We start from the raw sequence: 57671 nt of genomic DNA on the forward strand, positions 1-57671 counted from the left end.
GCGTCGCCGGAATAGTCGAACACTTCTCCGTCGTCGAAGCGAATGCGATAGAAGGGAGTGACCGGACGCAACTCCACATGGTCGGCGAGCCGCTCACCGCACAGCGTCCACAGCTCCTCGAACAGAAATGGCGCGGTCACGATCGTCGGTCCGGCGTCGAACGTGAAACCGTCCTGTCGATACACGTACGCGCGACCACCGGGCGCATCAAGCTTCTCGAGCACGGTCACCTTGTAACCGCGCGCGCCGAGCCTCACTGCAGCCGCAAGCCCGCCGAATCCGGCGCCGATCACCAGCGCGACCGGAGGACTGCGCCTGGGCCCGGGAGACAGTCCGGACGGACTGGGAAGTGTCAACATTGTGTGACAATATAGAAGTCCGAATGGAGTGACAACTGAAAAAGCCACGCCGCATTTCCGCGCTTGTCGACGCTCGCGCCACGCCGGGGAGAGAGCCCTCGAATGGGCTTGGCCACGATGAAAGCCGACACAGTCGGCGAACCTGCGCGTGTGGTGCTGTCGCGAAAATATCCGCTGATTCGTTCGTCCGGCGTGGAGGTTGAAATGGACAGCGTTCCGAACATCCGCAACGCCGTGGTGTCGTTCGACAACGAACCGTTGATCCTCGTCGACGAGGATGATCGCGAAATCGGCTACCTCCCGAAGTCCGAAGCACATCTGGGCGCCGGACGCCTTCACCGCGCATTTTCGTTGTTCGTGTTCGACGAGCGCGGTCGCCTGCTGATGCAGCGTCGCGCGGCCACCAAGCGACTGTGGCCCGACTACTGGTCCAATACCTGCTGCAGCCATCCGCGTCGCGGCGAAGACATCAACAGCGCGGTTCACCGTCGTCTTCACGAAGAGCTGCGACTCAGCTGTCCCCTCGAGTTCCTGTTCAAGTTCCAGTACCAGGCGCAGTTTGATGCGGCGGGTGCGGAGAACGAGTTGTGCTGGGTCTACTCGGGCTGCTCGAACACCGTGCCGGATTTCAACCAGAACGAAATCTCCGATGTGCGTTACATCGAGCCCGCTGAGCTCGACCTGGAAATGAAGCGCCACCCGCGTGATTTCACACCGTGGTTCAAGCTTGAGTGGGCGCGGATCCGGCGCGGTATCGCCCGCACCGCCTGACGCTCGCGTGGCGATGTCCGCTCAGGCGACAGTGTTTGCCGAGGTATCGACGACGTCTGTGGCTGGCGCCAACGCCAGCCGTGCGGCCACGATCCGCAAGACCGGCATGCTGCACGCCAATGTGAGATGACCGCCGGGCACTTCGACGTTTTCCGTGCACGGGCCTTCCAGCTCGAGCGCGTTCCGCCACGGCACGACTGCATCGCTTTTCGAATGGATGGCTGTCGTTGGCACGACCGGCACCGCGTGCGAAGGAACGAAACCGGGGTCGCCAAGCGCACTGCGAAGCGTCTCGAACGATCGAATCCATCGGTAGGCGCCGGCGAGTTCTGCCGCGCATGGCTGGATCGGAGTTCCCAGCGTGATTACCCTTCGAACCAGCCCGGGTCGACGGCGCGCCATTTCGCGCGCGTAGAGTCCACCGGCACTCCAGCCGATCAGAGTGAGCGTTTTCGCGCCGTCCGCAATGTGTTGCGCATGAGCGAGCAGGCGTTCGAGCACGCGCAGGCTGAGGCCGAGATTGCGGCCCTCGTTCCATCCGTGAACCGCGTAACCGAGTCGATCGATCGCGCGCGCCATTGGCGCCAGCGCAAGGTCACCCGTTGCGAACGCCGGCAGGAGCATGACCGGATGACCATCGCCGTGCGCCAGTGATTCGGTCGAGGCCGCGGATTCGAAATCGGACCGTTCGCGCGACGTGTGCGTCTCCCCGAGCAGGAGGCGCATCGCGCCGAACCCTGTCGCTCTTGCACGATCTGCCACGGGATGTGTGTTCCGCATGCCTAGCGCCTTGCTGGCGCGCGTGCGCCCTTGACGACGCTCGACAGCGACGCCGCGTCCGCGTAGGGCAGTGGCAGGTACGTCGCATCCATTGCTGCGGCGAGCAGTGCTGCAGCGACTTGCGGGCGCGGCGAGGTATCTAGGAACAGCGTGGTGATCGACGCCGCACGCAGACGCGACGCGGCGGCACGCGCATCGGACTCGGCCCGCTCACGGTTTCCGGAACCATCTCGCGCAATGTTCGCCCGACCATCGGTGAGAAGGACCAGCGTTGCCGAATGGCCTGCGCGCTTGACCTGTTCCGCGAGCGCGATGCCGGCATCGATCGCGGCGGCGAGCGGAGTACCGCCTCCGCCGGGAAGTCCGGCGAGGCTGCGTTTGGCGCGAATCAGCGAACGGGTCGGCGGCAACAGCAGTTCGGCGTCAGTGCCACGGAAGCCGATCACGGCCACCTGGTCGCGTCGCACGTAGCAGTCGGCGAGCAGCAACTCGACTGCGCCCTTCGCTTCGGCGAGCCGGTTGATTGCAGAAGACCCGGAGGCGTCGACGACAAAGATGGTGGTGGTCTGCGTGCGCTGTCGATAGCGCGTGACGTGGAAATCCTGGCGACGGATCTCGACGCGCCGGGCCAGCGATGGTGCTCGCGCAGCGCGTCGCAAAGGCTGCCACGGCGCTGCCGCGCGCAGCGTTTCGACGAGATTGAGACGGATGCCGGCAGACGGGTCGCCCGGTCGTGTTCCTGCCGGACGGCCGCGCCGCATCGATTGCCGCAGTGCGCCGGCCCGACCGTCGGTCCGCGCGCGCGACGCGCCGCTGTCCTGCACACGCAACCGTTGCAGCAACCCGCGTGGAATCGCGGCGACAGTGGCGGCAAGAAGCAGCTCATCGAGTGGCATGTCAGGTCGATCGGACTCATCGCCGTCGTCGTGCGGATCGCTCTCTCCCGCGGTTGATGGAGGCGGTTCGTTGCGTCCGGACTCATCCGGCGCAGGCGGCGGGTCGGATCTGGTTTCCGAGGGAGCAGCCTGCTCCGGCAGAACGGCCGCCCGCGGCGCGAGCACAAGCCGCACCGCGCACGCAGCGTCCTGGTCCGTTGGTTGCGCCCGTCCGTGCAACGCGGCGAGCGCACAGGCCGCGCGTATCGCCATGATCGATGCACGGACCGACGCAACGCCGAGCTTCATCGCCACCGAACAGACTGCTTCGCAAAGATCGTCGCCGCGAATCCGAGCAAGTCGCGTTCGCGCGAGCGCAATGGCATCCGCATCGAATACGGTCGCGTCGACGTGCTTCGCGCGCAGTCCCGACAGATCGATGAGGAAAGGCAGTCGGTCGAGCAGACTCGCCCGCACAGGTTCCTCGTCATCGCCCGCTTCGTCCAATGCAATGACCCCGATCCGTGCAGGCGTCCGGGACGCGAGTCCGTTGCGCTCGAGCACGACAGTGTCGGTATCGAGCACCGCCGCGATGTGCGCAAGGGTGGACGCATTGAAGCGTTCGGCCATCGGCAGCACGAGGAAGCCGCCATCGGCGTCCGCCAGGATGCCGCGCTGTGCGATCGCACGACCTGCGCCAAGGGTCGCCGCGAGGTCGAGCCCGCCGAGGAGCCGCTCGTCGCCGACATTCACCGGCACCCTTCGCAGAGGCTCGACCGGCGGCAGGTAGTCGCGCAACAGCCCGAGCCAACGATCACGCGCATGCCCGTGCGGGGCGCGGATGCATGCGCCACGCAAGCCGGTCGGATTGATCGCAATCAGCGCCGCGGCAAGCGCTGCGTCCGCCCAGCGCGCCTCGTCGTCCGCGTCGCTCACGCGGCCGTTCCGGGCCCGAACAATTGCGCCACCGCGCGTTCGACCCGAGCGGTGGAGCCGGTGTCGTCCAGTGGATCGCGGCGCAGGCGATGCCGCAACGACATCGATGCGGAGCGGCGCAGATGGTCGTCACCGACGACCGCATCTCCGGCCAGCGCGGCGAGCGCGCGGGACGCACGGACCAGCGTCAGTTCGCCGCGAAGACCGTCGGTACCGAGGCTCATGCACAACTGCGCGGCACGCTCGAGCGCACTGTCGGGAACGCCGATGGCCGGGAGACGCGCACGCGCCTTGACGATGTGTCGCCGGACGCGGTCGTCGTCTTTCTTCCAGTGCTCGATGAAGACGGTGCGATCGCGTTCGAAATCGTCGCGGCGTCGGACCACCGCCACACGCGCGCCGAGGTCGGTCGGCGTCCTGACTTCGACCGAGAGGCCGAACCGGTCGAGAAGTTGCGGCCGCAATTCCCCTTCTTCCGGATTGCCGCTGCCGATCAGCACGAACCGCGCCGGATGTCGAACCGACAGGCCTTCGCGCTCGACCAGGTTTTCACCCGACGCGGCGACGTCGATCAGCAAGTCGACGAGGTGATCTTCGAGAAGGTTGACCTCGTCGACGTACAGAAACCCGCGATTTGCACGCGCCAGCAGTCCCGGTTCGAATGCCTTCACGCCATCGGCGAGTGCGCGTTCGATGTCCAGCGCGCCAACCACGCGGTCCTCGGTGGCACCGAGTGGAAGGTCGACAACCGGGACGGGAATGCGATGCGCCTTGAGCGCGGTGTGTTCACTGCGCGCACGACAGTCGGCGCACCACTGCTGTTCTGTCGCCGGGTCGCAGGCGTAGACGCAGCCGACGTTGGCACTCATCGGCGGCAACAGCGCCGCAAGCGCGCGCACCGCGGTGGATTTGCCGGTGCCGCGATCGCCGAACACCATCACGCCGCCAATGCTTGCGTCGACCGCGGCGATCAGCAGCGCCTGCTTCATCTCCTCCTGGCCGACGATCGCGGAAAAAGGAAAAGGCTGTCCCATGGTCGAGAATTGTCCGCCGCCGAGGAAGGACCGCTGCGGGTCCGAACGCGCTACGATCGCCCACCGTACCGGACGGAATTCGCACTTGACGTCAAGTTTAGCAGACACCTTCGGGCGACTTTTCGTGATTGTCGACCGGAGGACCCCGCATGCATGCGGGTCACTCCGCGTTCGCCGACCGAACCGGCATCAATGAACGTCGTTCGCATGAGCCCTTGAGATGGATACGGGCCGTCCCGAACCACCGGGTCCGTTGTCGTTGTCCGCGCAGCTTCGTGCCAGGACGCGCGACCTGCACACCCAGGCCGAACGCAGCGGGATCATGCGCGCGCTTCTCCGCGGCGATGTGCAACGGGCTGCGTACGTGCTGCTTCTACGCAACCTCCACGCGATCTATGCTGCGCTGGAAGCCGCCCTTGAAGCGCACGCCGCGCATCCGCTGATTGCGCCGCTGTACGACCCGTTGCTGTGGCGTCGTCGTCCGCTCGAACAAGACCTCGATGCGTTGCATGGCGCCGAATGGCGCGATCTCGCCATTACCCCGACCACCCGCGACTACGTCATTGTGGTCACCGCCGCGAATCCCGCGACGCTGGTGGCGCACGCCTATGTCCGCTATCTCGGCGATCTCAGCGGCGGTCAGATCCTTGCACGCATCGTGCAGGCATCGCTGCAGCTCGAGGGGACGGCTGGCTCCGAGTTCTACCGTTTCGCCACGCCCGATGCGGGCGCTCTCGCGCAACGCTTCCGGCGCCAGCTGGACGGCATTCCCGTCAACGCTGCCCTCGCAGCGATTATCGTCGGCGAGGCACGTCGATCCTTCTCGATGCACGTGCGACTGTTCGAGGAGCTGGCGGTCGCTCCGCCGTCCTGATCGCCCGGCGAACTCAACCGTCGCGATCTTTTTCGTAAGCGCGCAATTGCGAGTAGATCGCGGTCGCACGTTGCGTGGCTGTTCGAAGATCTTCGATCAACGCTGCAACTCCGCTGTTGCCGTTGCCGTCCGCAATGTCGATCGCCGCAAGACGCGCGTTGGTGAGGATCGCACCGACCAGTGCGTCTGGCGGCTGCGCGCTCGCCAAATCGGCGGCGTTGCGACCATCGGCCCGACTCGCCTGATAGAGCGCCTCCTCCAGTTGTCGACGCGCCGCCTCGGCGCGCTTGTTTTCCGACAGATCGGTAAAGATCAGGATGAATCCAAGCACTGCACCGAGCGGACCGGGGACCACATCGGCGCGAACGCCGACCGGGACATGGGGCGTGGACACGCCGCCAAACCGAAGCTCGCCTCGCCACGGTCGACGCTGCTCGCGAATCGTGCGGAGCATCGCACGCGCATCCGCCGACTCGGTGAAGGCACCCGCAAGTTCGTCGAGCGTGCGGAGTGCCGATGTGCCGATCAGCGTATGGAACATGTCGTTGCTGAAGAGAATGTTGCCGCCTGCGTCGGCAATGACGACCGGCTCGCGCGCGTTGGCCACGGTGACGCGCACGAGGTTCAACTGGTGCTGCGCGATGAGCAGGCGCACCGCCTGGATCTGCACGATGATGTCGATCAGCGTGACGCCGATCGCGCGCGCAAGGGCAATCTCGGCATTCGACCACGGCGATGCGGTGCCGCGGACGATCTGCGACCACGCCTCGAATGACCGTCGCGGCGACAGGTTCATCGGATCGTTGTCGATCACCGCTTTGGACGGATCTCCCGCCCACGTCACCTCGCTGTACTGTTCGGCGCGGAACCACATCAGGTAATCCGGCCGCGAAATCGAGAGCTCCAGGGCGATCAACCCGCTCGCGGTCGGACTGATCGACGCGAACGCAGGGTTTTCGCGCGACACCGATGAACAGCAGAACATCGAATCGGTCTTCTGCGCGGCGACCCACGCAAGAAGTTTCCGCAGCTCGGGGGTCGATGGCACGTCGCCAACGGTCTGGATCTCGTCTTCGAAAAACAATGCCGCACCCGTTGCATCGAGCGGTTGCAGCAGCGTTCGCGGGCTGCGAAACAGCGCGCGCCGCCAGTCGCCATCCGTGGATGTGGCGTCGATCAGCCGCTGTTCGAGCGCACGCACAAGAATGACCCCTTGCGCGTGCGCGTAATTCTCGACTGCAGTGATGCGCGTCGAGATGACTTCGGCGAGCAGCCCGCACGCCGCACGCAGGCTGTATCCGATCCGCCGCGGCGAATAGTGGTGGCAGGCGATCAGGCCCCACAGGCGACCTTCGCGAACCAGCGACACCACCAGGGTGGCGGTGACGCCCATGTTCTTGAGGTACTGCAGGTGGAGCGGTGACATGCTCCGCAGGTAACACAGCGACATGTCCAGTTCGCTGCTGTCGGGCAGCACCGGAACCGGCTCGTAGTGGACGTCGACGAGGACGCGGACGCGATTGCGAACGTAGAGCGCGCGCGCGCGATGCGGGATGTCGGTCGACGGATAATGATGTCCCAGCAGGGATTCGAGCGATTTCCTGCGTGCTTCCGCAATGATCTCGCCGTGACCGTCCGGATCAAACTTGTAGACCATCACCCGGTCGTAGCCCAGCAGCGCGCGCAGCGATTGCACCACGGAGTCAGAAAGCGCGGTCACGCTCGTCGCACTGCTGAACCGCTCGACCGCAGTGCCAAGCTGCAGGCGCAGTTCCTCGCCCGTGATGTCAATGCTCTCGATCGCAGACACGTCCGAATCGACGGGCTCCAGCTCGACGATGAGTCGCTCTCCGGCAATCCGATGAAGGATGCCTTCGAACTCCAGTGCACGGGAATTTCCGGTTGCATCGACAAAGCAGCGCAGAGGTTGCGGTTCGTCGAGAAGGTCACCGTCAAGCAGTCGCTCGATTCGACGTTGCAGGTTGCCGCCGAGTTCTGCGATCGAGCGACCCACCAGCGCCTCAACGGGAATCCCCAGGAGACCTGCGACGTTTGCGCTCGCCATTTCCACGCGCAAGCCGGTTTCATGAAGGACCAGCAGCACGCCATGTGGCTGCACGGAACCCGCAAGATGGATCAGCTCGCGCTCGCAGTTGGTGAGGTCGGCCTGACCAAACGCCGGACTGAGCAGCAGGCCCGTCATTTCCGGCCCGCAAGACGGCCGGGAACACGCTCGTGTTCGCAGGCGCGCAACATCAACCGGTGACCGGAAGCGACCACGCGCTCAATGCACGTTGCGATCAGGACGTTCGCCATCGTCGAGGTGCTGCATCGTCGAATGATGCGAGACGCGGATGAGAAATCCGACGAGGCCATCCTGCCCGACAACCGTCGCCGAGAATTCCACATCGACCCGATCGGCGCTTGCGCGGCGCAGCCGGCCAGCCTGCAGGCCGAGCGACCCTTCGCGCCGAACACGCGCGAGTAGCATTCCGATGCTCGATTCTTTCGATCCCGCGGGGTCCACGAAAATCCAGTCCTCGAGATTGCCGCCGACGATGTGCCGACCGGGGGGACATTGCAGCAGATCAAGCAACGCCTGATTGACGATTTCGATGCGACCGGCACCACTGCAGACGACCACCGCATCCGGAGCGCGACGAATGAGGTCTGCAAATATCCGGTCCGCGTCTGCTCCAACCGAAATGGCATCGCGCGCCGTGTCGGCCCGTGGCGCAATCGACGCGGAAAGGAACATCACCACCAGAACCGGCACCGCCTCGTTGTCGAACGGCGTCACCGAAAACCCGATCTCCGCCCGATCATCGCCAAGCCGCAGAACGCCTTCCGCGACACGCGCGGTGCGGCGCGCCGCCTCGAGACCAGCGGTCAACTCCCGCTGCGCATCCGCGCTGAACAGATCGGCGGTTGACCGACCTGCAATCTGCCGGGTTGATTGTCCGAGCATGCGTGCAGCAGCTGCGTTCGCGTCAAGGACACCCAGGCTCGACGCATCGAAGATCAGCGCGGGCTCGCTCGACACCTGGAACAGCAAGCGGTAGCGCGTTTCCGCCTGGCGATGCCGCCAATGGTCACGCTCCATGTCTTTCTGGCTTTGCAGCAGACGCTCCTGCATCGCGGCGACCGCGCGCATGTCGCGACCGACGGCCAGCGTCGGACCCTGATCGCCCAGCCGGACCGCGGCATACGCAATCGGGATGTCCAGACCTTCGGACGCGTGCTCGACGTGGCGCAGTCGCGACACGCCGGTGCTGGCGAGATCGTCGAGAACCGCCTCGACCTTCTCGCGCGTGTTCCCGGTGACGGTGTCGCTCCAGCGCTGGCCGACCCACTCGCAAGCCGATTCGGAAACGGCCTGCGTTTCGCCGAGTGCCACACTCCGGATCACTCCGCCCTCATCGAGCACAAGTGCAATGTCGTAGGCGACCGACACAAGCATGTCCGCAAGCTCCGGTGCAAGGTCGGACAACGCACTGAGATCCGCGAACGGACGAGGCTTTTTGCTCATGTGCCGCTCCTGCACGTGCGAAACGACGTGGAGCGGGTTGCTCGTTGTCGCCGAACTCGAAATCGCCGGATCGACTCCATCGATTCAGCCACTGCCCATGATAGTTTTTTTTCTGTCCGGCTGCGAAGAATCCTGCGGAGAGCCTTCCTGCGCCGACGGCAGCGTGGACCTGGGCGACGCCGGACGCCAACGCCGGGAAAGATCGAGCAGGTGGCCGATCAGGGACGCGACCAGCGCCACCGCAATCCACGTCCACGACTGCCCGGTCAGAGCGGCACGCAACGCAAACAGCAGACAAGTGCCGGATGCGAGATTGATGAGCAGGTCAGTGAACGAGATCCCGCTCGACGTGCGCCGGAAGTAGAGGCCAAGTGCGAGCGCTTCCACCAGCATGACGGCAAGCACCAGATCGACGATTCGGCCGGAGCCGAAAAACGCGACCATGCTGTCTGCAGTCATGGGTCAACCGCCTGTGAAAGGTCCGTTGAGACGGATGATGGCGAGATTGAGGATCGACGCGAAACTGACCCAGACGAGGTATGGCGTCAGCAACAGGCTCGAGGTGCGCGAGTAATTCCACATCAGCACCATCAGAGTGACGATCGACGACCACAGCAGAGACACCTCGTACAACGCGAAATCCGGCCGGTGCATGCGGAAGAACAGCACGCTCCACACCACGTTGAGAACGACGTTGGCAGCGAACACGATCAGCATGCGGCGGCGGCTCGTCGCATCGGGAGCACGACGCCAGGCCAACAGTCCCGAGAGCGCGGCGAGTGCGAAGATCGTCGTCCAGACTGGACCGAACAGCCAGTCGGGCGGCTGCCACGACGGTTTTTGAAGTGCGTAGTACCACGCACTGAGATCAGTCGCGAGCGCGCCGAATCCGCTGGCGGCGGCAGCCGCCAGCAATGCGATCACCACCGGCTTCCACCGCTGCCGTCCAGTCCGCGTCATGCCGGAGCAAGGCCGAGAAGGTGAGCCAGATCCTTGAAGAAGATGCGCACATGCGCCATCGGCTTGCGGCGCACCAGTTCCTTGTTCATGTAGGCCTCGAAAGTGAGTTTCTGGACGTCTGGATCCTTGCAGATGCTGACGAAGCGCTCGCGCCGTCCTTCGCTGCTGTACCAGAAGCGCTGCATGATGCCGAGGACCCAGAACACCAGTCCGTGCAACTTCATGAATTTCTTGCGCGCGAGCTTCAGCGATCGCACGTCACCGGTCACCAGCAACGCCTCGACCGCCTGCGCCGCAAACTGTCCGCCGACCATCGCATAATAGATCCCCTCGCCGGATGCAGGCGCGACGACGCCCGCCGCGTCGCCCGCGAGCACCACGTCGCGTCCATTGTCCCAGCGGGGCAGCGGTTTCATCGGAATCGGTGCACCCTCGCGCCGAATCGTTTCGCCATCGAGCTGACTTGCGCCGCGCAGCGCGCTGACCGCGGTTCGCAGCGAGAATCCCTTGCGCGCACTGCCGGTGCCGATGCTGGTGGTTGCGCCATGAGGAAAAACCCACGAGTAGAAATCGGGCGACAACTCGCCGCGATAGATGACATCGCAGCGCTGCGCATCGAATGCGGCATGAGGGACCGTCGGCGAACGGACGATCTCGTGATAGGCGAACACGTAACGCATGCGCTCGGCCCCCTTGATGGTCTGCTTTGCGACCTCGGATGTGGCGCCATCCGCGCCGATCACTGCACGGGCGCGCACGCTGTGCACGGCGCCGGCATCCGGGTCAGCGCCCGGACGGTAGTGGATTCGCGCGACACCATCGCCGTCGCGACTGAAGAGCTTGAAGGTTCCGCTGCGCAGATCTGCGCCACTCGCGACCGCGCGTTCGCGCAACCATGGGTCGAAGGCTTCGCGATCGACCATGCCGACGAATCCATTTTCGATCGGAATGTCCACATTTTCAGATTTTGGTGAAATCATCCTCGCGGAGGTGATCTTCGCCACCAGAAGATCATCGGGAATCCCGAAGTCGCGGATCAGACGCGGCGGAATCGCGCCACCACACGGCTTGGTGCGACCGGAGCGGTCAAGCAGCAACACCGATCGACCGCCTTGAGCCAGTTCATGCGCCGCCGTCGCGCCTGCCGGGCCGCCACCCACGACGACGACGTCGAAGATCTCCGTACCATCCGATGCACGATTCATGTTGCTGTCTCCCGTGATGCCGATGCGGCCGTGATGGCGGGCCGCGACTGTGCTGTCCTGTCCGTTTCCGACGCGCCGATGCCGGCGGCAAGTCGCGCCGCCGCGAGGAAGAGCAACGCCTCTGCAGCGAACACCAGACCGTTGGCGCTTCCCGGCGAGGCGACGAACAATCGCGCGAGGTCGCTGCCCGCAGCTCCGAGGAATCCGCCGAGTCCGAATGCGACGGCCTGCGCCGCGCCCCACAGTCCCATGCGCACTCCTTCGCGCGACCCGCGCCCACTACCGGCGAAACTCATCATCGAACCGATGGCCGCCACGGCAAACGCTCCGTTCGCGACGCCGAGCACGAAGACGTTCGGCGTGAGCGGCCATGACTGGCCGATCGATCCACCAATCGACAGCAGAACCAGCGCAAGCGCCGACGCGACGCAACCCAGCACTGTCCAGGTGCGCAACGAACCGATCCACGACCCCCGCAGCGCAGCGCACGCGAGGTTGACCAGCAACATTCCGACCAGCACGCCGCCGTGCTGCACACCGGACAGCTGCGTGGATTGACCCGGGGTCATCGAGAAGACAGACCCTGCGAACGGTTCGAGAATCAGTTCCTGGCCGCTGTAGGCCAGCATCGACACGAACACGAACACGGTGAACCGACGTGCCTGCGGTTCGCCCCACACCTGCGCGAGCGCTTCCAGAAAGGGCGGCTTCGCCGTTGCACCGTCGGAGCCCGCGGACATGGGCGTTTCACCGCCTGCACCGCGGCCTTCGAGACCGGCGACAGCGACAAGCGTCAGTGCCAACGCAATCGCAGAGACCGCCGCGGTGAGCTCGACGAGCCGGACCGCCGAATAAGGATCCAGCAACTTTCCGACGATGATCGTCGTGATCACGAACCCGGCGATCATCATCAGCCACACGGCGGTGGCTGCCGCGGCGCGGCGCGGCGCGTCCACCCGCTTCGCCAGCAGGACCAGCAATGAGGTCCCCGCCGCACCGACGCCGGCGCCAATCAGCACGAATCCGCCGAACGCAGCGACGATTCCTCCGACCCGCGATGTTTCCATCCATGCGATCGCGAGCGCTGCGAGCACTGCACCCGCGCCGAGCGTCGCGATGCCGCCGATGATCCACGGCGTGCGCCGCCCACCAATGTCGGAGCCGAAACCGAATCGCGGCCGCAGGATCTGCACCGCGTAGTGCAAGCCGACCAGTGCGCCTGGGAGGATCGCCGGCAGCGCCAGCTCGACAACCATGACACGGTTCATCGTCGAGGTCGCGAGGACCACGATGGAACCCAGTGCCGCCTGGACGAGCCCGAGGCGCGCGATCGCTGACCAGCCGAACAAGGCCGCCTTCATGCGCCCGCTCCGGTCAGGCTGCGCAGTGCGAACGCGCTCACCATCATGCCGCTGACGAACAGCGGAACGCCAAACCCGCTGTACCACAGTGCGCGATCGACCGCGCTGCGCGTGAAGCGCTCCATCATCAGCACCTGCGCAATCAGCAGTCCGCCGACGACCAGTGCCTGCACAGGGCGATCCCATGCAGCGAGAAGGACGATCACCATCACCTGCGAAAGCGTCATGATCAGCGCCGCCGCGTAGGCCGCGCCATCGATACCGAGCTGCACCGGCAGCGATGCGATGCCCATCGCGCGATCGCCCGCGATGGCCTTGAAATCATTGAGCGTCATGATCCCATGCGCGCCGATGCTGTAGAGACCGGCCAACGCGAACGAGCGAACATCGGGCATCGCGCCGCCCACCATCACTGCGGCGCCGGTCAGCCAGGCGAGGCCTTCATAACTGAAGGAGCATGCCGTATTGCCAAACCAGCCGTTGCGCTTGAGGCGAAACGGCGGTGCGCTGTACGCCCACGCGAGCACGAGGCCAAGCGCAGCGGCGGCAAATCCCCAAGGACCGAGCTGCGTTGCGACGAGCAACGACAGCAGAGTCCAACCAATGCCGATGTACAGCCCCCATCGTCCCGGAATTCGTCCGGAAGGAATCGGCCGCTGCGGTTCGTTGATTGCATCGACCTCGCGGTCGAACCAGTCGTTGACTGCCTGGCTCGTTGCGCACACCAGCGGTCCGGCCAGGACGATCCCCAGAACGATCACGCCCCAGCGTCCGTGCCCCGGCATCCCCGAGGCCACCGCTCCGCACGCAAACGCCCACATCGGCGGAAACCAGGTGATCGGCTTCAGGAGTTCAGCGACGGCCGAAAGGGCGACCCGTGGCATGCATTTTCCAGACGAATCGGACGCCCCGAGCGTTGCACATGACGCGTCAATGTGTCCAGCATTCGTGACACTTTTCAGCGCCGCGTTTGCCGGTGCGAAGATGCGGCCATGGGCAACGGTGCGACCCGCGCTTCAAGCGGCGCGACCATCACCTATCGATCGCCTGGCGAATCCTCGCAACCGCCTTGTTTCCCGGGCGTTTCCTGGCTTGACGGGTTTCGTGGTGCGCGTGTCGTGACGTAGGCCTCGACGCCGAATCCGATAAGAACAAGGAGCAGGACCCAATCGAGGATCGGAACTCCTGCAAAGGTCATGCTCACGTTTCGGCGTCGTCGGACTCGCCTGTCGCATCGCCAAGACCGTAGCGTCTCAGCTTTACGTAGAGGCTCTGCCGGCTGAGACCAAGCACCTCCGCTGCTGATGCGCGATTGTCGCGCGTCAATTGCAACGCCGCCTCGATGCACAGCTTTTCGACCAGATCGGTGGCGTCGCGGACCAGTTCCTTCAGCGGAACGCGACCGACCAGCTCGGTCAGCTGCGCGACTGAGCGCGGCTGGTCTGCGACGTGGCCCGTTGCGTCGGACGCAATGCGCCGACCAACATCGCGGATGTTGAATCCCATGCACGGCGGATCGGCCGCTGGCATTGCGACACCGGAGACCTCGACCTCGGCAACGGCGCCGTGCTCGCCGGTCAGCGTCGTGGCGAAGAGTCGAATCGTGCCGTGTTGGCGCAAGTTGGCCATCAGCACGCTGAAATCGACGCGCGAGCGACCGATCCAGCGATCCAGTGATTCACCGCGCGCCAGCGCGTCCGATGGCATCTGCGACAGATCGAGGAACGCGCGGTTCGTGGCGACGACGCGCCCGTCGATGTCGGTCACCGCAAACGCATCCGCGGAAAACTCCAGCGCGCGAAGCACGGTTTTCGGCAACTGCGCAGGCCCCATTTCAATCCGCGGCAGCGCAATGCGCAAAAGATAGAGCGCGTCGTTGCCCTGGCGCAGATAGAACGACGACACCAGGTATTCGCGCCTGTCGATGCCGAGTCGGATCGAAATGTCGTCGGTGCGGCCTGTGGCCCGCGCGCCCGCCACGAGAGTCTGCATGACTTGTGCGTTTTCGACACCGAGGCACTCGAAGACCGTCTTGCCGATCACGCGTTTGGCGGAATCGCCCAGCAGCTCCGCGACGGCTGGATTGGCCTCCACGACCTTGTCGGTGGCCGCATCGACGATGAGGATCGCCTCGGCCGAAATCTGGAACAGCATGCGGTAGCGCGTTTCGACGTTCCGCAAACGCCAGTAATCGCGTTCCATCGACTGCTGCGCGTCCATCAGACGCTGCTGCAGCCCGGTCATTTCGCGCATATCGCGGCCGAACGCGACGATCTGCCCATCGCGACCTGCGCGCACTGCGGAATACAGCACCGGCACGTCGCCGCCGCGCGACGAATTGTGATTGACGTAGCGCCACTTGTGATCGCCGGGATCAGCGGCGTCGCGCAGCAGAGCCTCGACTTTGGACCGGCTGTCCGGGGTCACGGTTTCGATCCAGGGCTGACCGATCCACTTTCGGTAGCCCTCCCTCGCCATGTCTTCGCTGCCAAAACTCACATCGACGACAGTGCCGTCGGCATCGAGGATCAGCGAGAGGTCGGCGGCGGCGGTGACGAGTGCCGCAACGCCCGTCGCGTCGAGCCCGCCCAGCCAGCTGCCGGGACTCGGGACCTGCTTCACGCGCGGAGCTCGTATCGAAGCATTGACCTTCGCGACCTCAATCATCGGTTTCCGAGCCATGACCCCATATCCAGATCCTACGGTTGTCGTTCGGCACCATTTCCCTGGCCGTCGCGACGTGCGGCAAGCGATTCGGCCCTGGCGAGTGTATCGCGAGGATCGCCTGTACACCCATCGGCACCGATGCCTGCACCCCGTTCCGGATGGGCGCCAAACGCCGGGCCGCTGACCGTGACGCCGACCGCTCCGTTGAGGGAGGTGCGCCGCATCTCCGCGATGTCCGCCGACAACTGCGGCAAACGTCCGGAGCAACTCGACGCGACATCGATCACGTCGAACCACTGTGTTTGCAGGATCTGCGCAAGCTGTGGGCGCGACGACGGAAGGGTGCGCCAGACGTGCCATCCGGCACGATAGAAGAACTCCGCGGTCATGCAGCGGTAGAACTCCGTCACCATGAAGACGCCCAGCATGTTCTGTTCGCACGGCGCAGAAAGGACCAGGGCCCTGCGACCGCACGCGGTCGCCTGCATCGCGAGCGGCGTATTCGCACTCAGCGAATGCAGCACATGCTTCAGGTTGAGCATGCCGAGCGCGACTTCCTCGAAGTGGCAGACGTCGGCCTGCCAGCGCTCCAGGATCAGGTTCGCCGTCGGCATGAGCAGTTCGAGGTAGAGCGCCTGTGGCGTCGTCGCGTCGGACAGCCGCGCCGAAACCCAGTCCCACACTGAGGACGCACGCTGAGTCGAGACCAGTGCGCTGAACTCCAGCACGTCCGGACGTCCAGGAGACCACGATGACTCGACCATCGGCGTCGACGATCGATAGGCGACCATCAGCCGGGGTATGACTTCCATCTCGACCGCGCGACCGAGATCTCCAGTCCCCAATGTCGAGCCGGACGCGCCGCGCGAGCGGCCATCCTCGCGATGCGGTTCGGTTTTTCCAGAACCCGTCTTCAGCGAACGGCGGGTCGAGTTGCGCCATGCGCCAGGGCGCGTCACACGGTCAGGCGTCAAGCCGTTCATTTGGTTTCCTCCCCCAAATACACGGTGCGGATGTTCTTCGACGCTGCACTGGGTCGGTTTCCTGGAACAACAAGGACGCCGGCCAATCGCTGTTGGAGACCTTTTTTAAGGCCTTTTTGAAACGTCGAACCCTTGGCCCTTCGAGCAAAGTCAATCTGGCGGGCTGCGACGGATCGTCCCACCGGCCGCGCGACTCGTCAAACCCTTTTCCGCACATCCGACACTTTTTCGGTGTAAGGAAACTTAGACGTCGCATTTAGTTGACAGTCAGAAACCGCGGGTCTAGATTCCGAACGGTCAACGACGAGCGGCGGATGCGAAGAAATGCGGCAGGATTCAGCGAAACCGCAGCCACGGGCACCGCTTTACACGCCCGAACAGCGGCTACGTCGCGATGCGTCGGGGTGGACGCTCGTACAGGGACTCCTTGCGCCGGTTCAATTCCTGGTTTTCCTCACCAGTCTTGCGCTGGTGTTGCGCTATCTCGACAGTGGGGCTGGGGAAACGGCTGCAACGATCTCGGTCGTGGTCAAGACGCTCACGCTGTATCTGATCATGATCACCGGCGCGATCTGGGAGAAGGTCGTTTTCGGACGCTATCTGTTTGCGCCGGCGTTCTATTGGGAAGATGTGTTCAGCATGCTGGTGCTGGCGCTGCATACCGCCTACCTCGTCGCTCTCGCGACTGACTCGCTCGGCGTCACCGGGCGGATGGAGCTTGCGCTCGCGGCGTATCTCGCCTACGTCATCAATGCCGGGCAATTCGTGCTGAAGCTGCGCGCTGCGCGTCTCGATCAGGCGCGATCCTCTGTTGGGGCTGGTCGCACGCCGATGGTTGTCGCCGAATGAACATCCCCCTTCGCGTCGAAGAGTGTCCGAGCACCGCTCACCCCGCGCCGGCGATTCTGCGCGAGCGTGGACAGCGCGAGGTGTTTTGCGGGCTGACCGGCATCATGTGGCTGCACCGGAAGATCCAGGATGCGTTTTTCCTCATCGTCGGATCGCGCACCTGCGCGCACCTGATGCAGTCGGCAGCGGGCGTGATGATCTTCGCGGAGCCGCGTTTCGGCACCGCGATCATTGAGGAACGCGACCTCGCCGGGCTCGCCGACGCAAACGAAGAACTCGATCGCGTCGTCACCACCCTGCTCGCCCGACGCCCGGACATCCGGCTGCTGTTTCTCGTCGGTTCGTGTCCGTCCGAAGTGATCAAACTGGATTTGTCGCGTGCTGCAGAGCGCTTGTCTTCAAAGCATTCGCCGGCAGTGCGCATCCTCAACTACTCGGGCAGTGGCATCGAGACCACCTTCACGCAGGGCGAAGATGCATGCCTCGCGTCACTGGTCCCCGTGCTGCCGACCGACAGCACCGGTGAGCGTTCGCTGCTCGTCGTCGGCGCGCTGGCCGATGTCGTGGAAGACCAGTTCCGTCGGCTGTTCGATCAGCTCGGCATCGGGCCGGTCCATTTTCTGCCGCCGCGGACCGCGCGCGCGCTTCCGCCGGTCGGACCGCACACCCGCTATCTGCTGGCGCAGCCGTTCCTCGCTGAAACAGCGCGGACTCTCGAGGACCGCGGCGCGGTTCGTCTCGCCGCGCCATTTCCGCTCGGTGCACAGGGCACCACGGCGTGGCTGCAGTCGGCGGCTCGCGAGTGGGCGATCGAGCCGGGTCACTTCCGCGCCGTCACCGCGGTGGCGCACGAACGTGCACTGCATTCGGTGTCGCGCTATCGCGCCCAGCTGCAAGGCAAGCGCATCTTCTTTTTTCCCGATTCGCAGCTGGAGATTCCACTCGCACGCTTCGTGGCGTCCGAACTGGGCATGCAGCTGACCGAAGTCGGCACTCCGTTCCTGCATCGCCAGCATCTGGCCGAGGAGCTGGAGTTGTTGCCTCCTGGCACACGGCTCAGTGAAGGCCAGCATGTCGATCGACAGCTGGATCGCTGCCGCGAAGAACGGCCTGACCTCGTGGTCTGCGGACTCGGTCTGGCCAATCCGCTGGAAGCGGAAGGCATGACCACCAAATGGGCCATCGAACTCGTCTTCACGCCGATCCATGGCTACGAGCAAGCCGGCGATCTCGCGGAGCTGTTTGCGCGTCCGCTGGTGCGACGCATGAAACTGGTGGCCTGACGTGCAACTGACGCTCTGGACCTACGAAGGCCCGCCGCATGTCGGAGCAATGCGAATCGCCACCGCGATGCGCGAGGTGCATTACGTCCTGCACGCACCGCAGGGTGATACCTACGCCGATTTGCTCTTCACGATGATCGAGCGCCGCGACCAGCGGCCGCCGGTGACCTATACGACGTTCCAGGCGCGCGATCTGGGCGGCGATACGGCGGAGCTGTTCAAGGACGCAGCGCGCGACGCGTATGAACGATTCAAGCCGAAGGCGATGCTGGTTGGCGCGTCGTGTACCGCCGAGCTGATCCAAGACGATCCGGGTGGACTCGCGCGCGCACTGGAGTTGCCGATTCCAGTCGTCGCCCTCGAGTTGCCGTCGTATCAGCGCAAAGAAAACTGGGGTGCTTCCGAGACGTTTTACCAGCTCGTGCGAGCGTGCGCCGGACCCACGGCACCACCGCCGGGCACTGCGCGACAGGCGCGTCCCGACGGGCAGCGCCCGCGCTGCAACGTGCTCGGACCCACCGCGCTTGGTTTCCGCCATCGCGACGACGTGCAGGAAATCACCGCGCTGCTCGGGCGGATCGGCGTCGACGTGAATGTTTCCGCGCCGATGAACGCGACGCCTGCCGACCTCGTCCGTCTGGGCGACGCCGATTTCAATGTCGTGCTGTATCCGGAAATCGCCGCCCAGGCCGCCGGCTGGCTGCAACGCATGTTCGGCCAACCGATGACCAAGACGGTTCCGATCGGCGTCGGCGCGACGCGTGAGTTCATCGACGAGGTCATCGCGCTCGCCGGTCTGGATCCGGCGCTGCTTCCATCCGAACTCACTGCACGTGCGGTCTGGTACTCGCGCTCCGTCGATTCGACCTACCTCACCAACAAGCGCGTGTTCGTGTTTGGCGACGCTACCCATGCGGTCGCCGCAGCACGCGTCGCCAGCGAAGAGCTTGGCTTCCAGGTCGTCGGCATCGGCACCTACAGCCGCGAATTCGCACGCGAGGTTCGCGAAGCCGCGCAGCGTTACGGCGTGGAAGCCCTGATCACCGATGACTACCTCGAAGTCGAGGCGCGCGTTGCCCAATTGCAACCGGAACTGGTGCTCGGCACACAAATGGAACGCCATATCGCCAAGCGCCTCGGCATTCCCTGCGCAGTGATCTCGGCGCCGGTGCATGTACAGGACTACCCCGCACGCTACTCGCCGCAGATGGGGTTCGAAGGCGCCAACGTGCTGTTCGACACCTGGGTGCATCCACTGATGATGGGGCTGGAAGAACATCTGATCACGATGTTCCGCGACGACTTCGAATTTCACGCCGACGCGGCGCCGTCGCACCTCGGCGGCGCTGCCAGCGAGAAGCGGCCCGATGTCGCGACGGTCGACACGCCGGTCCTCGCAAGCCCGGTTGTTGCAGGCGCTGCCGCGGTGCTGGCGGCTCCGTCGTGGGCCGTGGAAGCGGAAAACGAACTTCGGAAAATTCCTTTTTTCGTGCGCGGAAAGGCGCGCCGCAACACCGAGCGTTTCGCGCTCGAACGCGGCGTCAAGACAATCACCGTGGAGGCTTTGTACGATGCTAAAGCCCACTTCGGTCGCTGATCCGACGCCGCCCGTGCGCGTCGTGATCGTGACAATGGACAACCACCTGGCGAGTGCCACGGATCGCGCGCGCGCGTCGCTGGCGAGGGAGATTCCCGGCCTCAGCCTGAGCATGCACACGGCTGCCGAATGGGGCAGCGATGAACTGGCGCTGGAACGCTGTCGTGCCGACATCGCGCGCGGCGACATCATCATCAACACGATGATGTTCATGGACGATCACATCCAGGCGGTTCTCCCTGCGCTGAAGGCGCGACGCGACCATTGCGACGCGATGATCGGCTGCATGTCGTCGGGCGAAGTGACGCGATTGACGCGGCTTGGACGTTTCGACATGGACGCGCCGCAGAGCGCGGCGATGGCGTTCCTCAAGAAACTCCGGCCCAAGCCGAAAGCGGGCGAGTCCGGCACCAGCGGCGCCAAACAGATGCGCATGCTGCGCACGCTTCCGAAGATCCTGCGCTTCATCCCGGGGGCTGCACAGGATGCGCGCGCCTATTTCCTGACCCTGCAGTACTGGCTATGCGGGTCGGAAGACAACGTCGTCAACATGGTGCGGATGCTGGTCGACCGCTACGCCGATGGCGAGAGGCGCAGCCTTCGTGGCACGCTCAAGCATCAGCCTCCGGTCGAATATCCTGAAATCGGCGTCTATCACCCGCGCCTGCCCGGGAAACTCGCCGAAGTGGCCGATGCACTGCCGAAGCACGGAACACGCGGGACCGTTGGCCTGCTGCTGATGCGCTCGTATCCGCTGGCAGGCAATACCGGGCACTACGACGGCGTCATTCGCGCGTTCGAGGAGCGCGGGATGAACGTCGTCCCTGCATTCGCCTGCGGTCTCGATTCACGACCGGCGGTCGAGCAGTTCTTCATGAAGGACGGCAAGGCCACCGTCGACGCGGTCGTGTCGTTGACCGGCTTCTCGCTCGTCGGTGGTCCGGCGTACAACGACGCCAAGGCTGCGGAGGATCTTCTCGCGACGCTCGACGTTCCGTACATCGCCGCGCACCCGGTCGAATTCCAGACTCTGGAAACGTGGGCCGCGTCCGAGCGTGGGTTACTGCCGGTCGAGTCGACGATCATGGTTGCGATTCCGGAGCTCGATGGAGCAACCAGCCCGATGGTGTTCGGAGGCCGCTCCGACGCCGCTGGCGCAACCTGCACCGGCTGTCATCGCGGCTGCGTGTTTCCGGCGTCGCACAAGGGACGTGACATGCAAACGTGCGTCGAGCGCGCCGAGATGCTTGCGGCTCGCGTCGAGAAACTCGTGGTGCTGCGCCGCGCCGCAAGGGTCGATCGCAAGGTTGCGGTGGTGCTGTTTAATTTTCCGCCGAATGCAGGCAATACCGGCACTGCCGCGTATCTGGCGGTGTTCGAATCGCTGCACCACACGCTGTCCGGCATGCAGGACGCGGGCTACACGGTCGACCTGCCGGCCAGCGTGGACGCCCTGCGCGAGCGGATCATCCATGGCAACGCCGCACGCCATGGCGCCAGTGCAAATGTGTATACCCGCATCCCGACCGACGACCACGTGATGCGCGAGCCGTGGCTGACGCAGATCGAAGCTGCGTGGGGTCCTGCGCCCGGCAAGCAGCAAAGCGACGGGCGATCGATCTTCGTGCTCGGCGAAACGTTCGGCAATGTCTTCGTTGGCATCCAGCCCTCGTTCGGTTACGAGGGTGACCCGATGCGTCTGCTCTTCGAGCAGGGTTTTGCGCCGACGCACGCGTTTTCCGCATTCTATCGCTGGATCCGCGAGGACTTTGGCGCGCAGGCCGTGCTGCATTTCGGCACCCACGGCGCGCTCGAGTTCATGCCGGGCAAACAGGTGGGGCTCTCCGCGTCGTGCTGGCCGGAGCGCCTGATCGGCGATCTTCCGAACATCTATCTCTACGCCGCCAACAATCCTTCCGAGGGCGCGATCGCAAAGCGTCGCTCGCAGGCGACGCTGATCAGCTATCTGACGCCGCCGGTGGGCGAAGCAGGCCTGTATCGCGGTCTGATCGATCTCAAGTCGTCGATCGAGCGCTGGCGCGGACTCGCGCCGGAGGCATCGACCGAGCGTGCGGATCTCGCACCGCTGATCCAGGCGCAGGCTGCCGAGCTCGATCTTGCCCGGGTCGAGCCGCTGTGGAGCGACGACGTCGAGGCGCAGATCGAACGCCTCAACACCTCGGTGCTCGAGCTCGAATACACACTGATTCCGCATGGCCTGCACGTTGTCGGCAAGGCACCCAGCATCGAAGAGCGCATCGAGATGCTTGCTTCGCTGGCCGACGCATCGCACGGGGTGCGTCCATCGAAGATCGCGATCGAAGCCATGCTGCGCGGCGCAACACCGGCAGCGGCACTCGCTGACGCGGGCGCACGTGTCGACGAGAAGATGCTGGCCGTCTTCACGGAATTGCTGGCCACCGATACGCTCATGCGCGACGACCACGAACTGGGCGCCATCATGCACGCCCTCGATGGCGGCTTCATTCGCCCAGCTCCCGGCGGAGATCTCTTGCGTACGCCGGCAATCCTCCCGACTGGACGCAATCTGCACGGCTTCGATCCATTCCGCATTCCAAGCGCCTTTGCGATCGAGGATGGTGCGCGACAGGCGACGGTGCTTCTCGATCGCTACGCCGAGGACAGCGGTGCGCTGCCGGAGTCGATCGCGCTGGTGTTGTGGGGTACCGACAACCTGAAAACAGAAGGCGCGCCGATTGCACAGGCACTCGCGCTGATGGGCACACGGCCGCGATTCGATGGATATGGGCGGCTGATCGGAGCGGAGCTCATTCCGCTCGATGTGCTCGGTCGTCCGCGCGTCGACGTGATGATCAGCCTCTCCGGAATCTTCCGCGACCTGTTGCCGCTGCAGATCAAGCTCCTCGCCGAAGCCTCGTATCTGTGCGCGCTGGCCGATGAGCCACTCGAGCGCAATTTCATCCGCAAGCACGCGCTGAGTTATCAGAAAATCCACGGTTGCGATCTGGAAACCGCATCGCTGCGCGTCTACGGCAATGCCGACGGAGCCTATGGGTCGAACGTCAACCATCTGGTCGACAACGGCCGTTGGGACAACGAGGACGAACTCGCCGAAACCTATACGCGGCGCAAGAGCTTCGCGTTCAATCGCGAAGGGCGTCCGAGCCATCAGGCGGCATTGTTGAAGAGCACGCTCGCCGACATCCAGCTCGCCTACCAGAACCTCGACTCCGTCGAACTCGGCGTGACCACGGTCAACAACTATTTCGACACGCTCGGCGGCATCAGTCGCGCGGTGAAGCGCGAACGCGGCGCAACACCGCCGGTCTACATCAGCGACCAGACCAAGGGCAGCGGCGTGGTGCGATCGCTGTCCGAACAGGTCGCGCTCGAATCGCGCACGCGCGTCCTCAATCCGCGCTGGTACGAGGGCATGCTCAAGCACGGCTACGAAGGCGTGCGACAGATCGAGGAGCATGTCACCAACACGATGGGCTGGTCGGCGACGACCGGTCAGGTGCAGCCGTGGGTCTACCAGCAACTCGCGCAGACCTACATGCTCGATCCGGAAATGCGCGAGCGTCTCGCCGCGCTCAATCCGACCGCGTCGGCGAAGGTTGCAAACCGCCTGCTCGAAGCACAGGAAAGATCGTACTGGCAGCCCGACGAGGCCACGCTCGCAGCGCTGCGCAACGCATCCCTCGATATCGAGGACCGTCTTGAAGGAATTCCAATGGTAGCCGCAGCATGAATCATCTCGCAGATCCTCCAGTTCGTCCCGCGCACGTGCATGGCCGTCCCGATGGCGAGGGCAGCCTGCAGGTCGCGCTCGATCCCAACCTGCGCATCGAGGGGGCGAAGGTGTTCGCCGTCTACGGCAAGGGTGGAATCGGCAAGAGCACGACGTCCTCCAATCTCTCGGTCGCGTTCTCGAAGCTCGGCAAGCGCGTGCTGCAGATCGGCTGCGACCCGAAGCACGACTCCACCTTCACGCTGACCAAGCGCCTGGTGCCGACCGTGATCGACATCCTCGAGAGCGTCGATTTCCATGGCGAGGAACTTCGCCCGGAAGACTTCGTGTTTCCCGGATACAACGGTGTCATGTGCATCGAAGCAGGCGGGCCGCCCGCCGGCACCGGGTGCGGTGGTTACGTCGTCGGTCAGACGGTCAAGCTGCTGAAGGAACACCATCTGCTGGAAGACACCGACGTGGTCGTGTTCGACGTCCTGGGCGACGTCGTCTGCGGCGGATTCGCTTCACCGTTGCAGCACGCCAATCGCGCACTCGTCGTCGCAGCCAACGATTTCGATTCCATCTTCGCGATGAACCGCATCATCGCGGCGATCAATTCGAAATCGAAGAACTATGGCGTGCGACTTGCCGGCGTGATCGCGAACCGCAGTCGCGACACAGACCAGATCGACAAGTACAACGCGGCGATCGGCATGAAGACGCTGGCGAAGTTCGCCGATCTCGACGTGATCCGGCGCAGTCGCCTGAAGAAATCCACGTTGTTCGAGATGGAATACTCGCCCGAACTCGAAGCGGTGCAGAACGAATACCTGCGCCTCGCCGAGTCGCTGTGGAATGGCGTCGAGCCGCTGAACATCTCGCCGATGCGCGACCGCGACATCTTCGACCTGCTGGGTTTCGAGTAATGAGCCACGACAGCTACGTCGCGCGTCGCGGCCAGCTCGAAACCTATTTCGACCGCACCGCAGCGGACGCGTGGGCGCGGCTGACATCGACTGCCAAAGTCAGCCGGATCCGTGAAACCGTTCGCGCGGGTCGCGACCGCATGCGTGCGACGTTGCTCAGCCGGCTCCCCGATGACCTCACCGGCGCACGCGTACTCGATGCCGGCTGCGGTACGGGCGCATTGGCGGTCGAAGCGGCACGTCGTGGTGCCGAGGTGGTCGCGATCGATTTGTCGCCGACGCTGGTCAAGCTCGCCGCCGAGCGCCTGCCCACCGACCTCGGCCGCGGGCGGATCGAGCTGCATGTCGGCGACATGCTCGATTCCAGGCTCGGTGAATTCGATCACGTCGTCGGTATGGATTCGCTGATCCACTACCGTGCCGGCGACATGGTCGATGCAGTGCAGTCGCTGATTGCGCGGACGCGCACCAGCCTGCAGTTCACGTTCGCACCGCGCACGCCGTTGCTCACCGTGATGCACAACGTCGGCAAGCTGTTTCCACGCGGCGACCGCGCGCCGGCCATCGAACCGGTATCGGAATCGACGCTGCGTCGACTGATTGGCACACGTCCTGCGCTGACGATGTGGACAATCGGTCAGACCACGCGCATCAAGAGCGGCTTCTATACCTCGCAGGCACTGGAGCTGGTGCGCCGATGAAGTTCAACGCGGCATTCGCCCAGCGCTGGACCAAGCTCGGTCCGCAGTTCCTGCCGTTCGCCGATGCGGCGACGCCGGAGCTGCCACTGAAGCGCTTGCTGCGCCTGTCGCTGTTTCAGGTGTCGGTCGGGATGGCCATCGCACTGCTGGTCGGTACGCTCAACCGAGTGATGATCGTCGAGCTGCAGGTGTCGGCCAGCCTTGTCGGCCTGATGATTGCGCTGCCACTGGTGTTCGCGCCATTCCGGGCGATCATCGGCTTTCGCTCGGACACGCATCGCTCGGTGCTGGGCTGGCGGCGGGTGCCATACATCTGGTTCGGCTCGCTGCTGCAATTCGGCGGCCTCGCCATCATGCCGTTCGCGCTGATCGTGCTGTCCGGAGACACGAACGGCCCTGTCGTTTACGGCGAAATCGCGGCGGCATTCGCGTTCCTCCTGATCGGCGCAGGGCTGCACACCACGCAGACTGTCGGCCTCGCACTCGCGACGGATCTCGCACCGGACGCGTCGCGACCGAAAGTGGTCGCGCTGATGTGCACGATGCTGCTGCTCGGCGTCGCCTTCAGCTCGGTGATCTTCGGTTTGTTGCTGCATGACTTCAGCCAGCTGCGCCTGATCAAGGTCGTGCAAGGGACTGCGGTGGTGACGATGATGCTCAACATCGCCGCGCTGTGGAAACAGGAAGTGCGCGACCCCGCGCTCACGTCGCCGGATCGCGAACTTCCTTCATTCAGGGAATCGTGGCGCGAACTGCGCACCGACGATCTCGCGGTGCGACGACTCATCGCGCTGGGCATCGGCACGTTCGCATTCGGCATGCAGGACATCTTGCTGGAGCCGTATGGCGGTGAGGTGCTGAAGCTGTCGGTGGCGGCGACCACATTGCTCACCGCGATCCTCGCCGCAACCGGGCTCACGGGTTTCGTGATGGCCGCGCGTGCGATCGGCCGCGGCTTCGATGCCTACCGCATTGCCTGCCTCGGAACCCTCTCCGGCCTTGTCGGCATGACCGGCGTGGTGTTTTCAGCCCCGCTCCATTCCGTGCTGCTGTTCGCCATCGGCGTCGGCGGCATCGGTTTCGGCAGCGGCATGTTCGCGCACAGCACGCTGACCGTTGCGATGAAACTCGCGCCGAAAGGTCAGGTCGGCCTCGCAATCGGCATCTGGGGCGCAGTGCAGGCGACCTCGTCAGGCGTGGCCATCGCAATCAGTGGAGTCCTGCGGGACTCGATCAACAGCATCGCGCGCACCGGGGAGCTCGGCGTCGCGCTGAGCGGTCCGGCTACCGGATATGGCGCGGTCTACAATCTCGAGATCATTCTTCTTTTCGCGACTCTCATCGCGATCGGTCCGCTGGTGCGCCTCTCGCGCCACGATGCACCGCTTTCGTTGTCCGCCGGCACGGTTCTGCCGGATTTCCAACTCAGTACGCAAAGCCGGGAGCTGGTCCCATGAATCAAGGCGCCATTACGTCATCGATCGACATCGCACAGGTCACCCTGTACCTCTTCTGGTTCTTTTTTGCCGGGCTTCTCTATTACCTGCGGCGCGAGGACAAGCGCGAGGGCTATCCGCTGGAGGAGGCGAACCCCGGTTCGCGCAAATCCATCGACGGATTCCCGGGGCGACCGACGCAGAAGATTTTCACCCTTCCTCACGGCGGTACGCGGATTCGGCCGGAGATCGGACCCGATGACGCGAACAAGTCGCTCGATACCGCACCGACAGCATGGTGGACATCGGCGCCGATCGATCCGACCGGCAATCCGATGCTCGCAGGGGTAGGGCCCGGCGCGTGGGCAGACCGCCCGGACCATGCGGAACTCACCGTCGAAGGACTTCCGAAGATCGTCCCTCTGCGAGCGGATGCGGCCTATTCGCTTGATCGACGCGATCCGGACCCGCGCGGCAACCCGGTACTTGGAGCCGATGGCGCTGTCGGCGGCACGATCGTCGACATCTGGGTCGACCGTTCCGAACGGCTGTTCCGCTATCTGGAAGTCGAGGTGGCCGGCGGGCGACACGTGCTGCTGCCGGTGAATTTCACCAAGATCACCAACCGTGGCACGGTCAACGTGCGTTCGATCCTCGGCAGTCATTTCACCGACGTGCCGGGCCTGCGCAATCCGGAGCAGGTGACGATGCTGGAGGAGGAGAAAATCATGGCGTACTACGGCGCGGGAACACTGTACGCAAAGCCGTCGCGCCTGGGACCTCTGCTATGACGCACGAATCCGCGACCACAGTGAAGGAATTGCCGGAGGCACTGCCGCCGGGTGAGCACATCCTCTGGCAAGGTCGCCCCGAGTGGCGATCCCTGTATCGGCGCGCATACCACGGTCGAACGCTGGCGATCTATTTCGCTGTGCTGCTGGCATTGCGCGGCGCCACGGTTCTCTGGTTCGGCGGCACCGTCGGTGCGGCGGCGATCGCGATCCTCTGGTTGTTGCCAGCGGCCTTGTTCTCGCTTGGCGTTCTCGCCGTGCTCGCATGGCTGAGTGCGCGCGCGACCTGGTACACGATCACTGATCGTCGTGTGTGCATGCGGATTGGCGTTGTCCTCGAGATCACCTTCAACTTCCCGTTCCAGGTCATCGATGCGGCGGGCTTGCACCAGTATCCCGATGGCAGCGGAGACATCCCGCTGATGTTCATGGACGGTGAGCAGATCGCCTATGCGCACCTGTGGCCGCATGCGCGGCCATGGCGCCTTCGCAGGACCGAACCAATGATGCGTTGCGTTCCCGATGCCGCAAAGGTCGCCGAACTTCTCGCGGGTGCGATTCGCACGGCGATCAGTCCAGAAGCGCGCTCTTTCCGCGTGGCCTTCGATCACGCCAATCTGGATATCGACGCGCCCTCCGCCAACGCAACCGCCAGCGCGGCTTGACCTGCGGAGTTTTCATGAGCGAACACGGCCACAACGCACAATTCCCGAAGCTGCCGCTGTACACGGCAGCCGCGCTGATCGTTACGACGCTGATACTGGTGACCATCACCCGGCTCACCGGTTTCGGCGATCTTCGGACACCGCAGACAGCCATCGTCAGCGAACGCGACCTGCGTTTTCAGGACATGCAGGATGGAGGCATCACCGTCATCGATGCGTCCACCCAGCAGGTGGTCGAACAGGTAGCGCCGGGAACCAATGGATTTCTTCGGGGCACGCTGCGCGGACTCGCACGCGAGCGGAAGCGCGAGGGAATCGGCCCGGACATCGCGTTCCGGCTCACCGGCCGCAGCGACGGCCGATTGTTGCTCGAAGATCCTGCAACCAGACGCCTGATCGATCTCGGCTCTTTTGGCCCGACCAATGCGGCAGTCTTTGCTCGCTTGTTGCTCGAACAGCCGAAGGGCACCGCTCCCGTGACGGCCACTGCGCCCGCGATGCCCGGGACGCCGCTCGCGTCGCTTGGAGCGGATGCGGCCGGCGTTGCTGGCCAACCTTGAACCATCATCCCGAGGAGAGTCCGCCATGACCGCCACCGTCGCCGGACGCACGCCCAACGAATCCACCCAGCGCGCGCAACAGGACACCCTGCTGTCGCCGCGTTTCTACACGACCGATTTCGCGGCGATGGATCGCATCGACGTCAGTGCGGTCCGCGGCCAGTGGGATTCGCTGATCGCCGAATTCGAAGCCGACGTCAACGCGGTGCATTTCCAGCGCCCGGCCAATCTCGACAAGGATTATTCGCACCTTCCCGAAGGCCTCTACCAGGAATTCGTCGACTTCATGATCAGCTCGGTGACCGCCGAGTTTTCCGGCTGCGTGCTGTACACGGACATCAAGAAGAAGACCACCAATCCTGATATCCAGGCGCTGTTCGGGTACATGGCCCGTGATGAAGCGCGCCATGCGGGTTTCATCAACCAGTGGTTGAAGGACTTCGGCATCGCCGTCGATCTCGGCTTCCTGACGCGCGCTAAGAAATACAAGTACTTCAGCCCGAAATTCATCTTCTACGCAACATACCTGTCGGAGAAGATCGGCTACGCACGCTACATCACGATCTTCCGTCAGATCGAAAAGCATCCGGAGTTGCGCTTCCACCCGATCTTCCAGTGGTTCGATCGGTGGTGCAACGATGAATTCCGCCACGGTGAAGCATTTGCGCTGCTGATGCGCGCAAACCCGAAGCTGCTCGGCGGCGTGAACAAGTTGTGGATCCGCTTCTTCCTTCTCGCAGTGTTCGCGACGATGTACGTGCGCGACCACGAGCGCGTCGAGTTGTACAAGGCGTTCGACATGGACCCGACCGATTACGATTTCACCGTCTTCCGCATCACCAGCGAGATTTCGCGACAGGTGTTTCCGCTCACGGTCAACATCGATGATCCGCGCTTTCGCGCATGCCTCGACAGGCTGCTCAAGATCAACCAGCAATATGCCGCAGCCAAGGCGGCCGGTGGCTTCCTCAACAAGCTCAAGGGCGTCACGCTCGCCGCGCGCGCCGCGCTCACGTTCGGACGCCTGTATCTCCTGCCCACGCATTCCCACGCGTTGCCGACGGACGTGCGCCTGGCGCCGGCCTGGTGAGCGCGCCCGTGTCGCTATCGAACCATGTGGCGCCGATCGCGTTCACGCTGTTCCTGTGGTGGTTCAGCACGGGGGCGATCCTGTACCTCGACGGATTGCGCCCACGGACGTTCCGCTGGAGTCTCGGAGCCGCAAGTGTGGTGGCACTCGGAGCGCTGTACGCGTTACGGGTAACGTCCGAGGACACGAGTGCCAGCGCGATGTATTGCGCCTTCACCTGCACGATCCTGATCTGGGGCTGGGTGGAAATGGCGTTCCTGATGGGATTCGTCACCGGCCCACGCACGAGCCCATGCCCCGCCGGTGCACGCGGTTGGCGACGTGCCGGATTCGCCTTTGAAACCATCGCATACCATGAAATCGCGCTGCTGATTGCCGGCGTGATTATTGCCATCATCACGTGGGAAGCGCCGAATCTTCTCGGCCTGCACAGCTTTGCGGTGTTATGGATTTCGCGGCAGAGCACAAAACTCAACTTGTTCCTCGGAGTACGCAATCTCAGCGAGGAATTCCTGCCCACCCATCTGCGTTATCTCGAATCGTATTTCACACGCAGCCCGATGAACCTGCTGTTCCCGCTTTCGGTAAGTGCCGGAACCTGCGGCGCCGCGTTGCTGTGGAATGCGGCGCTCGCGGACGGCATCGCTGCGTCGACGTCGATCTCGTTGAGCTTTCTTGCAACGCTGCTCACTCTGGCCTTGCTGGAGCACTGGTTCTTGGTGGCACCGATCAACGTGTCGGCGTTGTGGAACTGGAGTCTCGGCAATCGGGTTTCCCAGGACGTGACCACCGATCCCACGTACAAGCCGGATTCCAGCATGCGGGTGACGACGGCGCTGTCGGACGAAAGCAGTGCGCAAACCGAGCTGTGCCATTCGAGGCTGTAAATCGGGCAGCACGACGACGCGACTGCGCGAGCTTTCCTGCGAGGAATGAGGTTTGGCCACCTCGGCTGAGATCGTCCTGACCGGAATTTGAATACGTTGCGTGCAGTTCATCGAACAGCGCACATTCTGTCTGACCATGTCGTCATTGCATTCGAGCAAGGAACGTATCGCGCAGTCGAGTCGTGCTCGTGTGCTTCAACGCTGTTTCTGGATGTTTGAAGGCGACAACAGCTTGCTGCTCGAGAGTCGTGCATCCGTTGTCCCCCACGTGTCCACCGCAATCGCTTGCCTCATCGACTATGGTCCGGAACGGATCCGGCCAAGCGCGACGTGCTCTCGTTCGTACCCACGCGTGAACTTCCCATTTGTCGACGCTTCGTGCGCTCTGTCGACCGTATCGCGCCGGCGTTGCGGACGCACGCGCTTGAATCTGGCGTCCCTTTTCCCGCTTGTCAAAGACGCGACGTTCCTGCGCCCTCGCAGTCCGATCCCGTTCCCGGTATTCCATGCAAGGTCGTCGAGGTCAAATCGTATGAAAACCCGATCACATGTCCTGACCCATACGCTGGCAAGCCTCTTGGGGCTAGCGAGTACATGCTCGGCATTGGCCGCCCCGACGGCGTCCGCATCGGCGCTCATCGAGAAAGGACGGTATCTCGCGCAAGCCGGAGATTGCGTGGCCTGCCACACGAAGAAGGGGGGTGCGCCATTGGCCGGGGGTCGCGCGCTCGACACACCGTTCGGGCCGCTCATCAGTCCCAATATCACGCCCGACAAGGATACCGGCATCGGCAATTGGTCGGACGACGATTTCTACCGCCTCATGCACGAGGGCATCGGCAAGCAAGGGGAATATATTTATCCGGTGATGCCATTTCCCTGGTACACGATCGTCACGCGCGACGATGCGCTCGCCATCAAGGCGTATCTTTTTTCCATACCTCCGGTCCATTCCCCGCGTCCGGAGAACACGCTGTCGTTTCCTTTCAGTATCCGCAGTTCCCTGCTCGCCTGGCGCCAGGCGTTCTTCAAGCCGACTGATTTCCAGGGAGATCCGCAGCAGAGCGAGCAGGTCAATCGCGGTTCGTATCTGGTCAACGGCCTCGCGCATTGCGGCGAATGCCACAACGCGCGGCCGATCGCTGGCACGTCGCGCTGGCGCGAGCCTCTGGCAGGTGGAACGATCCAGAACTGGTATGCGCCAAATATTTCCTCGGACATGCGCAGCGGCATTGGTGCGTGGTCGAACGGCGATCTGGTTTCCTTCCTGAAGACGGGCACGGCACCTGGAAAAGGCGTCGCGGTTGGGCCAATGGCAGAGACGGTCCACAGCCTTTCGCATCTGACAGACGGGGATCTCGCGGCGATCGCGGCGTATCTGAAAACCACACCACCGGTCGCTGAAACGGCTCAGCAGTCCGACCCCGCGCAACCGTTCGAGCGCGGTTCACGGACCTATCTGGATCATTGTGCGTCGTGCCACGGGGTGGACGGCGAAGGACTCGCGGGGGTCGTCCCAGCGCTCAAGGACAATGGCGCTGTTCTCGCCGCCGGCCCGCAGAACGTGATCAGCGTGGTGCTCGGCGGACTGCAGGCGAATGGAACCCTCGCCCCGATGCCGGCGATCGGCTCCGCCATGAGCGACGGCGACGTTGCAGACGTCACCAACTACGTGCGCCAGGCCTGGTCGCAGAAAGCTCCGGCAACAGCGACCAACGCGATGGCGTTCGATTTGCGAGCCCAGGTCGACGGTCTACTCAATGCCGCACCCCGCACAGGCTGCCCACCCGTCGCAAACGCAGAACTCGTGAAGGCACTCGGCACCGCCACCTACAGGACACAATTGTCGGCGGTCACGGATGCCGGTATGTACCAACAAACCGGTCAGCTCGTCGCGCAGTTGAGGAAATCGAACAGAGCGGTACCTGATGCAGACCTCATCAACGGATTGACAGCGGCCTACTGCCCGATCGTCCGCGCAGACCCCGAGCTCGACCAGAATGCGAAAGCGCTCAAAATCGGCCGGTTTGCGAACTATGTCTATATGGCAGTTGCCGGGGGTCCGGAAGCGAAGATGCATGCGAAAAAGTGATCCGCCTCCACAGCCCTGTAGGTTGCAGCAATGGTGCTTTCCGTCTTCGGGCTGAAGGGCGATCCTGGCGGAATCGGCGAAACGCCGGATGACCGTCGAAACCCGATCAAAGCCCGCCGGCAGCCTGTGCCACGGCGCGAAAAAGCGCTCTTCCCTTGTTCATCGTCTCTTCCCACTCGGTCGTCGGATCCGAATCGTAGACGACACCGCCGCCAGCCTGAACGTATAGACGGCCGTCCTGGATCACCGCGGTGCGGATCGCGATCGCGGTGTCGGCGTCGCCCCACCAGCCGATGTAGCCGATCGCTCCGGCATAGATGTTGCGCTTGTGCGGCTCCAGCTGCTGGATGATCTCGATCGCGCGGATCTTCGGCGCGCCACTCACCGTTCCAGCGGGGAATGTCGCCTTCAGCACGTCCATGTAGGAGAGCCCGTCGCGCAGCTCACCTTCGACCTGGCTGACGATGTGCATCACGTGTGAATACCGTTCGATGATGAAACTTTCGGTGAGCTTCACGCTGCCAGTCTTGCTCACGCGGCCGACGTCGTTGCGACCGAGGTCGATCAGCATCAGGTGCTCGGCGCGCTCCTTCGCATCGCCGAGCAGTTCCTGCTCGAGCGCGAGATCCTCTTCCGGCGTTTTTCCGCGCGGACGCGTTCCCGCGATCGGCCGCACCACGACTTTGCCTTCTTTCAGGCGGACGAGAATCTCGGGCGACGAGCCGACGATCTGGGTCTTGCCGAGGTCGACAAAGTACATGTACGGAGACGGATTGAGCGCGCGCAGTGCCCGGTACACGTCGACCGGTCGCGCGCGGAATGCGACGGACAGACGCTGCGATGGAACGACCTGGAAAATGTCCCCGGCGCGAATGTATTCCTTCGCCTTCTCGACCAGCGCCTCGTATTCCGCGCGCGTGAAACTCGATTCGAAATCGGTCTCCTCCAGCGCCTTCGGATCGGGCACGTCCGGATAGCCGGAGCCGGAATGACGCAACCGGAACGCCAGTTCATCGAGCCGACGACGGGCCCGCGCAAGCGCCTGCGGCTGCGCCGGATCGGCGTGCACGATCAGGTACAGCCGTCCCTTGAGGTTGTCGAAGACGGCGACCTCTTCGCTCAGCATCAGCAGCGCATCTGGCGTGCCGAGTTCGTCGCGCTGGTCGTCGCGCGCCAGGCGCGGCTCGATCCAGCCCACGGTCTCGAAACCGAAGTGGCCGACCAGCCCGCCGCTGAAGGCCGGCAGCCCGGGCAGCTGCGGAACCTTGAACGCCGTGCGCAGGCGCTCGATTTCCGCAAGCGGATCGGCGAGCGTGCGCGTTTCGACCACCTCGCCGAGATCCTCGACGGTCAGCGTGTTTCCGCGCAGCACGTAGACGCGCCGGCACGGCAGGCCAATGATCGAATGCCGGCCCCACATCGCGCCGCCCTCGACCGATTCGAACAGGTACGCATACGGCGCGTCGGCGAGCTTGAGATACACCGACAACGGCGTGTCGAGGTCGGACAGCACCTCGCGCACCACCGGAATGCGGTTGTAGCCCTGCGCGGCGAGCGCGTTGAAGTCGTCCTGGGAAATCATCAATGAGCGGTGTGCGGGACAAGGCCGGCGACGATAGCAAGCTTGCGTGGCCTGCGTCTGCCGCGAACCATCGTCCGCATGCCGGGCAAACCGGCATCGGCATCGGTCAGGGTCTTGGCAAGCCCTCGCCACCGTCGATCCGCGACGTCGACGCATGCGTCCTGACCTCATCAGGCACCGCGAGTGCGGTGATCTTGCCAACCGTGACTGTGCCGGTGAGCTGCCCGATGAAAGCCGCAAATTGCGCATCGCGCCTCTTGTCGAAAACCTCTCCGGGCACCGACGCGCCACCGCCGGACATCTCGTAGACCTGCAAGTTGCCTTTCCAATGGCCGTGGCCGGTCGAGGTGTAGAGATCGGCCTCATAGCGCGCGATGGCGCGGTCCAGGGTCACCTTGTTGCCATACTTCGCATCGAGGGTCTGCCATAGCGCATCGGCTTCGGCACGTTGCGGGTCTGTCAGCTCGTCGCTGGCAGCCTTCAGCGCGTTGTCCACCAGATCACCGTGCGTTTCTGCCGCGATCCGGAACCACGCGACGCCCTGGACCTTGTCGACCGGTACGCCGATGCCGTTGAACAGCATCACGGCTGCGTTGTATTGCGCGAGCTTGTTGCCCCAGAAGCCGGAGAGCTGGAACATTTCCAGCGCAGCGCGGTAATCCTTGTTCTTGAGGTACCACTGCGCCTTGTGGTCGAAGTACGTACCCGGGAAAAAGCTGCTGGGTTCCTCCCAGAGCGCGGGGATCGAAGCCGCCGACAAGAGGCCCGTGCATCCATACAAGAGAACGCCGAGCGTGAAGTGGAGCGGTCGGAAATTCGCCATGACGGTACTTCCTGCAGGTTCGGACGGAACATACGCGCTGCCCGATTCGCATTGAAAACCCGCCGTCAAGGAAGGTCAAGTCCGACCGACTCGCTCGACCGCCAACCGCCATCAGGCTTTTTCCCTCGGCCAGCATCCTGCACGGTGCCGGGATGGAGGTGTCGTTGGAGGACATCTCGAGGGTCCGGTGGCCGGATGCCGCGGAGGGCCGAGCGCGGCAATTGACGTCATGGCGTGGGATGGCTGTACCGAATTCCGGATCGCCACGACGCATTCAATTGCCCTCGAAGCCGTCGACGAACACGACGTCGCTCACACGAACGTCTGCCTCGCGCACGATGTCGTAGTCGCTGCCCCCGACCGGGGTACCGCGTCCCCAGTACAGTTCGACCGTGTCGTTCGATCCGTCGATGAGGGGGTGGGGCTCGACATCGTCCGCGTCCACGCTGTCCGTCACGGCGAGCGCCGGTTCCCACGTGACGCCATCGACGGATCGACGCACGGCGACATCGAACTGATTGGCGCTCGCGCGGATCCAGAACAGTGCGAATGCGCCATCGGGCATCACGATGGGAAGCGAGTCGTGGTTGTTCCCGGTGGTGGCGAAACCTCGTGCAGCGGCGCTCCAGTCGTACACGTCGGTCGTCGTCTTCACGACCATGGCGAGCTCGCTGCTGCCGACCTGGTAGCTCGCCAGGTACACGCCGTCCACTTCGCGAAAGGCGATGCGGGGCAACTGGCTTGAGCTCGCGATCGATGTCCTTCGCGTATCCCAGGTCGCGCCATCATCGTTCGACTCGGCGACGAAGCTGCCACTGCCCAGCCGCTGATAGCTCATGGTCATCCGACCGTCGACGTGCCGGATGACATGCGGGTTGATCTCCCCTCCGCTCGTCCAGCCAAGGTCCAGCTGCGCCTGCTCGGTGAATGTGATGCCGTCGGCGCTCGTCGCGCGGCGAATACGAAAGCTCGATGCGGCGCTCGCACCCTTCAGGTAGAACAGCACGTAGCTGGAAGGACCGGTCTGGACCAATGCCGGATGCCGTTCATTCGCGGCCGTCGCGATGATGGCGATCGGATCGCTCCAGCTACCGCCGTTGTCGAGCGAGTGCGTCATCCACAGATCGCCATCGGTCGTCGTCGGATCGAGCCGCTCGAACACGACCACACGGGCACCATCGTCGCTGGACCGGATCACCGATGGCTGGTAATCGAGCGCCGGACCTCCGGTCACATCTCCGAACGCATCGGCGTAGCCACAGCCGAGGATCATCAAGGCGATCAATGAATGCCGACAGCCCTTCATTGCGCTTCTCCGTCGGCCAGCCGTCGACGCGGCATGCCGGCCATGGACAGCGAAAACGCCACGCCCTCGCCGTTCGCGAGATTCACCGCGGACGCATTGCCCCGATGCAGTTCCGCCACGAGGCGAACGACGTACAAGCCAAGGCCAAGGTGCGGCGTCTCGCCACTGCGCGCGCTGCGTTCTCGGAGCGACACCAGCGAATCGAACAGGCGGTCCTGCATCGCCGCGGGGAGCAGCGGACCTGCATTGGCGACCTCGACGATGCTGACCGCCTCGCGCGTACGGAGCGACAGGGCGATCCAGCCGCCCTCCGGCGTGAACGAACATGCATTGTCGAACAGCTTGTCGAGCGCCTGCGCAACCAGATCCGGTGCGCCGTGGAACGAGACCGGCGCTGCCGGCAGATCGAGTCTCAGTTCGCGCGACCCCGCGAGCGCACGGTAGCCTTCGGCGCATCCGGCGATCAGGGCGCAGAGGTCGACGTCTTCCGCTTCTGCCGAAGCAATCGCACGCTCCATCCGGTTCGCCTCGCTCATCGCACGGACGATGCCACCGAGGCGTTCCGCGCCGTCGCGGGCACGCGAGAGATACGGTCGAGCGGACGCCGGCAGCGGCTGATGGTCGAGGTTGTCGAGTGAGGACTTCACGATGGCCAGCGGCGTGTTGAGCTCGTGCGAGAGTTTGGACGCCAGCGTGCGCAGGTATTCCGTATAGGATCCGACCTCGTCGACGAGCTTGGCGAAACTTCGCGCGAGGTCACCGAGTTCGTCGGGCGAATCGATCAGCGGCAACGGGACGTCCAGACGTCCGGACGTCCGCACAGCACTCTCGGCTGCGTTGCGCAGGCGGCGGATGCGGAACGAGAGCGAGGCGCCGAACAGCAGCAGAATCGCACCGGAGACCAGCAGCGCGGCCAGTGTCGCCGTGGCAAGACCCATCAGAGCCCGATTGGCGAGCAGCGGCAGGGCGCGACTGGCTTGTTCGAGCACCAGCGCACCGCGCGACTCGTCGCCCTCGCGCAGCGGCACCGCCACTGCGAGAAGCACCACGCCGTCCTGGTTGCCGGCACGCCAGCTGGTCGCGACGATGCCGGACAGCGCCTGCCAGACCTCGGGCGCATCAATGAGTGGCGCGGCAACGCCGAGTGCGGCGGACCCTGCGAAACCGGGAGCGACCACGCCACGGTAAACCAGATTCGCCAACCAACCCGATTCGCTCGACGGTGCGGGGTCGGCAGCGACGAGGCGACCTGCATCCGCGAGCAGCCAGCCGTCCGCCGTCACGATTCGCGCGCGCGCATGTTCGGGCACCAGCGGCTTCAGCGTGCGCGCGGCGCCCTCGTCGTAACCGATCACGCTGCGCAGCTCCGGCTCGTCGGCGCCGCCCTGCGCGGCATCGAACGCGGCGATGCCGATCTTCTCCGGCAAGTTGCCGCGCAGGCGAAGTTCGATCCGGTAGCCCGAGCCATCCTCCTGCAGCACGCCACCGACATGTTCGGGCAACGGGTCACCGCTGCCGATCGCCGGCGCATCGAACGAACCGGGTGCGGCACTCGACAGCAGGTAACGTCGCGTCTGCGAACCGCGAGACAGCACGAGTGTCACGTGATCGCTGGTCGCGGAACGCGAATCGGCTGGATCGACGCGCGTGCGCGTCGCGTCGCGCACCTCCGCCAGCAGGTACAGGTCGTCCGCTCGGCGGGCCAGGGTCACGCGCAGCTTCTGTGAGTCCTGCGCGGGACCGAGCGCCTGTGCAAATGGCCGCAGCGCCGACCAATCATCAGCATAGCCGTCGACCGTCACGGGTTCCTCGAGTCGGTTTGCGTAGATCACCGCGCCGGCGGGCGCCATCTGCACGTGCGACGCCACCAGCGCCATGGCGAGCATGTCGGCCGATGCGACCAGCGCCTGCTCCTGACCTTGTCGCAGCAGCGCTTCGGTCTGCCGGACGAACTGCCAGCCGGCCCACGGCAACGCAAGCGTCGACAGCGCCACCAGCAGGAGTTTGAAGCGGAGGGACATGCGCTTGAGCCGGGGAGTGGGGAATCGGGAATCGGGAATCGGAGCCATGTGCAGCCGGTACGCGCCGCTCTACCCATTCCCTGTTCCGTGGTTTCTATTCCCGGCCTTTCCAGCGATACCCCGCCCCATGCACCGTATCGATCGCGTCGAACGCGGGATCGATCGCGATGAATTTCTTGCGGATGCGCTTGATGTGCGAGGTGATCGTGGCGTCGTCGACAACGACCTGCGCATCGCGCATCAACTGGTCGCGGTTCTTCACGTGGCCGGGAAAACGTACCAGCGTATGCACCATCCAGAATTCGGTGACAGTGAGCGGCACGTCGACTCCGTTCCAGCTGACGCGCATGCGCTCGGTCTCGATCGCGAGCGGCCCTTGCGTGATCACGCTGTCCGCCGCAACCGGTTTGCGCAACGCCTCCATGCGTCGGAACAACGCGTTGATACGCGCCGCGAGCTGGTGCAGCGAGATGTCCTTGGCGAGGTAGTCGTCGGCACCGAGACGCAGGCCCGAGATCACGTCGAAATCCGAATCGCGCGCAGTGAGGAACAGGATCGGCAACGTCGGCGCCTTCGCGCGCAAACCCCGGCAGAGTTCGAAGCCGCCTTCGGGTTCATCGCCGAGACCGACATCGATGATCACCAGCTCTGGCAACCGCTGCGCGAACGCGATTTCCGCTTCGCCGCGCGATGCGTAGCCACGCACGTCGTAGCCCAGCCGGGTCAACGCCTTGGAATAGTTGGCGCGGATCAGCGGTTCGTCTTCGACGATGGCGATGCTGCGGGGCATGGCGGACTCCTGAACGTGGATCCGAGCTTACGCAGGCGTCGCCGACCCGCGCAATGGCGGGAGGGGAGCTGCCATCGAATCGCCACAAACGGTCGCCGGATCGCCTCAACCCGAGCGCGGCACGGGCCGCTGCCGGCGTTGCAATGGCGTCGCACCCACTGCCGAGTCCCCATCCCATGAAGACCGAACGCCCCGATCCCAACGCGGAGCTCTACACCCGCGAACCTCTACGCGTGGTTTTTGCGCTGCTCGCGCTCGCCCTCGGGCTTGCCACCGCGCTGAACTTCTGAAACGCAGACGACGATGAAGTTTCATCTGCCCAACAACCGGCGCGCAGCTCCGCCTCGAGCGTGTTGCGATCCCGCGTTCGACGACATCGGCGATTCGTTCTGGCTCGGCGCGGAGGCCCTGGTCGCCCCAGCGTGTCTCGCGGCACTGCGCGACGCCGATCGCCTGGTCGCCGACGAGTGTGCCGATCCAATGTGGCTCGGGATCTGACCCACGCATCACGCCTTCAACCACAACCCTGTTGTCTTCCTGCGCCGGCCGAATGCCCCCCCTCCTCCCCGAGGGCCGGCGCGGGACCTTTTATGGCCATGGATGGCCGGTATGCCGGGTCTTAAGGCGTTCCCGACGCTGGCAGACATTCCCCACATCCATGTGGGTCAAAATGCAGGAGCAATTTCCGGCGATGACCATGGATGCTGGGCGTACGGAAAACGAAGGGGAATTTCCACAGACAACGTCATTCCCGCGAAGGCGGGAATCCATTTTCTAGCGCCACGGCAAAATGGATTCCCGCCTTCGCGGGAATGACGTCCATAGACACTGTTTATCGATCAGCCGCCTTCGATCGCCGCATGCATGCGCGCGATCACTGCCTTGTAGTCCTTCTCGCTGAAGATCGCCGAACCGGCAACGAACGTGTCGGCGCCGGCCCGCGCGATCTCCGCGATGTTGTCGGGCTTCACGCCGCCGTCGATTTCGAGGCGGATCGCGCGACCACTTGCGTCGATGCGCTCGCGGGCGGCGCGCAGCTTGTCGAGTGCGGACGGGATGAAGCTCTGGCCGCCGAAACCCGGATTGACCGACATGATCAGCACCAGGTCGATTTTGTCGAGCACGTAGTCCAGATAATTGAGCGAGGTCGCCGGATTGAACACGAGGCCGGCCTGGCAACCGGACGCCTTGATCAGCTGGATCGTGCGGTCGATATGCTCGCTCGCCTCGGGATGGAAGCTGATCGTGGTCGCGCCGGCCTTGGCGAAGTCGGGCACGATGCGATCGACCGGCTTGACCATCAGGTGCACGTCGATCGGCGCGGTGACACCGTGCTTGCGCAGCGCTTCGCACACCAGCGGGCCGATCGTCAGGTTCGGCACGTAGTGATTGTCCATCACGTCGAAATGCACCCACTTCGCGCCGGCCGCGAGCACCGCGTCGACCTCCTGGCCAAGGCGCGCGAAGTTGGCGGAAAGAATCGATGGGGCGATGACGGGGTTTTGCTTGGCCACGTTCGTCTCCTGGCTGCGGCGCTCATGCGGCTCGGCGCCGCGACATCGGACAAGCCTAAGGCATTGAGGCTGAAGCCGCTCCGACAAAAGCGTCTATTCTTGAGACGGCGAATGGGCTTTCGCAAGCCGGTTCGCTCGAATCATTTCTGGCCGCGTTCGGATTTGATGTGCTCATAAGCAGCATTGATCTCGCGTGCGCGCGACTCCGCGCGGCGCTTGATCTCGTCGGGCACATCGCTTCCGAGCTTGTCCGGATGGTGCTGGCTCATCAGCTTTCGATAGGCGCGCTTGACGTCACTGTCGTTCGCGCCGCGTTCGATGCCGAGCACGGCGTACGGATCGACGTCGGACGGACGCGCCGACGGCGGCGGCCGCTGGCCATAGCCACGGGATCCGGACGCCGCGGACGCGTACCCCTTCATTGCCGACAGGGCTGCGAGCTCGTGTTCGCCGACGCCGAGCGACGCGCACAGCCGCCGGACCAAGGTCAGTTTGGCCTGTGCCAACGCGCCTTCTGCGTAGACGAGATCAAGCAGCAGGTCGAGCACGATGAAGGCGAGGTCGCGACGACCGCTGCACCAGGCGCGCAAGCCGACGATTGCCGAGTCCGCCTCGAAGTTGTCCTGCTTGCCGACGGTGAAGCGCGTGATCGCGACGCGCCGTTGCTCCGTATCGAGGCGCAACCGCGACATCAACGCCTCGGCCGCGGCGATCTCCGGCTGCGACACGCGCCCGTCCGACTTCGCCAGCGCGCCGGCGAACGCGAACAGTGGCTCGATGAAACCCTGTCCCATCGACGGCGACTTGCGCCGCGACACCGCGTTGTCGTACATGTGGCCGAACATCGCGCCGATCAGCAAGCCGATCGGGTTGTGAAACAGGAACAGGCCGACGATTGCGCCGACCAGCTTGCCAACGATGCTCATCGGCAATCTCCATGGCGCGCGCGCATGCGATCGCTGAGGTGTCGCGGTTGCGCTGCGGGAACGGGAGACATCGACGTGATCAAGGATGGGGTCGCGCGCAATCGGACAGGGCGGCGGATTCTAGCAAGCGCCTGATGAAGCGGCATTCACGATTCCCCGCGCGGGCTCTGTCACTTCGCTCCAGGTACCCGCGACGCGACGGCGCTGCAAGCCGCGCCTTACAATCACCCGCCCGCGAACCGTCATCGGAATCCATCGTGCCAACCGTTCTCTCCGAATCGAATCTTCCCGGCCTCGACCTCATTCACCGCGGCAAGGTGCGCGATGTGTACGCGTTGGGCTTGGACGAACTGCTGATGGTCGCGACCGACCGGCTTTCCGCGTTCGATGTCGTGCTTCCCGATCCGATTCCGGGCAAGGGTGAGATGCTCTGTCAGATCTCCAACTTCTGGTTCGCGCAGACCGCGCACCTGATCCCGAACCACCTGACCGGAAAGCGCGTCGCCGACGCGCTGCCGCCTGGCGTCGACCCCGCGTTGTACGAAAGGCGCAGCGTCGTGACGAAACGCCTCAAGCCCGTGCCGGTCGAGGCGATCGCGCGTGGTTATCTGATCGGCTCGGGATGGAAGGACTACCAGGCGACCGGCTCGCTGTGCGGAATTCAACTGCCCGCCGGTCTGCGTCAGGCCGAGCGGCTGCCCGAACCGATTTTCACGCCGTCCACGAAAGCCGCCGTTGGCGCACACGACGAGAACATCGGATTCGACCAGGTCGTCGCGACGATCGGCGCGGATCTGGCCGAGCAGGTGCGCTCCGCGACGCTCGCCATCTACGGCTTTGCCGCGCGTTATGCGGCGGACCGCGGAATCCTCATCGCCGACACCAAGTTCGAGTTCGGAACGGATTCCGCCGGCACGCTGTACGTGATGGACGAGATGCTGACGCCCGACTCCTCGCGCTTCTGGCCGGCGAGCGACTACCGTGTCGGCATCAGCCCACCCAGCTACGACAAGCAGTTCGTGCGCGATTACCTTGAGACGCTCCGCTGGAACAAGACCGCCCCGGGACCGATGCTGCCGCGCGCGGTGATCGAGGGCACGGCAGCGAAGTACGCCGAAGCGTTGCAGAAGCTTGCCGGCATCGTCGTCGACTGAGCGATGATTGGCGCTGTTGCGGCGCGAAGCAACGCGCGCCAACCACGGGAGCGATCATGCGAAGCGTCAACGAATGGTTCGGCCACTACAGCGCCGATCACCAGAACGACACCAATCGGCTGATCCACTGGATCTGCGTTCCGGCGATCCTGTGGGCCGCAGTCGCCGGGTTCTGGCTCATTCCGGTGCCGGCGACGATCGGCCGACCCGGCTTCTGGTGCGGCATGGCGATGGTCGGCGCGTTCGCGTTCTACTGGCGGATGTCGCGGCCAATCGGCGCAGCGATGGCGATCGTGTTCATCCTGCTCGGTGTGCTCACTGAAATGCTGTATCGCACGCTCGGCCGTGTCGATCTTGCGTGGCTCGCGATCGGCGTGTTCGTCGTCGCGTGGATCGGCCAGTTCATCGGCCATGCAATCGAAGGCAAGCGTCCGTCGTTCTTCACCGACCTCGCCTACCTGTTGATCGGGCCGGCGTGGCTGACCGGAAAGCTGATGCGACGGTTCGGCATCGCCTGGTGATTCGCCGCGCACGAACGATCGACCCTCAACACGATCAGTTCGCAGCGCGTACATCCATCGTCATCGCGTGGAAGTCCATCGTCACGATGCTGTGCGCGAACAGCGCGTTGCCGACCTTTCCTTCGAAAAAACGGTCGGGCTGGTGCACGGGGACCGCACCCTCGCCTACTTCGTATACCGTTGAATTCTTCGCGATCTCTTGACGTGCGAAGCTGATCGGAGACGTCTGCGCCGCACGCAGGTTCACGCCGCCATCGGTGTAGCGGAACAGCTCGGACGCGCCCTGCCGCTTCAACCCGAGGTCGTCGATCGCAGCGTCGTAGACGAGCAGGCTACCGGTGAATGAGGTGTCGATCTGCGCACGCAGGTTCTTGCCGTTGAGCCGGAATGGCGAGGCAACCAGCACCGGAGGACCGTGCTCGCCGAATGTGATCAGCTTGAGCACCCCTTGCGCATCGTCGCGCTCTGCGAGCGGCGTGGTGACGATGTCGGAAATCCGCAGTCGGTGCGCCGGATAGTCGATCTGCACGATGCGATCCTTGAAGAACGGATAGGTGATGGCGCCTTCACCCGGCGGCGGATACTGGCCGAGCTGCGCGCGGTCGAACGAAAAGAACGGCACCTTCGCGTCCACCCTGCCGATCGAGACGCGATGCTCGCCGGCGCGATAGAGGCCGGGAATTGCGATGCCTTCCTTCAGCAACGGATCAAGCGCCCAGCCGGCATCGCGCGCGCTTTCCGCGATGAACACGTTGTTGACGTTGCCGGTGTCGAGCAGCAGCCGGCGCGGCTCGGCACCGTCGATCACGACATCGAGGCAGATCAGACCGTCGCAGTCGAAGAACGGCACGTCGGTCGAAAACGTCCGCGCCAAGTCTTTCGCACCGACGGACGTCGCGATGAGCATCACGGTGAAGAACGGGAAAAATCTGCGCATCAACACACTCCGACCTTGATGGACCGGAGGCATTGGACCGGCGAGGCGGCGAATGCGCCCGGGCCGGACGTCACACGCCGCGCTGTCGCAAGCGACAGCGCGGCGCCCGATCGGTTTTACGGCTGCGGACCCTGGACGATCGACGGATTGTTCACGATCACCGCATTGCCGTTGGAAATCACGAAGCTGGCCATTTCGCCCTGCATTTCCACCGTGGCGGCAGGGAAGCCGGTCGGGTCGAGGATTGAACCGTGGTCGCCTTCAAGGAAGCGCACCGCGCCATGCAAGCCTCCATTGGTCAGCAGCACGGTGTTGCTGACCGGTGCCAGTCCGAGCGCCGCGATCAGCGGTTCGGTTCCGGACAGCGGCGCACCGGCGACGCGGTTCGGAATGACCTGGTCGGGCAGAACATCGCCACCGCCGATCACTTCCTGAAGCAGGATGCTCTTGGGAAACGGATCGTCGGAGGTTTCCCGCGGAGTCAGGTAGGTGTGGTTGACCGTCATGTTGATCGGGTCACCCGAGTCGATCACCGTCTGTGTCGCGACAAAGTAGGCGTCGTATGCGGGCGTGCCCTGCTGAATGCCCGCTGCAGCCAGCCCCGCATGAATGCGCGGACCAAACGCCGGCGATGCATCGAGCAGGCGCGCGATGCCGCCACCCGGCACATTGAGCACGCCGCTCTGCACGTTTGGATCGAACGCCAGGAACGTCGTGCCGACAATGCTGCCAAGGGACTGGCCGACGAAACGGACATGTGTCGCATCGACGTTCGGCAACGATCCCGCCGCGTGCGAGAGTTCGAGCAGGTCGGCGACGCCCTGACGCAGGTTGTCGCGCGAGGTGAGCAAACTGGTGAGGTTGATGAAATAGCTGCCTGACGTGTCGATCACGCCATCCGGGCCCGACGCGCCGGTCGAGTTGTCGGTGAAGTCGAGATCGAAGGTGCGCTCGTGAGCGCCGAGCGCGGCAAATGGCGTGTTGCCGATGTAGAACGGATTGGTCGGACTGGTGAGTCCGTGAAGCGGCAGATCGATGGCCACCACCGCGAAGCCCTGCGCGGCGAGCGTTCCGGCAATCGCAAACATGTCGGTGCGGTTGCGCGTGATGCCGTGCTGGAAAATCACCAGCGGCCAGCCTGCTGCCGGCTTGACCTTGCCGGATGCGGCGTTCGGCAAGGTCATCAGCATCGGCACGGTCTGCGTGGATGTTGCGACCGGAAATGGATTGCACGCCGTCAAGTTGGTAGAGGTTGGATCGAGACCGAACGGGGCGCACTGCGGCACGTAGGCGCCTGGAGCGGCATGCCACGAACTCGTCAAGGCCGCCGTCGGATTCGCGGCGGACGGCGCCGTCAGGTAGTACGGCAGGTCAATCGTTCCGATGGTGATGTCGGCGATCGGCGGCAGCCCAAGGCCGAGACTGCCGAGGGTCAGACCGGTCGGCGCGGTGTGCACGGTCGCGGCAGGCGAAGCCTCGATCACGCCGGTGATGGCCCGCAGCGTCGGCGTAATGCTTTGCGTCGTCGCGACCCAGCTCATCACAATCGATCCAGCGTCCACCCCGGCACCCGACGCGGCCGCCACCTGTGAACTGATCAGCTGGCGCAGCGGCTCCAGCGCGCAGGCCTGTGAAGCCGGGAGAGCAGAGACGTTGGACTGTCCATTCGAGCACAGCGGGGTGGTGCGCTCGGCGAGGCGATACGGCAATGAGCCACGGACGCTGTCGCCCGCAGCGGTCTTGATGCCGTTGGTGATCACGGCCATGTACGACGTGCGCTCCTTCAGCGGCGCGGTCGGGACAATGGCGACAGTGCGTGCGGTCGCATCGGACGGCGCCAGCGCGACGACGAATTCCGAGGGTGATGCGAGTTCACGGACCACACCGGTGACGCCGCCACCTGGACCGGACAAGGTGACTTCGAAGACGTGCACTCCGCCGGCGAGCGAGGTCGCATCGAGCGGCTGCGAAAAGCCGAGCGACCACGGCGCCGAGGTGCTGAAACCGTCGAGCGCGTTGAGCGCGGTCTTGGTTCCAGCGTCGGCGGCGTTCGGATCGACCGGGATGTTGAGGGTCAGATCCGTCGTGCCGAGCAGCAGCAGGTCGTTCGGGAACGGGATCACTCCATTGGCGGGGTCGAAATTCACCGTCGTGTGGAACGGAACCGGGGCGGTGTAGTCGTACGCCTGCGCGACGGACGCAGACAGTGCGCCCACCAGGGACACGGCGACTGCCGCGGTCGTGATCAATCGGACCTGCATGGATGGTTCCCCTCTGGCTGGCGCCATGAAATCGAGACGATGGATAGCGGCGCATCTTAGCGTTCAAACGATCGTTGGCAACGCTGCAGTGCGGCGAAAATCGCCGTTCAGGGCCGTCTTGTGCCGCTTGCGTCGCAAGACGCTCAGTGTCGGGGCAAATCGATGTCGATCAGGTCGAGCGGCTTGCCGTCTGCACCACGCACTGCACGTTGAAGCTCCGACAGGCGCTGCAGCGAAGGACACAGCGCCTTCACCTGCGGGCGCAGTGGTGCAAGAGTGGCCGCCAGGCGCTGGCCGAGATCGCCGGCGATCACGCCGGTGAGGAGGCCTCCTGGGTGCGCGCCCGCCAGAACGGCTCCGAGATCGCCTTCCCGCGCGGCCGCCGCCGCGCGTTCGGCGTACGCCGACGTCAGCAGCGGTGCCAGATCAGCGGTGATCGCGTCGGTATAACGGTCGAACGCGTCGCCTTGCCAGTCGTGCGTGCTGGTGCTGTCGGCAATGCGCCGTTTCAACTCGGCGCTGCGCCGAGCCAGCACGCGATCGAATTGCGCCCGCGTCTCCTCATCGTCGAACTCGGCGGCGAGGGTGGTGCGGATCGCCTTGACCACCCGGTCGACGCCCTGGTCGGCAATCGCCTTCGCCTTCGGAACCAGCGCGCGCACTTCGTCCTCGAACAACGCGATGCGATCACCGTCTTCGGTATTGAGTCGGAGCGGAATGCCGTCAACGGACACACGTCCTGCCTGCATCGTCACATTGCGCGGAGAAGGCGATGCTCGATCGAACTGCAGCGAGGACGGTGCGACCGTCAGGTCGTAACTGCTGCTGGCGTGACAGAGATTCGTGAAATCCTCGTGTGCATTCGCAGTTTGCGCGACGGCCAGCAGTCCGCCGATGAGCCAGGCGTTCAGTCGCATCGAAGACGGTCCTCGTTGGTTTGTCGTCGAATGAAGACTAGACCCCACGCGCTGAACCCGCGCACGGCCTCGGGGCATTCGCAGTTACCACGACACGGGCGTCCACGCGTCGACGACCGGATGGAATCCGCGTGGCGCCCATCCGAAATCGGCAATCGCGGACGCATGCTCGGCAATCAGGTCGACCTGCAGGCGCTCGACCGCCGCGCTCGACGCCTGTGCACCGGCGGCCTTCGCGATGCCGCGCAACGCTCGCACCGCGACCAGCGGAATCGGCACCGGCAGCGTTGCCACCCGAAGCGATGCGCGAATGCGTGCGAGCATCGTCGAGAACGCAACGCGCTCCGCGCCGCCAAGCGGATAGATTTTCGAAATCGTTTCGGCGTGCACGGAGATCGCAATGCACGCAGCGGCAAGATCGTCGGCGTGCACCGGCTGCCGCAATCCGCGCGCACCTCGAATGAGTGGAAATACGCGCCATCGGCGGGCAAACCGCGCAATCGGCGAAAGGCTGCGATCCACACCGGCGCCGTACACCAGCGTCGGTCGAAAAACGGTCCACGCACATCCACGCACGGCGGCTGCAGCAGCCAATACCGCTTCCGCCTGTTGCAATCGCTCCGCCGTGGCGCGCTCAGCCTCGTCGCTCGAGCCCTGCTTGGATTCGGCGCTCATCGAGCTGCACGCAATCACGCGCACAGGTGCCGGCCATGGGGTTTCTTCGAACCAGAGCGCGAACGCGTCGAGTGGGCCGAGGCTGTACAGCACGTCGCACGCCGGCAACCGCGGCAGACCCGCATGCAGATCGCCGACAAGCCAGCGCAGCCGCGCGTGGCTACTGACGCGCGCTTTTCGGCTGATTGCGATGACGTCATCACCACGTTCGAGCAGGCGCGCGACGAGGAAGCGGCCGACTGCGCCGCTCGCGCCGATGACCACCGCCACCGCCATCGCAATCAGGTCAGCATCGGGTTGCCGTGATTGGGCCGCCCCTTGGGAACGAACTCGTCGTCGTAGCCATCGTCGGTCGGCTCGGTCGGCTCGATGTCTGCGTGCCGATCGACCGCGGGTTGCGCGGCGATGGTACGAACATGGCCGATCAGATCTTCCATGTCGCCAAGGCCGACACCGAGCGCACCGGCACCGTTGTGCATCGGGTTTTTCTCAAGTGCCGAGCGCGATTCGAACAGCTTGCGGCGCGCACCCTCGACATGGCGCATCAACTCCGAGAGCGTCGCCTTGTCGGCGCCGAAAATGAGTTCGACCGGCTGCAGGCAATACTGCACCGCTTCGTCGAAGTGCTTCACGCGCGCACGGTAGTCGTCGAGCTGCAGGCCGGCACGGTCCAGGTGGGCACGCACCGATTGGAGCGGATCCTCCAGCTGGGCGCCGAATTCCGCGAACGGCGGAGGCTCGACCGCGCCAGGCACGATGTGTTGCGCGCGCAACAGGTCGAGATCGTTGTCGACCTTGATCTTCGCGCAAAGAAGCTCGCTGTACATCGACCGTTCGGTCGTCCGCTCCTTTAACAGCCACGCCGCCAGCGGGATCGCCACGATCGCAATTACCCATCCGATCCACACCATTGCACGACTCCCGCAACCGGTTTCGGCGCCACCTTGCCGTATTTCCCGTCAAGAGGGAATGCCACGGACCCAGCGAAGGGGGGCCGATTGCAACCGCCACGCCTCCCGTTTCCGCCTGCCCGAGGCACACAGCCCGTGCGATGATGGGCATTCGGCCTGCGGAGGATCGTCTCGATGATCGCGCGTATCTGGCGTGGCATCACACTCGCGGAAAAAGCGGATGCGTACATCGCCCATCTCCACGAAACGGGCCTGCGCGGCTATGCCAGCACTCCCGGCAACCGCGGAGTCAGCGTCTTGCGAAGGCTGCAGGGGGAGCACAGCGAAATCGTTCTGATCTCGCTGTGGGATTCGATGGAGGCCGTGCGCGCGTTCGCCGGCGAGCAGCCGGACCGCTCGGTCTACTATCCGGAGGACGAGAATTACCTCCTCGAGATGGAGCCGCTCGTGCGGCACTACGAGGTAGCGGAGCAGATCCTGCCGCCATCGGACTCGGCAGCGACACCCGATCCAAACGCCGGCCACCGCTGATCGACCTCGCCTTGCTGCGCCGGTGACCGCAACGACACGGTCCGATGCCACACCGCGTGTGCGGGCGCTAGACTTCGGACTTTCGACGTCCTGTCGATCTTCCGGGGAGAAGCCGATGTCTGTTCGAAGCGCACTTTGCGCCGCACTGCCGTTCCTGTTCCTGCTGCTCGGCAGTGGGCGGTTCGCTGTGGCGGCGGACGCGGATCCTGATCGCGGAATGCGGGCGCTGCTCGCCGCCCGTCCCGCGTCGCCGATGCCGCTCGCCCCACTGAGCGCGACGCCGTGCGTCGCCGGCATGGCCGGACCCTACCCTTGCTCTAACGTCGACCTGCGCGCGTTCGTGCCGGTATCGGCATTCGCCGCGTCGAGCACCAACAGCCTGTGGGGCTGGACCGATCCCGAATCGGGCATCGAATACGCGCTGGTCGGCGCCGACAACGGCACCGTGTTCTACGACCTCTCCAACCCGGACGTGCCGCGCTATCTCGGCAAGCTGCCAACGCATACCGGAAGCTCCATCTGGCGCGACGTGCGCGTCTACCAGGGTCATGCGTTCATCGTCGCCGACAACGACGGCGCGCACGGCATGCAGGTGTTCGACCTCGATGCGCTGCGTGGCGTGACCACGCCACAGACGTTCACCGAGACCGCACACTACGGCGCATTCGGGCGCGGCCACACGATCTCGATCAACGAATCGACCGGATTCGCATCGATTGCCGGCAGCGACATCACCTGCCCCGGCGATTCGCATACCGGCGGCTTGCAGATCCTGGATATCCACATTCCGGACGAACCGGTCTTCGCCGGTTGCGTCAACGATGCAGGCTACACGCACGAGTCGCAGTGTTTCGTCTACACCGGACCCGACACGGCACACGCCGGCCGCGACATCTGCATCAACGCAAACGGCCCGAGGCAGAAGGTCGCAATCGTCGACGTGACCGACAAGAGCGCGCCGCACACGCTCGCCTCCGTCACCTACGATGGCGCTTCGTATCCGCACCAGGGTTGGCTGACCGACGACCAGCGTTATCTCCTGGTCGACGACGAGCTCGACGAGCAAAACAGCGGACACAATGCGTGGACCTACGTGTGGGATGTGTCCGACCTCGACGCACCGGTGCTGGTGGGTCATCACGAGAGTCCGCTCGGCGTGATCGACCACAACCTCTACGTGCACGGCCAGTACCTGTACCAGTCCAACTACGAAGCGGGCGTGCGCATTCTCCGCATGGACAACCTCTCGCAAGCGCAGATGACCGAGGTGGCGTTCTTCGACACGTTCCCGGCGGGAAATAGCGCCGCGTTCAACGGCAGCTGGAACAATTACCGGTTCCCGGGCAGCGGCCTGGTGATCGCGACCGGCATCGACGAAGGTTTCTTCGTTCTCGAACCCCGCCTGTGTGACACGCCGGCAACACCGGGCGGGGTCGTGGCGACCGCGAATGGCGACCACCGCATCGATCTCGTGTGGAATGCATCCGCCGCGAGCGGGGCGAGTTATCGCGTCGAACGCGCCCAAGGTGGCTGTGCGGAAAGCTTCCAGTCGATCGCCGAAAATCTGACGACGCCTGCGTATTCCGACACCGATCCGTCGGGTCAGGTCACTTACGGCTATCGCGTGATCGAGCGCGATGCGACCGGACTGTGCGCGTCGACCGCGTCGTCGTGCGTCGAGGCACAGACCAGCGGCAGCTGCACCGCGCCGCCGCTGTTCGCCGGAATCGCCACGGCGGACAACGGCGGCACCGCGACGTGCAGCGTCGCACTGACGTGGGCGCAGGCTGAGCCGGCATGCGGCAACGATGCGCACTACGCGATCCACCGCGGAGCCACGTCCGACTTCGCGCCTGCTCCGGACAACCGGATTGCGCAAGACATCGTCGATCTTGCCTATGTCGACACGTCAGTGGGCAGTGGCATCGCGCAGTACTATGCGGTGCGCGCACTCGACTCCTCGAACGGCGCGCAGGACGACAACCTCATCCGCCTGCGCGTGACGCCGACAGGCCCCGCAGCGGACGGAGCGTTCGCAAGCGGTTCCGAGCCCGGCGATCCGCCGCTCGAGACCGACGTGGCGGGCCGCTTGCCGGACCAGGTCGAACACGCCGGCTGGCATCCATCGACTGCGCGCTTCCATACCGGCACGCAGAGTTTCTGGTCCACCGCCGCAAACAATCTGTGCGTCACGCTGGTCACGCCGGCGCTCGAACTCAGCGCAGGCGAGTCGTCGCAGCTGTCGTTCTGGACGGTGTGGGACATCCAGTCGGGTTGGGACGGTGGCGTGATCGACGTGTCGACCGACGATGGCGGCAGCTGGGCGCGTCTGACCCCGACCGGCGGTTACCCGGGAACGATCGGCAGCAGCAATGGCTCGCTCTGCGGAATCGCTGCGGGTGCCGGCGTCTTCACCGGCACCGGCCAGTTCACGTGGAGTCCCTACCAGGTCGATCTTTCGTCCTACGCCGGCCAGACCGTGAAACTGCGCTGGCTGTACCGCTCTGATGCCAACACCAACGGCGCCGGCTGGTTCGTCGACGATGTCGCGCTGACGCATGCGCGGGTGCCAGGCATGTGCGTGGCAAGCGGCGACGCAATCTTCGTCGACGGATTCGATATCACCAGTCGTTGATCGGCACATCGCTCAACAGAACAAGCGAATTTGTCCCTTCCCCTGCGAAAGCGGGGAAGGTGCCCGGAGGGCGGAAGGGGGCGCTTTTGTGGGAGCGTACGAACGAATAATTATCCAGCTCCGCGTCGTCGGATTGGCCAGAGCCACGTAAGCTGCGACGATTTTCCAGCATCTTGATATTGTGGTGGTCGCTTCGCGGGTTGGCCAAATCTGAGCCACGCCAAATCAGGACGGATCACGACCTTGGGAGGCTCGGTTCGCCCACTCCAGCCCCCCAGCTCAATCCGCAAACCCTGGCGGCGGAGGCGGCGGAGGATGGTCAAGCAAATCGGCGATCTGAGTCTGCAGGATGGCATCGCACCACGCCTTCTGACCACCACAGGCGAAAGCGTAAAGCCCTTCGAAAACGTCCATGCGCGGTCGCAGTCGTGTTCGAATGATCGCCTGACCGGGGCTACTGACGCCTTCCGTCCTGAGCTGCATGCTTTCTTCGACGAAAATCCAACGGCGAGTACTTTCCTCGCGAACAAACAAAGATCCGTTTTGTGTCCGACGCTCGCGGATATCCGAAGCGCTGCGCAGATAGGTGAGTTCTTTCTCGACGGTCTGAAATTCCAGGGCTTCATCATCTCTGACTACTTGAAACGCGTTTTTTGGCTCGATCAATCCATCTGCGAGGGAAAAATCGACCGGCACCTTGGCCATTGAAACGAAGGGGTGTCCGTTGCAACGGCGCGGATTGAATCGCCACTCTGCGACGCTGGCAAGCGCCGCGCCATCAAGTTCCTCATCGCCGCTACTGACATCGATCCGTAGATCCGTGGGCACACCGTCAGCGCCCACTTTGACCGCCACAATTGCTTTACCTTCGGCATGTCTTTGCGCTGCGGAGCTCGGATATCTGGGCGGCCGCAACTTCAAATAACTCGGTTCCGTACATGCTGGCTCGTTCGCTATCACCGCAGTGGCCGCGTTGCCAGTGGCGCAAATTGCCAGGACAAATATCGGCGGCCACCAGTTTGCCCGAATCGACTCGCGCATAGCGCTACTTCTTCTTCGGAATGTAAAGATCCGTGATCGTCCCTTCGTAAATCTCCGCCGCCATCCCGACCGATTCGCTCAATGTCGGATGCGGATGGATCGTGAGTCCGATGTCCGCCGCCTCGCAGCCCATTTCGATCGCCAGCGCGACTTCTGAAATGAGATCGCCGGCGTTCGGAGCGACGATGCCGCCACCGATCACGCGGTGTGTCTCCTCGTCGAACAGCAGTTTGGTGAAGCCTTCGGTACGTCCGATGCCGACCGCGCGACCTGATGCGGCGTGTGGGAACTTGCCAACGCCGTACTTGATTCCCTGCTTCTTCGCTTCGGTTTCGGTGACGCCGACCCACGCGATTTCCGGATCGGTGTAGGCCACACTCGGCACCACGCGCGCGACAAATTCGCTCTTCTGCCCAGCGCACACTTCCGCCGCGACCTTTCCTTCGTGCGTCGCCTTGTGCGCAAGCATTGGCTGACCGACGAGGTCGCCGATCGCGAAGATGTGCGGCACGTTGGTGCGCATCTGCGTGTCGACCGGAATGAACCCGCGATCGGTCACCGCGACGCCCGCTTTGTCCGCGCCGATGTTGCCTCCGTTCGCGGAACGCCCGATGGCGACCAGTACGCGATCATAAAGTTGCGGCTCGGGTGCCTTGTCCCCTTCAAAGATTGCCCTCAGGCCTTTTTTCTCGGCGTCGATCTTCGTGACCTTCACCTTGAGATGGATGCCGGCGTAGCGTTTGGCGAGGCGCTGCTGCAACGGGCGCACGAGATCCGGATCCGCGCCGGGCATCAGCTGGTCCATCAGTTCGACGACAGTGACTTCGCTGCCGAGCCCTTCGTACACGCAGGCCATTTCAAGACCGATGATGCCGCCGCCGACGACCAGCAGTCGTTTCGGAATGTCGGTGAGCATCAGTGCGTCGGTCGAATCCATCATGCGCGGGTCGTCCCACGGGAATCCGGGCAGTTTCACAGCCTGCGAGCCGGCCGCGATGATCGCATGTTCGAATCGCACGAGCGTCGTGCCGCCCTCGACGGTCACTTCGATCTCGTTCGGCGAGAGAAACGTTCCCGTGCCTTGCACGATCGTGACCTTGCGCTGCTTCGCCATGCCGGCGAGTCCGCCGACCATCTGCGCGACGACCTTGTCCTTGTTCGCGCGCAGCTTGTCGAGATCGATTTTCGGCGTGCCGAAGGTGATGCCGATCTCCGACGCGTGCGCCGCCTCGTCGATCACGCGCGCCGCGTGCAACAAGGCCTTCGACGGGATGCATCCGACGTTGAGACACACCCCACCCAGCGCGGCGTAGCGTTCGATCAACACCGTCGTCTGGCCAAGATCGGCCGCACGGAATGCGGCGGTGTAACCGCCCGGACCCGAACCGAGCACGACGACCTGGCATTCGATGTCCGCCTTGCGGCCGGACGACACGGCAGCGTTCGACGTTCGCGCCGCGGATTTTTCGTCGACTCCCTCGCCAGCGGCGGACGCCGCGGAAACGGGTGCATGAGGCGCGCTCTTTTCTTCGGGCGGACTCGTCAATGCAGAAGCGCCCCCTTCCGCGTTCGGTACCTTCCCCCGCTCCGTAGTGGAAGGAACGTCGCTGGTGGCATGCGTCTCGATCACCACCACAACGGCGCCTTCGGCCACTTCGTCGTTGAGCTTGACGCGGATTTCCTTCACCACGCCGGCAACGCTCGCCGGCACCTCCATCGTTGCCTTGTCCGATTCGAGTGTGACGAGCCCTTGGTCCTTGGCGACGGTGTCACCAACCTTCACCAGAATTTCGATGACCGGGACGCCGGTGAAATTGCCGATATCGGGGACTTTGACTTCGATCGTGTTGCTCATGTTGTATTCCTTGAAAGTCCGGTCGGTACTAGCGGCGTTGGTCCGCATCCGTTCGTGGGGCCACCGTGCGCTGATTTTCCGCGATGTCGCGATCGACGTCGTGCGCAGCATCGTTTTCGCCGAGCGCGGCGCGCTCGTGCGCAGACAACGGGTCGTCCGCGCCTTGCCCCGCCTGTTGCGCGGCATCGCGGCCCTGGGCGCCGGAAAGTCCGAACCAGCTGCGCACGTGCAGGTCACGCTGCGGATATGGAATTTCGATACCGTGCCGGCGAAGCGCGCTTTCGAGCGCCCAGTTGTAAGCAGCCGTCACCGAGCCCGGGCGTCGGGTGGCCTCGGCGGTCAGCCACACGACGAGTGCAAACTCCAGCGCCGAGTCACCGAACCTGGTCAGCCAGACCTGCGGGCGACGATCGCCTTCCTGAGTCAACGTGAAAGGCACTTCGACCGCCGCCTCGAGCGCCGCCTTCTTGACGCGTTCCTTGTCGCTTCCATAGGCAACTCCAAACGGAATTTTCAGCCGGCGCGAGACATCGCGCAGCGTCCAGTTCACCACCCGCCCGTTCACGAACTCGGAATTCGGCACGAGGATGTCGATGTTGTCGTTGGTGGTGATGCGCGTCGCGCGGATGTGGATGTCGTGCACCGTGCCGTGCACGCCGGATGCGAGTTCGACGAAATCGCCGACCTGCAGCGTCCGCTCGAACAACAGGATCAAGCCGGACACGAAATTGTTGAAAATCGCTTGCAGGCCGAATCCAAGACCGACGCCGAGCGCGCCGGCGAACACCGCAAATCGAGCCACCGGAATGCCGGCAACGCTCAGCGCGAAGATGCCGCCGATCGCCAGCAGCAGGTAATGCATCATGCGCGACAGCGTGTACAACGTCGCACGATTGGCACTCGCGTGGCTGCGCCCATAGCGATCGAGTGCTCGCTGCCCGACGCGGGAAACCAGCACGGTCAGCAGCACGATGAGCGCAGCGCCGACGAGAGCGCCGACCGTGATCTCGAGACCGGCCACGTGGATCAGCTTGAAATCGAGTATCGCGTTGCCGCTGTCGAGAACGTCGTTCCACCCGCGCACGGCATCGTCGCGGGCTTTCTCGATCTTGCTGGTGCCGTCGGCGGCCATCGTGTACGTCGGTTAGAGCAGCACGCGCCGCATGTCCGCCAGTACCTGCGCCAGATACGCCGTGAACCGTGCTGCGGAGGCACCGTCGATCACGCGATGGTCATAGCTCAGCGACAGCGGCAGGATCAAGCGTGGCGTGAACGCGTCGCCATTCCAGACCGGCTTCATCGCGGATTTGGATACGCCGAGGATCGCGACTTCGGGTGCGTTGACGATCGGCGTGAATGCGGTGCCGCCGATACCGCCGAGGCTGGAAATCGAGAAGCATCCGCCCGACATGTCGGCGGGCCCGAGCTTGCCGTCGCGCGCCTTCTTCGCGAGATCACCGCTTTCCTGCGCGATCTCGATCACGCCCTTTTTGTCCGCATCGCGCAGCACCGGAACCACGAGGCCGTTCGGCGTGTCCGCGGCGAAGCCGACGTGGAAATACTTCTTCAGGATCAGGTTGTCGCCGGTCGTGTCGAGCGACGCATTGAAGTCCGGATATTTCTTCAAAGCCGCGACGACGGCCTTGATCAGGAACGCGAGCATCGTCAGCTTGATGCCCGCCTTTTCGTTTTCCTTGTTCAACGCGACACGCAATTGCTCCAACTCGGTCACGTCGGCATCGTCATGCTGCGTGACGTGCGGAATCATCACCCAGTTGCGCGCGAGATTGGCGCCGGCGATCTTTTTGATCTTCGACAGGGGCTTGCTTTCCACCGCACCGAACTTGGCAAAATCGATGGTCGGCCACGGCAGCAGATTGAGCCCGCCACCGACCGCGCCGCCACTCGGCGCGCGCGACGCACCACCGCCGGTGAGTGCCGCCTTCACGAAATTGCGCACGTCCTGTTTCGAGATGCGGCTCTTGCGCTCGGTGCCGACGACTTTTGCGAGATCCGCGCCAAGTTCACGTGCGAACAAGCGGACTGCCGGACTCGCATACGGCACCTGGTCGGGCATGACCGTACTGGCATCGAACGGCACCGGCGGCGAACGTGGACCGGCCGCCTCCGGGTCGACACCCGACCGGTCGTCGACGGACGGCGCGGATGTCGGAGCCGCGGGCGGCGGTTCCGACCTGGACGGCGACGTGGCGGCAGCCGGTTGCGCAGCGGGCGCGGGGGGTGGCGACGAGGTGGGCGGCGCTGCGGGCGCCGACTTCGACGGGGAGGCATCGGCGGCTTCGATCAATGCCACGACGAAGCCTTCGCCGATTTCGTCGCCGACC

General features: G+C 64.3%; 48 protein-coding genes and 1 pseudogene (1 of these 49 running past the window's edge). 20 read left to right on the forward strand and 29 right to left on the reverse strand.

From position 1 onward, the window contains the following. Positions 1-359, reverse strand: a 359-nt coding sequence (locus tag ABIV12_RS04815; protein ID WP_348056792.1) for an NAD(P)-binding protein, incomplete at its 3' end; no start/stop codon positions are given. Between the two features lie 117 nt (positions 360-476). On the opposite strand from ABIV12_RS04815, the gene idi reads away from it, so the two are divergent. Beyond that, positions 477-1130: an isopentenyl-diphosphate Delta-isomerase gene (idi, locus tag ABIV12_RS04820; protein WP_348056797.1), complete on the forward strand. Its 654-nt coding sequence runs from the start codon at positions 477-479 to the stop codon at positions 1128-1130. Positions 1131-1151: 21 nt separating this feature from the next. On the opposite strand, the gene ABIV12_RS04825 is transcribed toward idi, so the two are convergent. Genes ABIV12_RS04825 through bchI form a run of 3 tightly spaced genes read right to left on the reverse strand, consistent with a single transcriptional unit; the run spans position 1152 to position 4755 of the window. Further along, on the reverse strand, positions 1152-1856 hold the full coding sequence (locus tag ABIV12_RS04825; RefSeq protein ID WP_348056799.1) for a hypothetical protein: 705 nt from the start codon (positions 1854-1856) through the stop codon (positions 1152-1154). 56 nt (positions 1857-1912) lie between these two features. Further along, on the reverse strand, positions 1913-3721 hold the full coding sequence (locus tag ABIV12_RS04830) for a magnesium chelatase subunit D (protein ID WP_348056801.1): 1809 nt from the start codon (positions 3719-3721) through the stop codon (positions 1913-1915). Further along, positions 3718-4755 carry a magnesium chelatase ATPase subunit I gene (gene bchI / locus ABIV12_RS04835; RefSeq protein ID WP_348056802.1) on the reverse strand — a complete coding sequence of 346 codons (1038 nt, stop codon included), beginning with the start codon at positions 4753-4755 and terminating at the stop codon, positions 3718-3720. The genes ABIV12_RS04830 and bchI overlap by 4 nt, the downstream gene beginning before the upstream one ends. Before the next feature lie 220 nt (positions 4756-4975). Between bchI and ABIV12_RS04840 the strand changes: the two genes are divergently transcribed. Beyond that, on the forward strand, positions 4976-5629 hold the full coding sequence (locus ABIV12_RS04840; protein WP_348056804.1) for a biliverdin-producing heme oxygenase: 654 nt from the start codon (positions 4976-4978) through the stop codon (positions 5627-5629). Between the two features lie 13 nt (positions 5630-5642). Here the strand turns inward: ABIV12_RS04840 and ABIV12_RS04845 are convergent, their stop codons facing one another. The 9 genes from ABIV12_RS04845 to ABIV12_RS04885 form a co-directional block, all read right to left on the reverse strand. Then, positions 5643-7832, reverse strand: a complete 2190-nt coding sequence (locus tag ABIV12_RS04845) for a GAF domain-containing protein (RefSeq protein WP_348056806.1) — start codon at positions 7830-7832, stop codon at positions 5643-5645. 81 nt (positions 7833-7913) lie between these two features. Beyond that, positions 7914-9158, reverse strand: a complete 1245-nt coding sequence (locus ABIV12_RS04850) for a PAS domain-containing protein (RefSeq protein WP_348056808.1) — start codon at positions 9156-9158, stop codon at positions 7914-7916. Positions 9159-9242: 84 nt separating this feature from the next. Further along, entirely contained in the window at positions 9243-9617 is a 375-nt protein-coding gene (locus ABIV12_RS04855) for a hypothetical protein (protein ID WP_348056810.1), read from the reverse strand. A 3-nt stretch (positions 9618-9620) separates the two neighbouring features. Continuing rightward, positions 9621-10118, reverse strand: a complete 498-nt coding sequence (locus ABIV12_RS04860; protein ID WP_348056812.1) for a TspO/MBR family protein — start codon at positions 10116-10118, stop codon at positions 9621-9623. Beyond that, a complete protein-coding gene (locus ABIV12_RS04865) occupies positions 10115-11323 on the reverse strand; it encodes a geranylgeranyl diphosphate reductase (RefSeq protein ID WP_348056814.1) in 1209 nt (402 codons plus the stop codon). The genes ABIV12_RS04860 and ABIV12_RS04865 overlap by 4 nt, the downstream gene beginning before the upstream one ends. Next, a complete protein-coding gene (locus tag ABIV12_RS04870; RefSeq protein ID WP_348056816.1) occupies positions 11320-12684 on the reverse strand; it encodes a BCD family MFS transporter in 1365 nt (454 codons plus the stop codon). The genes ABIV12_RS04865 and ABIV12_RS04870 overlap by 4 nt, the downstream gene beginning before the upstream one ends. Then, the gene (gene chlG, locus ABIV12_RS04875; RefSeq protein WP_348056818.1) at positions 12681-13568 is read right to left on the reverse strand and encodes a chlorophyll synthase ChlG; all 888 of its coding nucleotides are present in this window, start codon (positions 13566-13568) and stop codon (positions 12681-12683) included. The genes ABIV12_RS04870 and chlG overlap by 4 nt, the downstream gene beginning before the upstream one ends. Positions 13569-13884: 316 nt before the next feature. Then, entirely contained in the window at positions 13885-15306 is a 1422-nt protein-coding gene (gene ppsR / locus ABIV12_RS04880) for a transcriptional regulator PpsR (protein WP_348056820.1), read from the reverse strand. Between the two features lie 77 nt (positions 15307-15383). After that, positions 15384-16334: a hypothetical protein gene (locus tag ABIV12_RS04885; RefSeq protein WP_348056822.1), complete on the reverse strand. Its 951-nt coding sequence runs from the start codon at positions 16332-16334 to the stop codon at positions 15384-15386. Between the two features lie 324 nt (positions 16335-16658). Here ABIV12_RS04885 and bchF point away from each other — a divergent pair, with 324 nt between their 5' ends. From bchF to ABIV12_RS04950, 13 genes are all read left to right on the forward strand, one after another. Then, positions 16659-17183 (forward strand): 2-vinyl bacteriochlorophyllide hydratase, encoded by a 525-nt coding sequence (gene bchF / locus ABIV12_RS04890; protein WP_348056824.1) that lies wholly within the window; start codon positions 16659-16661, stop codon positions 17181-17183. Further along, positions 17180-18466 carry a ferredoxin:protochlorophyllide reductase (ATP-dependent) subunit N gene (locus ABIV12_RS04895; RefSeq protein ID WP_348056826.1) on the forward strand — a complete coding sequence of 429 codons (1287 nt, stop codon included), beginning with the start codon at positions 17180-17182 and terminating at the stop codon, positions 18464-18466. The genes bchF and ABIV12_RS04895 overlap by 4 nt, the downstream gene beginning before the upstream one ends. A gap of 1 nt (position 18467) precedes the next feature. Next, positions 18468-20063 carry a ferredoxin:protochlorophyllide reductase (ATP-dependent) subunit B gene (gene bchB / locus ABIV12_RS04900; protein WP_348056828.1) on the forward strand — a complete coding sequence of 532 codons (1596 nt, stop codon included), beginning with the start codon at positions 18468-18470 and terminating at the stop codon, positions 20061-20063. After that, positions 20038-23796, forward strand: a complete 3759-nt coding sequence (locus tag ABIV12_RS04905; protein WP_348056830.1) for a magnesium chelatase subunit H — start codon at positions 20038-20040, stop codon at positions 23794-23796. Before bchB ends, ABIV12_RS04905 begins: the two co-directional genes overlap by 26 nt. Next, positions 23793-24704: a ferredoxin:protochlorophyllide reductase (ATP-dependent) iron-sulfur ATP-binding protein gene (bchL, locus tag ABIV12_RS04910; protein ID WP_348056832.1), complete on the forward strand. Its 912-nt coding sequence runs from the start codon at positions 23793-23795 to the stop codon at positions 24702-24704. The genes ABIV12_RS04905 and bchL overlap by 4 nt, the downstream gene beginning before the upstream one ends. After that, the gene (gene bchM, locus ABIV12_RS04915; protein WP_348056834.1) at positions 24704-25405 is read left to right on the forward strand and encodes a magnesium protoporphyrin IX methyltransferase; all 702 of its coding nucleotides are present in this window, start codon (positions 24704-24706) and stop codon (positions 25403-25405) included. Before bchL ends, bchM begins: the two co-directional genes overlap by 1 nt. After that, the gene (locus ABIV12_RS04920; RefSeq protein ID WP_348056836.1) at positions 25402-26862 is read left to right on the forward strand and encodes a BCD family MFS transporter; all 1461 of its coding nucleotides are present in this window, start codon (positions 25402-25404) and stop codon (positions 26860-26862) included. The genes bchM and ABIV12_RS04920 overlap by 4 nt, the downstream gene beginning before the upstream one ends. Further along, a complete protein-coding gene (gene puhA, locus ABIV12_RS04925) occupies positions 26859-27632 on the forward strand; it encodes a photosynthetic reaction center subunit H (protein ID WP_348056838.1) in 774 nt (257 codons plus the stop codon). The genes ABIV12_RS04920 and puhA overlap by 4 nt, the downstream gene beginning before the upstream one ends. Continuing rightward, positions 27629-28297, forward strand: a complete 669-nt coding sequence (gene puhB / locus ABIV12_RS04930) for a photosynthetic complex putative assembly protein PuhB (protein ID WP_348056840.1) — start codon at positions 27629-27631, stop codon at positions 28295-28297. The genes puhA and puhB overlap by 4 nt, the downstream gene beginning before the upstream one ends. 14 nt (positions 28298-28311) lie before the next feature. After that, positions 28312-28857, forward strand: coding sequence for a photosynthetic complex assembly protein PuhC (gene puhC, locus ABIV12_RS04935; RefSeq protein ID WP_348056842.1), 546 nt, complete (start codon positions 28312-28314; stop codon positions 28855-28857). Between the two features lie 25 nt (positions 28858-28882). Next, complete coding sequence (acsF, locus tag ABIV12_RS04940) at positions 28883-29947, forward strand: magnesium-protoporphyrin IX monomethyl ester (oxidative) cyclase (protein ID WP_348056844.1); 1065 nt, start codon at positions 28883-28885, stop codon at positions 29945-29947. A gap of 8 nt (positions 29948-29955) precedes the next feature. Then, positions 29956-30834, forward strand: a complete 879-nt coding sequence (gene puhE / locus ABIV12_RS04945; RefSeq protein WP_348056846.1) for a putative photosynthetic complex assembly protein PuhE — start codon at positions 29956-29958, stop codon at positions 30832-30834. A 604-nt stretch (positions 30835-31438) separates the two neighbouring features. Beyond that, positions 31439-32926, forward strand: coding sequence for a cytochrome c (locus ABIV12_RS04950; RefSeq protein ID WP_348056848.1), 1488 nt, complete (start codon positions 31439-31441; stop codon positions 32924-32926). Between the two features lie 106 nt (positions 32927-33032). Here ABIV12_RS04950 and trpE read toward each other — a convergent pair whose 3' ends face one another. The 5 genes from trpE to pdsR all read right to left on the reverse strand — a co-directional run bounded on the left by trpE (position 33033) and on the right by pdsR (position 39448). After that, entirely contained in the window at positions 33033-34508 is a 1476-nt protein-coding gene (trpE, locus tag ABIV12_RS04955; protein ID WP_348056850.1) for an anthranilate synthase component I, read from the reverse strand. Between the two features lie 106 nt (positions 34509-34614). Next, a complete protein-coding gene (locus ABIV12_RS04960; RefSeq protein ID WP_348056852.1) occupies positions 34615-35331 on the reverse strand; it encodes a hypothetical protein in 717 nt (238 codons plus the stop codon). A gap of 274 nt (positions 35332-35605) precedes the next feature. Further along, positions 35606-36637 (reverse strand): sialidase family protein, encoded by a 1032-nt coding sequence (locus tag ABIV12_RS04965; RefSeq protein ID WP_348056854.1) that lies wholly within the window; start codon positions 36635-36637, stop codon positions 35606-35608. Then, the gene (locus ABIV12_RS04970) at positions 36634-38658 is read right to left on the reverse strand and encodes an ATP-binding protein (protein ID WP_348056856.1); all 2025 of its coding nucleotides are present in this window, start codon (positions 38656-38658) and stop codon (positions 36634-36636) included. The genes ABIV12_RS04965 and ABIV12_RS04970 overlap by 4 nt, the downstream gene beginning before the upstream one ends. 94 nt (positions 38659-38752) lie before the next feature. After that, positions 38753-39448 carry a proteobacterial dedicated sortase system response regulator gene (gene pdsR / locus ABIV12_RS04975; RefSeq protein ID WP_348056858.1) on the reverse strand — a complete coding sequence of 232 codons (696 nt, stop codon included), beginning with the start codon at positions 39446-39448 and terminating at the stop codon, positions 38753-38755. Between the two features lie 303 nt (positions 39449-39751). On the opposite strand from pdsR, the gene ABIV12_RS04980 reads away from it, so the two are divergent. Continuing rightward, complete coding sequence (locus tag ABIV12_RS04980; RefSeq protein WP_348056860.1) at positions 39752-39946, forward strand: hypothetical protein; 195 nt, start codon at positions 39752-39754, stop codon at positions 39944-39946. Positions 39947-40287: 341 nt separating this feature from the next. Here ABIV12_RS04980 and rpe read toward each other — a convergent pair whose 3' ends face one another. Next, positions 40288-40962 carry a ribulose-phosphate 3-epimerase gene (gene rpe, locus ABIV12_RS04985; protein WP_348056862.1) on the reverse strand — a complete coding sequence of 225 codons (675 nt, stop codon included), beginning with the start codon at positions 40960-40962 and terminating at the stop codon, positions 40288-40290. 140 nt (positions 40963-41102) lie between these two features. Next, positions 41103-41888, reverse strand: a complete 786-nt coding sequence (djlA, locus tag ABIV12_RS04990) for a co-chaperone DjlA (RefSeq protein WP_348056864.1) — start codon at positions 41886-41888, stop codon at positions 41103-41105. A gap of 257 nt (positions 41889-42145) precedes the next feature. Here djlA and ABIV12_RS04995 point away from each other — a divergent pair, with 257 nt between their 5' ends. After that, the gene (locus ABIV12_RS04995) at positions 42146-43042 is read left to right on the forward strand and encodes a phosphoribosylaminoimidazolesuccinocarboxamide synthase (protein ID WP_348056866.1); all 897 of its coding nucleotides are present in this window, start codon (positions 42146-42148) and stop codon (positions 43040-43042) included. A gap of 56 nt (positions 43043-43098) precedes the next feature. Continuing rightward, positions 43099-43563, forward strand: coding sequence for an Mpo1-like protein (locus tag ABIV12_RS05000; protein WP_348056868.1), 465 nt, complete (start codon positions 43099-43101; stop codon positions 43561-43563). A 34-nt stretch (positions 43564-43597) separates the two neighbouring features. Here the strand turns inward: ABIV12_RS05000 and ABIV12_RS05005 are convergent, their stop codons facing one another. The 5 genes from ABIV12_RS05005 to ABIV12_RS05025 all read right to left on the reverse strand — a co-directional run bounded on the left by ABIV12_RS05005 (position 43598) and on the right by ABIV12_RS05025 (position 49264). Next, the gene (locus ABIV12_RS05005) at positions 43598-44500 is read right to left on the reverse strand and encodes a hypothetical protein (RefSeq protein WP_348056870.1); all 903 of its coding nucleotides are present in this window, start codon (positions 44498-44500) and stop codon (positions 43598-43600) included. A gap of 116 nt (positions 44501-44616) precedes the next feature. Beyond that, on the reverse strand, positions 44617-46761 hold the full coding sequence (locus ABIV12_RS05010; protein ID WP_348056872.1) for an Ig-like domain-containing protein: 2145 nt from the start codon (positions 46759-46761) through the stop codon (positions 44617-44619). 143 nt (positions 46762-46904) lie between these two features. Next, the gene (locus tag ABIV12_RS05015; RefSeq protein ID WP_348056874.1) at positions 46905-47678 is read right to left on the reverse strand and encodes a DUF2884 family protein; all 774 of its coding nucleotides are present in this window, start codon (positions 47676-47678) and stop codon (positions 46905-46907) included. 84 nt (positions 47679-47762) lie between these two features. Further along, positions 47763-48629, reverse strand: a complete 867-nt coding sequence (locus ABIV12_RS05020; RefSeq protein ID WP_348056876.1) for an NAD-dependent epimerase/dehydratase family protein — start codon at positions 48627-48629, stop codon at positions 47763-47765. Between the two features lie 5 nt (positions 48630-48634). After that, positions 48635-49264 carry a hypothetical protein gene (locus ABIV12_RS05025; protein ID WP_348056877.1) on the reverse strand — a complete coding sequence of 210 codons (630 nt, stop codon included), beginning with the start codon at positions 49262-49264 and terminating at the stop codon, positions 48635-48637. Positions 49265-49438: 174 nt separating this feature from the next. On the opposite strand from ABIV12_RS05025, the gene ABIV12_RS05030 reads away from it, so the two are divergent. Both ABIV12_RS05030 and ABIV12_RS05035 read left to right on the forward strand, forming a co-directional pair. After that, positions 49439-49795 (forward strand): antibiotic biosynthesis monooxygenase, encoded by a 357-nt coding sequence (locus ABIV12_RS05030; protein ID WP_348056879.1) that lies wholly within the window; start codon positions 49439-49441, stop codon positions 49793-49795. 115 nt (positions 49796-49910) lie between these two features. After that, the gene (locus ABIV12_RS05035; protein ID WP_348056881.1) at positions 49911-52430 is read left to right on the forward strand and encodes a choice-of-anchor B family protein; all 2520 of its coding nucleotides are present in this window, start codon (positions 49911-49913) and stop codon (positions 52428-52430) included. Positions 52431-52709: 279 nt separating this feature from the next. Here the strand turns inward: ABIV12_RS05035 and ABIV12_RS05040 are convergent, their stop codons facing one another. The 4 genes and pseudogenes from ABIV12_RS05040 to aceF all read right to left on the reverse strand — a co-directional run. Next, positions 52710-53471 (reverse strand): energy transducer TonB, encoded by a 762-nt coding sequence (locus ABIV12_RS05040; protein ID WP_348056883.1) that lies wholly within the window; start codon positions 53469-53471, stop codon positions 52710-52712. Positions 53472-53475: 4 nt separating this feature from the next. Beyond that, the gene (lpdA, locus tag ABIV12_RS05045) at positions 53476-55326 is read right to left on the reverse strand and encodes a dihydrolipoyl dehydrogenase (RefSeq protein ID WP_348056885.1); all 1851 of its coding nucleotides are present in this window, start codon (positions 55324-55326) and stop codon (positions 53476-53478) included. A gap of 28 nt (positions 55327-55354) precedes the next feature. Beyond that, positions 55355-56458, reverse strand: coding sequence for a mechanosensitive ion channel domain-containing protein (locus ABIV12_RS05050; protein WP_348056887.1), 1104 nt, complete (start codon positions 56456-56458; stop codon positions 55355-55357). Positions 56459-56470: 12 nt separating this feature from the next. Continuing rightward, a pseudogene (gene aceF, locus ABIV12_RS05055) lies at positions 56471-57671 on the reverse strand (dihydrolipoyllysine-residue acetyltransferase) (its annotated part continues 347 nt past the right edge of the window); the annotation flags it as partial.

Origin of the sequence: Dokdonella sp. (genome assembly GCF_039926425.1) — a bacterium.
Classification (GTDB): Bacteria; Pseudomonadota; Gammaproteobacteria; order Xanthomonadales; family Rhodanobacteraceae; genus Dokdonella_A.

Coding starts and splice junctions, on each gene's coding strand:
- idi (WP_348056797.1), top strand. CDS start 477: ATGAAAGCCGACACAGTCGGCGAACCTGCGCGTGTGGTGCTGTCGCGA.
- ABIV12_RS04825 (WP_348056799.1), bottom strand. CDS start 1,856: ATGCGCCTCCTGCTCGGGGAGACGCACACGTCGCGCGAACGGTCCGAT.
- bchI (WP_348056802.1), bottom strand. CDS start 4,755: ATGGGACAGCCTTTTCCTTTTTCCGCGATCGTCGGCCAGGAGGAGATG.
- ABIV12_RS04840 (WP_348056804.1), top strand. CDS start 4,976: ATGGATACGGGCCGTCCCGAACCACCGGGTCCGTTGTCGTTGTCCGCG.
- ABIV12_RS04845 (WP_348056806.1), bottom strand. CDS start 7,832: ATGACGGGCCTGCTGCTCAGTCCGGCGTTTGGTCAGGCCGACCTCACC.
- ABIV12_RS04850 (WP_348056808.1), bottom strand. CDS start 9,158: ATGAGCAAAAAGCCTCGTCCGTTCGCGGATCTCAGTGCGTTGTCCGAC.
- ABIV12_RS04855 (WP_348056810.1), bottom strand. CDS start 9,617: ATGACTGCAGACAGCATGGTCGCGTTTTTCGGCTCCGGCCGAATCGTC.
- ABIV12_RS04860 (WP_348056812.1), bottom strand. CDS start 10,118: ATGACGCGGACTGGACGGCAGCGGTGGAAGCCGGTGGTGATCGCATTG.
- ABIV12_RS04865 (WP_348056814.1), bottom strand. CDS start 11,323: ATGAATCGTGCATCGGATGGTACGGAGATCTTCGACGTCGTCGTCGTG.
- ABIV12_RS04870 (WP_348056816.1), bottom strand. CDS start 12,684: ATGAAGGCGGCCTTGTTCGGCTGGTCAGCGATCGCGCGCCTCGGGCTC.
- chlG (WP_348056818.1), bottom strand. CDS start 13,568: ATGCCACGGGTCGCCCTTTCGGCCGTCGCTGAACTCCTGAAGCCGATC.
- ABIV12_RS04885 (WP_348056822.1), bottom strand. CDS start 16,334: ATGAACGGCTTGACGCCTGACCGTGTGACGCGCCCTGGCGCATGGCGC.
- bchF (WP_348056824.1), top strand. CDS start 16,659: ATGCGGCAGGATTCAGCGAAACCGCAGCCACGGGCACCGCTTTACACG.
- ABIV12_RS04895 (WP_348056826.1), top strand. CDS start 17,180: ATGAACATCCCCCTTCGCGTCGAAGAGTGTCCGAGCACCGCTCACCCC.
- ABIV12_RS04905 (WP_348056830.1), top strand. CDS start 20,038: ATGCTAAAGCCCACTTCGGTCGCTGATCCGACGCCGCCCGTGCGCGTC.
- bchL (WP_348056832.1), top strand. CDS start 23,793: ATGAATCATCTCGCAGATCCTCCAGTTCGTCCCGCGCACGTGCATGGC.
- bchM (WP_348056834.1), top strand. CDS start 24,704: ATGAGCCACGACAGCTACGTCGCGCGTCGCGGCCAGCTCGAAACCTAT.
- ABIV12_RS04920 (WP_348056836.1), top strand. CDS start 25,402: ATGAAGTTCAACGCGGCATTCGCCCAGCGCTGGACCAAGCTCGGTCCG.
- puhA (WP_348056838.1), top strand. CDS start 26,859: ATGAATCAAGGCGCCATTACGTCATCGATCGACATCGCACAGGTCACC.
- puhB (WP_348056840.1), top strand. CDS start 27,629: ATGACGCACGAATCCGCGACCACAGTGAAGGAATTGCCGGAGGCACTG.
- puhC (WP_348056842.1), top strand. CDS start 28,312: ATGAGCGAACACGGCCACAACGCACAATTCCCGAAGCTGCCGCTGTAC.
- acsF (WP_348056844.1), top strand. CDS start 28,883: ATGACCGCCACCGTCGCCGGACGCACGCCCAACGAATCCACCCAGCGC.
- trpE (WP_348056850.1), bottom strand. CDS start 34,508: ATGATTTCCCAGGACGACTTCAACGCGCTCGCCGCGCAGGGCTACAAC.
- ABIV12_RS04960 (WP_348056852.1), bottom strand. CDS start 35,331: ATGGCGAATTTCCGACCGCTCCACTTCACGCTCGGCGTTCTCTTGTAT.
- ABIV12_RS04965 (WP_348056854.1), bottom strand. CDS start 36,637: ATGAAGGGCTGTCGGCATTCATTGATCGCCTTGATGATCCTCGGCTGT.
- ABIV12_RS04970 (WP_348056856.1), bottom strand. CDS start 38,658: ATGTCCCTCCGCTTCAAACTCCTGCTGGTGGCGCTGTCGACGCTTGCG.
- pdsR (WP_348056858.1), bottom strand. CDS start 39,448: ATGCCCCGCAGCATCGCCATCGTCGAAGACGAACCGCTGATCCGCGCC.
- ABIV12_RS04980 (WP_348056860.1), top strand. CDS start 39,752: ATGAAGTTTCATCTGCCCAACAACCGGCGCGCAGCTCCGCCTCGAGCG.
- djlA (WP_348056864.1), bottom strand. CDS start 41,888: ATGAGCATCGTTGGCAAGCTGGTCGGCGCAATCGTCGGCCTGTTCCTG.
- ABIV12_RS05000 (WP_348056868.1), top strand. CDS start 43,099: ATGCGAAGCGTCAACGAATGGTTCGGCCACTACAGCGCCGATCACCAG.
- ABIV12_RS05005 (WP_348056870.1), bottom strand. CDS start 44,500: ATGCGCAGATTTTTCCCGTTCTTCACCGTGATGCTCATCGCGACGTCC.
- ABIV12_RS05010 (WP_348056872.1), bottom strand. CDS start 46,761: ATGCAGGTCCGATTGATCACGACCGCGGCAGTCGCCGTGTCCCTGGTG.
- ABIV12_RS05015 (WP_348056874.1), bottom strand. CDS start 47,678: ATGCGACTGAACGCCTGGCTCATCGGCGGACTGCTGGCCGTCGCGCAA.
- ABIV12_RS05020 (WP_348056876.1), bottom strand. CDS start 48,629: ATGGCGGTGGCGGTGGTCATCGGCGCGAGCGGCGCAGTCGGCCGCTTC.
- ABIV12_RS05025 (WP_348056877.1), bottom strand. CDS start 49,264: ATGGTGTGGATCGGATGGGTAATTGCGATCGTGGCGATCCCGCTGGCG.
- ABIV12_RS05030 (WP_348056879.1), top strand. CDS start 49,439: ATGATCGCGCGTATCTGGCGTGGCATCACACTCGCGGAAAAAGCGGAT.
- ABIV12_RS05035 (WP_348056881.1), top strand. CDS start 49,911: ATGTCTGTTCGAAGCGCACTTTGCGCCGCACTGCCGTTCCTGTTCCTG.
- ABIV12_RS05040 (WP_348056883.1), bottom strand. CDS start 53,471: ATGCGCGAGTCGATTCGGGCAAACTGGTGGCCGCCGATATTTGTCCTG.
- lpdA (WP_348056885.1), bottom strand. CDS start 55,326: ATGAGCAACACGATCGAAGTCAAAGTCCCCGATATCGGCAATTTCACC.
- ABIV12_RS05050 (WP_348056887.1), bottom strand. CDS start 56,458: ATGGCCGCCGACGGCACCAGCAAGATCGAGAAAGCCCGCGACGATGCC.